Raw genomic sequence first — 55,115 nt, 5'->3', positions numbered from 1 at the left:
GCCGTACACCTGGTCAGCACCTCGCGGCCCGGAGCTTCTCCTGTGAACGGATCGCCGCGCGGAATTGGACGAGCTGGAGAGGCGGCTGGTCAAGCGGTCGGACGAGGTGAGGGCCGAGCGGGACGAACTCGCGGTCGATGTTCTCGTTCGCGAGCGCGCCGAACCCTGGGCGGTCGCGTCGCGCTGCGCCACCCGACGGCCAGGTCGCTGCCCGAAGTGTCCACGGGGGTGACCTGGCCGCCGGGTGACGGCGACTACGAGGTGGCGGTGAGCGACAGTCCGGGGACGACGCGCTTCGGCCCGTCCGGTTCGGCGGCCGCCATGCCGTCTACCGCCGGCCACCCCACGAGCAGTTCGCTCGCCGTGCGGGTGTTCGCGGGATCGGCTGCGGCGGTCATCAGGTCGGCTGCCTCGGCCTCGCCGGTGTGCGGCGGGACGACCAGCAGATCCAGGCGCCGAGGTGCGTAGGAGCGCACCATGACCTCGTTCTCGTCCTGCTCCTGGAGGAACCAGCCGCCGTGGACCACGTGGCCGGCGACGGGGATCAGGCGGGGGATCACGGGCCAGTGCGTGGGGTTCAGCACGACGCGCGTGACACGCCCCCACCGCGCATCCAACTCAGCCGCCAGCGAGGGTAGTTCGGTGAGGAGATCGTACGAGCGCGGCCACCATGCTCCGTCCAGGCGGCCTCGGGAGGCGCCGTCGGGGGTGAGTGAGAGCCGGAGGGCCGGTGCAGCACCCGGCTGTGCGGGTACCTCAGCGGGTTGCAAGCGATCGAAGGTGACAGTCATGTCATGGACCCGTCTCCGAGCCCACTCACATGGGCCCGGGATTGGTGGTCGCCGGAGACGAAACCAGTATCGGGGCCAGTTCACGAAGTGCCTTCGGTGACTCCAGCCTACTCCGACACGGTGTCAGACCCACTACGGCAGGAGCCGGGGCACGGCCGGAGAACATGACGGCGAGGCCGGCGTCACCCTCGGCCGAGCCGCCGCGGCAGGTGCCCACAGCGGAGTGGAAGCCGGCACGTCGGCGCCGGCCGCTGCTCCTAGAGGCTGAAGAGGCCGATGGCGTGGCCGTCGTGGTCCACCACCGGCCAGGTGGTCAGGCTGCGGGCGCGCATGGCGTCGGCCGCGCGGTCGGCCGGCATGTCGGGGGTGGCGAACGGGGCGCGGTCGAGGACGATGTCGCGCACGGCGGTGCGTTCGGTGTACCAGGAGCGGGCCTGGAACGGCGCGAGGTGCAGGCGGGTGAGCAGCCCGGCGCAGCGGCCGTCGTCGTCGCGGACCAGGACGTGGTCGGCACCTGAGCCGTTCAGGATGTCCATCGCGGCGTCGGCGGTGACGTCGTCGCTGATCTGCAGGTCAGGTGTGGTCATGAGGTCGCTGACCGTGGTGGTGGCCGTGGGGCGTTCGAGGGTGGTGGTCATGGGCGGACTCCTTCGCGTCGCTCCCGCCGGTGGTGGCGGCGGTCCGGGTGCTGCGGTGGGGTGCGGTGTCCTAGGCGGCGAGGACGACTCGCTTCGGTGCCGCGCTGCGCGAGCCGGCGGCGGTCCGCGGGGTGCGGCCGGCCTGGGTGGGACGGCCGGCCTGGGTGGGTCGGCCGCGGCGGTTGCGGCTCGCGGAGGGCCTGCGGCGCGGGCGTTCGACGACGGGGTCGGCGATCACGGTGGGGATGCCGGTGGGCACGCGGGCGCCCGTGATCCGGGCCAGCTCCTCGTCGCCGGCACTGACCTTGGTGGTGACGGGGGTGATGGCGGCGGTGGCCATCATGCGGGCCATCTCGCGGCGCTGGTTGGGCAGCACCAGTGTGACGACGGTGCCGGACTCGCCCGCACGGGCCGTGCGCCCGCCGCGGTGCAGGTAGTCCTTGTGGTCGGCCGGCGGGTCGAGGTTGACGACCAGGTCGAGCCCGTCGACATGGATGCCACGCGCGGCGACGTTGGTGGCGATCAGCGCGGTCACCTGGCCGTTGCGGAACTGCTCCAGCGTGCGGGTGCGCTGCGGCTGGGACTTGCCACCGTGCAGCGCCGCGGCCTTCACCCCGTTCGCCAGCAGGTCCAGCACCAGGCGGTCCGCGCCGTGCTTGGTCTCGGTGAACATGATCACCCCGCCGTCACGAGAGGCGATGTGGGCGATCGTGGCGTTCTTGTCGAAGTTCTGCACGTGCAGCACGTGGTGCTCCATGGTGCTGACCGCCCCGGCGGACGGGTCCACCGAGTGGGTCACCGGGTCCTTGAGGAAGCGGCGCACCAGCCGGTCGACGTTGCGGTCCAGGGTCGCGGAGAACAGCATCGTCTGGCCGCCTTCGGCGACCTGGTCGAGGAGCTCGGTGACCTGCGGCAGGAAGCCCATGTCGGCCATCTGGTCGGCCTCGTCGAGTACCGTGATGCCGACGCCGTCGAGCTGGCAGTCGCCGCGCTGGATCAGGTCCTTGAGCCGGCCGGGGGTGGCCACCACGACCTCGGCGCCACGGTTTAGCGCCTGGGCCTGGCAGCTGATCGACATGCCGCCCACCACGGCTGCCATCCGCAGCCGCACCGCGTGGGCGAACGGGGTGAGCGCGTCGGTCACCTGTTGGGCGAGCTCGCGAGTGGGCACCAGCACCAGCGCCAACGGGCGGCGGGGCTCGGCCTTCTGCCCGGCGATGCGGGCCAGCACGGCGAGACCGAACGCGATGGTCTTGCCGGAGCCGGTGCGGCCCCGCCCGAGGACGTCACGCCCGGCCAGCGAGTTCGGCAGGGTCGCGGCCTGGATCGGGAACGGCGCGGTGACGCCCTGTCGGGTCAGCACCGCCAGCAGTGCCTTGGGCATGTCCAGTTCGTCGAACGACTCGACGGCCGGCAGCGCCGGGGTGGTGCTGACCGGCATCGCGAACTCACCCTGCGGGGAGGAGCTCTGACGGCCACCGCGCCCGGAGGAGGTGCGGCCGCCGGCGGGCCGGTCGCCGTAGAAGGAACTGCCGCCGGAGCGGGACTTGGAGCTCTGGTACGAGGGGCGACTGGAGCGGTTCATGTGGAGACCTTCCTCAGGGCGGCACGTCACGAGGAAGGCTCCGCAGCGCGGGGCGCCGGCGGAGACCGCAAGGGAACGGGCCAGAGTGTGTGGCGGGCGGGCGTGGACGGAAGAACCGTGCGGCACGTCACCTGCGGTCGGCGCTCACCGAGAAGGTCGGGAGCGCGAACCTCGAACCGTGGGATCTCACGGCAGGGCGCCGATCCGGACGCGGCGCTGGGCGTCTCGCGTGGGGATGGCCGCCAGTGGCGAAGCCAGGGGGCCTGAACGGCCGGGGGTGTGTAATGCGGAAGGGCCCGCACCGAGCGTGTACGCGGTGCGGGCCCCTCGCTGCCAGGCGGGTGCGTCGTCAGCAGAAAAACTACAGCGGACGAATGTTCTCGGCCTGCGGGCCCTTCTGGCCCTGCGTGACGTCGAACTCGACCTTCTGGCCCTCGAGCAGCTCACGGAAGCCGTTGGCGTTGATGTTCGAGTAGTGGGCGAAGACATCAGCGCCGCCACCGTCCTGCTCGATGAAGCCGAAGCCCTTTTCCGCGTTGAACCACTTCACAGTGCCATTAGCCATAAAGAAATCTCCTTCAAGGGGCTGTCCGAAGCACGCACAGTGCGGGCTTCGAGTGCCGCGATGATGACCCACCCGGGGAAGAGCCGGGAAACAGAAATACGCCTGCGAAACATCAGCAGGCGCACACAAAGTTCATGGGAACCAGTACTGCAACTAAGACGACTCTAGCAGGCCCCGGCCTTCCGTGGTGGATTATTTCACTCCCGGTTTTGCAGGGGCCTCCCCTCGGGCCCGCCGCCCCCGAGTTGCCAGGGACGCCAACGCTCGCTGCGGGCAGGGTGGTTGACGGCATAGCGCTTGTCCGGGGCGGCGGCTCCACTGGCAGCGTGACATGGGCGATCCCCGAGGTACGCCGCGTGGACTCTCGCCATTTTGGCCCCGGCTCGGCCCCGCCACCGGTTCCGGTGGAGACAGGGGACGGCACGATTCAAATTCCGACCCGTTCACATTCGAGTTCCACCGGAAGGCCCCGCTCCCGCGATTTTCGGCGCATACTGCAAGGAATGACGAAATCAGCAGCAGTCCGCCGGCCCCTGCCCACCAGCCCCTTCAAAGTCCGGGTCCAGGCGCCGCTCAAGTGGTTCGCCGTCGGCGACCGAGTCACCCACGACCGCTATGGCCTCGGCCGGGCCATCGGCGTCGAAGGCGACGGCGACATCGCCGTACTCGTCGACTTCGGATCAAGGCAGGAACGCATCACCCAGCCGTACGCCGCGATGTTCAAACTCTGACCCCGGGCGCCCCGCGCTTCGCGGCCGAACGTGCCGCACCGCTCGCGGGCGGTCCCCGCGCCGAGGCGACGGCGCACCGTTGCCTCGGCATCATCTGGGGGCTCTTGCCCCGGCCATTGACCCCGACAGCCAGGTCGAACGGGCCTCGCCGGTCCCTGCCCCGGCGGTAGCCGGAACGGAACATGATGGCGGCCGGGCGAGGACCTGATCGGGCCGACGCTCCACGCCTTCCCGCATCCCGCCGAAGCCGCCGGACGCACCGAGTTCCGCGGCATCCGCAGTGCGCTCACCCTGGCCTTGTCGGAGGTTCTCAACTCCGCGGGCTTCACCGTCGCCACCCGTGGAACCGAGCTGTTCGTCACCGTGGGCCAGCGCGATTCCGGCACCACCCCGGCCCTCACGGGCCGGCCGTCATGCCGTGCGCCGCGCAGCAGCCGGCCTGCCTTCGCGGCAGCGGGGACCCGTCGAAGCCCGGCCGCGTAGGCCGGCGACACCCCGCGCGCACTGCAGTCACCGCCTTGAGGCGGACTCCCGGACACCGACCGCCGTGTCCTAATCTGGGACTCATGTCGAACCCTGACGGGCTGCTCGTCGACATCGCCGCGATGGTCGAGTCCGAGCACAGCAACCAAATGTCCTTGACCGTGGTGGTCCCCGGCGCAGTGATCACCGGCCGGCTCGCGCCGATTTCCCTGTGGTGGGAGCGGGTGGCGGAGGTCCTTCAGGCCTCTGAGCACCTGAAGCCGTTCGCCGCTCTCTTCGCGCCGCCCGCCGAAGGCCCGCCCGCGCGGCCCACCCACCTCCACCTCCACCGCGCGAAAATCCTGCAGGGCAACTTCGCCCTGCCCCACACCGGCGGCATGTACCGCATCGCCATCGAAGACATCAGCAGCTGGACAATCGGGGACCTCGGCTACTCCGACACCTGAGACGGTGAGTAGGAGGCCAAGCGCCCGCTTCGAGGCTGGAGCCGGGTGAGGCGGGCTGGTCGTGAGTCCGATCGCCAGGCTGTGAGCGGAGCGAGGAGTCGGGGCCGCGCCAAGTTGCGGTCTGGAAGCCGCTGAGCATCACCCCGGCTCCAGGCCGAGTTGTGGGGTGCCGAGCCTGACGGGCGGCTCTCGCGGTGCAACCTGCCGCTGTTCGCTTCGCCAAGCGGCGACGGTCAGGTCGGCGCAGCCGTACAGGAACGCGTAGCCATGGGGGAGTTGGGTCAGCACGCGGCACGTCAGGCGCTCGCCGTCGAGGCTGGTGAGGGCGGCGCCGGTATGCCGGCGGGCGGCTTCGGGGGTGGTGTCCAGGGGCTGGGGGAGGGGGATCTGCGAGGCGAAGGCGGTCTCGGTCGTACGTCGGAGAACGCCCGAGCCCGCGGCGGGGGCCGAGTGCGGGGCGGCCTGTCAGCGCAGGGCACGTTGGCGCCTGGTCGAGCGCACGGCGAGGAAGGCCACGTCGGCGACGAGGAGCACGATGCCGATGGCGAGCAGGTAGATCAGCCCGTGGACGACGGCGCCGACGAGGCCGAGCACGATGGCGATGAGGACCACGAGGAGGAACAGGGCCATGACATGCCTCCTTGGCCGGTGTGATCGGTCAGCGGCGGGCGAGCTGGCGCTCGCCGGCGGCGCCGCTCTGGTAGGCGAGGTTGTAGTGCCGGAAGACCGCTTCCTCGTCCTCGGCGGGCAGGACGTCGTCCGTGCCGATCGCGGGGCAGTCCTTCACCAGGGCTTTGTCGTAGACGACCTTGACGTATCCCGGACCCACCGTTGCTCCGTCGAGGGGTACGAAGACCAGGCGGTGGCGGGTGGGCAGGCCGACCTGCACGGTGGCCATGGCCGCCTCGTCGGTGCTGGTGTCCACGTAGATCGCCTCCAGCGTGCCGATCTTGTGGCCCCCGTGTCCACGACGTCGTGGGTGCGCCACTCGCGGATGTCCCCTACCTGGATCATTGAGGCTCCCTTCACGCCGCTGTGCCGGTCGCGGGTCGGGCCCGTGGCCGGTGGTCCGTATCTCTCAGGGTGCCCCCGTCTGCGGGCGGACACCAACTCCCGCGCCGGTTCCAACCACACCAGCAGTCGGCACCCCTCCTCCACGCCGGCGTCCGGCCGGCTCCATGCCTTGGGCCTGCCGCGCCAGGCCCTCGATCCCCTCATCCGGCCGCGGCCTCTCCCGGTTCCCGAAGGTCCAACCCATGCGAGGTCACCCGAAGACCGGTCGGACCCGGCCCACCCGCGCCGGACCGGGCTGGCGGACCTGGTCGCGCTGCGGCGGGTGGGCCGTTGGCCAACGCGTCGCGCAGTGCGTACAGCGCCGCAGCGTCCGCGCACTCCGCCAGATCCGGCAGAAGCCCCCGGATGCGCGGTACCGGGCCGGCTACCGGGGTACCGACGGACAGCCGCCGTGGCACCGGGCGGTGTCGAGGGCGTCGCGCAGGGCGGGCAGATCGGCGATGGCGGCCTGTTCGGCGAAGCGGGCCAGCAGCCGGCGCAGGACCCGTTCGTCCCGGTCACGGACGGCTTCGCCGATGGCGGCCACCAGCGACGCCTTGGTATGCGGGTCGGGGGTGCGCCCGTGCGGCGCGGTCTGCCGCCCTTCCACTGTTCGCCTCCCGTTCGATCCGTTCGCGGTCCTGAGCCGCTGAGCGCGGCTTCCTCCGTCATGCGGCTGCGCCTGCGGGCCCGGTCCGTCCGGCCCCCGCGCGGGACGGAGAATACCTCCCCGGCGGACACGGAAAAATCTGTGCTCGCTGGAGTAGACATTGCCTGGTGTCGTGGCTAGTGTTTCTCTCGTAAACGCGGTCAAGCGGTACCCGCCAGACACGAACTGGCGGGCAGTAGTACGGAAGTTCGCAGGTCGGCACGGTGGCAGGGTCCTGAAGCCAGGATGGTGCAGTAAGGCGACAGGACCGGCGGCCGGGCCGGGCGGCCCGCAGTGATCAGGGGCCCGCCAAGGAGCGGTACCGCGGTAGATGCAGGTGCAGTACCAGCAAGTGAAGTTGAGTTGAGCGGTACCAGCAGTCGCGGTACGCGGTATCCCAGTGAAGGCGCCAGGCTGCGGGCGCGCGTGCTGGGAGTCCGGCAGTGGGGTTCCAAGCCGAGCAGGTGAGCAGGACGGGCAACGGGGCTGGCTGTCGGACCAGGCAGTTGAAGTTCAGCAGTACCGAGCAGTTCGCTAATCAGTCAGTACAGAGGATGAACGGAGGGACAGAGCGCCATCAGGATCGCCCGGCCCGTGAAGACGTCACCCGGGCGGACACCGCAGACCCCCTTTTGAGCAAGAGGACGGTGGTTTCCGGTCACGCATACGCGATCCCCGCACTTCCCCTCCCCCGGGGAGTAGCGGAACAAGGAACCCGGCCCAGGCCGGTAGATGGTGTTTTTTCCCCTTCGGGGCCCCGGAGCCGCCACGGCGCCGGGGCCCCTCGACGCGTTCCCCAGGAACCAAGAGAGGTGCAGTGACTACGACGACCGACAGGCCCCACACCCCCGAGACCCCCGACTCCTTCGACGACGACGACTACCCCGCCTACACCATGGGGCGCGCCGCCGAGATGACCGGCACCACCGCCGGCTTCCTGCGCGCCCTGGGCGAGCAGGGCCTCATCACGCCGCTGCGCTCCGGCGGCGGCCACCGCCGCTTCTCCCGCTATCAGCTGCGCATCGCGATGCGAGCCCGCGACCTCGTCGACCAGGGCACCGCCATCGAGGCCGCCTGTCGCATCGTCATCCTCGAAGACCAACTCGAAGAAGCCCTGCGCATCAACGAACAACTCCGCCGCTCCCAGCGCGGCCAGAAACCCGCCGCCGACACCTGACCCACCTGCCGCCCTGCGGCGAGTGCCAGGCGCTCATCGCACGCCGCCCCGATCGCTGGTCTGCCGCACTGGCGGGGACCAGTGCGGGGACGCCCGGAAAGGCCGCCTGCAGCCATCCCCGGAGTTCACGCCCGGGGTGTCTGCAACCGTTCTGCCCGGTCATGACGCGTGCTCCGCGGCGGCGCCACGGGCCAGGCATGCTTCTCCTTGGTCGGACCATGCTTACGCCCCCCACAGCGGGCGTGCCCGCCCTCGCTCCGCGACCGCCCGCGTCATGAGCGCCGTATCCGTGGACGCCGAAGCAACCCTGTCAAGGTCCGTCCTCCTTGTGGGCCGGACCGCACAAGCCGCGCGCCAAGCGCGCAACTGCGCCGTCCCACCTCGCTCTTGACCTGGTCGCGCCCGCCCGCCGGCGGTGCGCCTGTGCGTGCGGGTGCTCTACCAGAGCGCTCGGCCCGCTACGGCGGGACTGTGCCCCCGCACGCGGGCCGTCAGGTCAGACGTCCGCTTCGCGGGCGCACCCCGGGCCGCCGAGACCGCGGCCGCATGGAGTACCAAGTGGCCGTCCCCGCCGAATTCGACCTGCCCGCCCCTACCATCCAGCTGCGGCCGGGATCAGGCGACCTCCTGCTGGACGCAGTGGGCGACCTCGCCCCAGGACACCGCTCGGTCGCTGGCCGCTGCTGTGGAGAGCGGGCTGAGCACGCTTGCCGTCCTGGGGGAACTGGTGGTGGACATGTCCCGGGTCGCGTTCTGCGACTCCGGCGGCCTCAACGCCCTCATCCGCGCCCGCCTGCAGGCCCGCGAAGCAGGGGCGGAGCTGCACCTGCTGTGCCCGACCGGGCTGGTCGTGGACCTGCTATGCCGTACCCGGGCGGCCCAGGTGCTGCGCGTGAGTCCGGACCCTGCGGCGACGACCCTCGCGTCCGGGAGATCCGCGGCTCCTGTAGGGCCGCACCGGCAGACGCTACTGGCCTTGGCGTTCCTTCAGCGCGTACCCCGAGTCGCCCCGAGATTGCTGGGCTGGACGGTCCGGATCGTGCGACGATGCCGGTATGAACCGACTCGCGAACGCGACGTCGCCGTACCTGCTCCAGCATGCTTCCAATCCGGTGGATTGGTGGCCATGGGGAGAGGAGGCGATGAATGAAGCCAAGCGGCGGGACGTGCCCATCCTCTTGAGTGTGGGCTATGCGTCCTGCCACTTATGCTTCTAAGAATTCACTGGTGCCACGTGATGGCACACAAGTAGCTTCTCCGTGCGACCGTCCCGGGCGGTTCCACCCGTAGGTCCTCAATGGATTCCAAGTCCGGGCAGCGGAGACCGGCAGGGGCGAGCTCGAGGCTCAAGGTGGGCTCGATCAGCACCTGCTCGCGCGCAGCGCAGCTGCCTACTGGCTTGTCAGTTCGCAAGCTCACCTGATCCCGCTCGCCGACGGCATGCCACCGGAGGCTCCCTCCTCCTGATGCTCTAGCAGCTTTCGCCTCGCTGGCTAGGGATACGACACATCGGGAATAAGTGCTCTCCGCCGGTATGACGAGCGGTGTTGCATCCGGTGCGACATCTCGCGTGCTTGTGACTGAGCGCTTCATCTGGCGGTTGATCAGCCCAGTCGGCGGAACTCAAGCCCGGCTCGGACGGCACCTGTGTGACTCAGCACGCTAACTGTCGGGTCAGTACCGGATCTGTCGTCCACCTACGGCCTCAGCTGAAGCGCGACCTCTCCCTCGACTTCCAAAGCCTGCCCCAGCTATCCCCGAAGGCCCGGCGGCGGAGAGCTGTCGGTGGAACCTGAGACACTCTGGTCCGTGCTGATCAAGGGATACGACTACGGACCGCTTGTCGCGGGTGAGTGGCTGCTTCAGCGCGCCGGGTTCTGGTCCAGTCACCTGCTGGCCATGTGCCGGTTCACCCCGGGTGAGACCCGGCCAGCACCCGAGTGGTTCGGTGACGACGGTGCCGACACAGACGCCCTGGCCGAAGTCCTCCTGGACGACCAAGCCTGGCCGGCCCTCCGCATCCCGTTCAAGGGCGGTCACAGCGCCGTCGTCGTCTACCGGAACCTCATCGGCGACTTCGGGGTCGACTACCTGCTGACCCAACCGGTTTGGCCTCGGAAAGAGGACCTGTCGACCTATGACGGCGACTGGTATGGCCCAGGCCTGTCCTGGCGCGACATCGCGCACATCGCCGAGACTCCGAACCCGACCGAACTCGGCGTGCACGACACCGCGGCCCGACTCTTGCTTCTGCTACCACTGCTCGCCGATGACGAGTTGCCGCCGGAAGCGCCAGCATGAGTGAACGCTGCTCTGACGGTCATCGGAGCACCCGAGGACTCTGCCCAGGACACGGCTGACCATCTCCTTCGGAACAGACGGCCTGCCGCCAGGCGCCGTGGTGGTGTCGACTCCCCTCTGAATGGTCGCAGTCACCAGCACACTGAGGAATCGGCTGTGTTGTGGGCACTCAGCCTCACTCGAACCCAAAGCAATGCCCTCGCCGAAGCCCTCGGGAGCAGGCCTCTCCCTGCGCCGGCGTCCTGAGGGCCGCTTGCTGGCTCCCGGACCCTTCCGAGATCAATTACAGGACGGCCCTTTAGGCTGCCCAGGTGCGCTACCTAGTCGAGTCCCTTGCTATCGGTGCCCTGACCCGCGGTCGATCGGTCGAACAGTTCCTCGGCTCGGTCGGTGATGCTCATGCTCCCGGGGTCCGCTGGGTCGAGGTTGTTCCGATCGGCTCGGAGTTCAAGGTCGTTCTCCACATGTCGGCGGACGTCGGGAGCGAAAACTTCTGCGACCTCGTCGAGTTCCCGCCGCTGGACCCCGAGAACGAGGACGACGAGTTCGGCCTGGAGATCGCCGTGGCAACAGAGGCACATGACGCCCTCGCCCTTGCGGAGCACCGGACTGGAGCCGTTCGTGGCCGCTGGGTCAATCAGGGGATGGCCCAGGACGAGTACCGCGACTTCGTACTCAGCGGCCGGCCGCGCCACGCGTCACCGAGTTGACGACCGCATGCGCGCTGAACGGGAACCAACCGTCAGATTCCTTGCTGGTTCACTGACAGTTGTCATGCTGACCGACCCGGAGAGCTGCACGTCGAATGGCGCTGTTGGCGACAAGTAACGTGCTGAGTCACAACCTGGGACTGTTCGGACCGCTGTCAGCTGGGCTCGATACCGCGGTGCGTGGCCCCGCCTCACGGCGGGGCCGGGGCTTCTGCGGCGTTGTCAGGCCGTCACCGTCACCGTGGTGGTCTCGGGGCTGGTGCTGTTGCCCTGGTAGACGGTGTCGCCGCTGTAGACGGCGGTGATGGTGTGGGTGCCGGTGGTGTGGAAGGCGGTGACTGTCCCGGTCGCTGCGCAGTTGCCGAGGGAGAGGAACAGGTGTCCGGTGCCGAGGGTCGTGCCGGTGGTGGTGTCGGTGAACGTGACCGTGCCGGTCGGCTTGGTCGTGGCGCTCGTACTGGCCGGGCAGACGATGTCACTGAGCACGACCGGAGCGCCGACCCGGGTGCGGGAGGGCATCGCGGTCAGGGTCGTCTTCACGGGCTTGCCCGGGGTGGTGTAGCTGATGGTGATGCTCGGGGTGGCGCTGGTGGCGGTGGGGCCGGTGCCGCCGGCGGGGACGAGGGACGAGCCTCCGCCGCCGCCGCCCCCGCCGCCGCTGGGACTGATGAAGGGGTTGATGTTGCCGCCGCCGCCTCCGCCGTAGTAGCCGCCGCCGCCGGCACCGCCGGTCAGGGAGGCGCCCGGGCCGCCGCCGGTGCCGCCGGTACCGAGCGTGCCGGGCCCACCGCCGAACACTCCGCCACCGCCGGTTCCGCCGGCCCCGCCCTGGGTGGACGTCCCCGCCCCGCCGCCGTGTCCTCCGTTGCAGGTCGCGTCCGTGCCCGGCTGGCCGGCGTCTCCGCCCGCGCTTCCGTTGCACTGGCCGGCCCAGCCGGCTCCGCCGCCGCCCGCGGCCACGATGAGGCGGGAGTCGGTGGTCGTGAGGGGCGTGGTGCCGGGCTGGGTGCGGACGTCGGAGGCGCCGCCGCCGCCTCCGCCGAAGTGGGTGCTGCCACCGCCGTTGAAGCCGCCGGTGCACTGCGCGCTACCGGCGCACTGGCTGCCGCCGGTGGCGGTGCCGCCGACTTCGACGTAGAGGGTCTGCCCGCCGGAGAGCCCGGTGAGGGTGCCGGACACCTGGGCGCCCCGGCCGCCGCCGACGCCGTTGTCCTCCACGCCGCCGGCCCCGCCGATCGCCGTGACGTCGACCTGCGTGACACCGCCGGGCACGGTGAACGTCTGCTCGGCGCCGGTGGAGGCGAACGTACAGGTGGTGGTGGGGCCGGACACCGTGCAGGTGCCCTGTGCGTGGGCGGGCGCGGGCAGCGCCAGCGGGGCGACGGCCGCGGCGCAGAACACGGCGGCCGCCATGGCCGACACCCGGCTCCGACGCCCGGACGAGCCGGGATGGTGCCCGTGCGTCGAGCCCGGCCGGTCGGCGACCTCCGACAGTGTGAGCGTCACGATCAACTCCAGAAAGGGAAGGGGGTCTCTCGGCGAGGGATCGCCATCCGTCACTGTCGATCACACGGGCGGGGTCGCGGTTGCCCACCGAGCTGACACACCGCCGGTTCACACCGGCGGCCCCTGGCCGGGCGGTCGGCAGCACCCGAGTCCGAAAGGTCAGGGCACCGGGGCGGACTTCGTCCGCGCGGACGACCCGTAGGGCCGGGCTGGCGGCGCGGACCGCAATGTGGCTCTCGTGGGCGAAGTCATCGTGGCCGGCGGCGGCAGCTGTGACGGCGATGGCGGCGGCGTCCCCGATCCCGCACCACCGGATGAGGCGCCGTTCGTCCTCCGAGGGCCCGCTGAGCCTTCACTCAGACGAATAGCGGGATCGGGTTCAGGTCCTCGTACCGGGTCGGCGCGGCCAGTCGGCCCAGCCGGACCGGCACGTCGAAGAGCCGGCCCGGCGCGTAGCGGGCCCAGAAGTGCCGCAGCCCCGGGACGATCACCTTCACCACCGGCAGGCCGATGTCCGGGCGGGTCTGGTCGAGCACCAGCAGGTCCAGCCCGTGCCCGCGCAGCAACTCCTCGACGGCGCGCAGGTCCTCGCGCAGGTCGGCGCGGGGTTGGTAGCCGAAGTCGGCGGGGGTGCGGGCGGCCAGGTCGGCGGCGGGCAGCAGGTAGGGCTGGTTGGCCACCGTCGCGTCCTGCCACCACGAGGTCAGCTCCGGATCGCTCAGCGCGTACCCGCCGCCGTCCGCCGTCGCGGCGACCACGGCGGGCAGCAGCTGGTTCATCTCGGTGAGCGCGCGGCGCAGCGCCAGGGCCGGGTCGAAGTGGGCGCCGAAGCCGAACACGATGTCCTCGGCGGGCTTGTCGGTGCGGCGCGACAGCGCGACGAACACCGGGACGCCGAGGTCGGCGGTGAGGTCCAGGGCCCACACCTCGCGGTCGACGGAGGCGTACACGGAGACCAGCTCGGTCACCCACGGATCCTCGAACCGGGCCAGGTCGACGCCGGGCTGGCGGGTGCGGTTGTACCACCACAGGGCGACGGAGTCCCGCTCGACCAGCTCCAGGAAGCCCTGCAGCACCGCGTCCTCGATGCTGCTGCCGGCCGCGTTGCCATTGGAGTCGGCGTACACGAAGCGGTTGCCCGCGACCGGCGGCACGCCCTCGTGCAGCACGCCGTCGAAGTAGAGCATCGCGGTCGGCAGCAGCCGCTGCCGCCGGTCGAGCACCGACCAGACCGGGGTCCAGTCGACCGGCACGTCCGGGTCGAAGGGCTCGGGCACCTGCTGGAAGGCCATCTGCCGGGCGTTCCACTCCTCGCGCCCGTCGTACTGGCGCGGGTCGTACAGCTGGCAGTCGTCGGGGTGCACGGCCTCCGGCCCGAGGGCGCTGAAGCGCTCGCGGATCCGGGGCTCGTCGCCCTGCAGGCTGCCGGAGTAGCGTTCCAGCGCCTCGCACAGCGCCCCGACCTCGGCATCCAGCGCGGTGACGCCCTTGCCGCCGCTGACACTGCGCAGCCCGGCCCGCAGGCCCTTGAGCGTGCCGGAGCCCATCGCGAGGTTGCGCCCCGAGGTGAAGCCGTGCAGGAACTCGGGGCCGCGCCGCTCCGGCCGCAGCTCCTGGACCAGGCCGGTCACCGGGCTGACCAGGTGCTGGTAGCGGTCGAGCATCTGACGGGGCGTCCGCGAGCGGTGCCCGCCGCTCGCCCCGGCGACCTTGAGCCGGGAGGCGAACTCCAGCGGCTGCCCCACCTGCCGGGCGATCAGCTCCGGCTCCCCGCACTGCGGGCACTGCGGGCGCCGGCGCACCTCGTGGTCGCGGCCGGCGAGGGTGACGCTGTTCAGGGTGTGGATCGCGGACTGGCCCGGGTGGCGCAGCCCGGCCAGCCACTTGGCCGCTTCGAGCGCGGCGAGGTTCAGGGCGGTGGCCCGGACGGCCGGGAGCACGGCGCTCGGCCGCGGGACCGGGCCGTCGAGTCCGAGGGCGCGGCGCACCGGGAGCTCCGAGGCGCGGTGGGCGCGCAGTCGGTGGGTCAGACAGTGCCAGCAGGCGCCCTCGCCGGGCCGCAGAACCGGGCCCACCCAGGGCTCGGCGGCGGCCGGGCGGACCAGCAGCCAGGGCCGGCCGGAGGCGCGGTGCTCGGCGTCGATCCGCGCCAGCTCGGGGGAGAGGTAGTCCTCGCAGACCACGACGGTGAGGGCGGCGGCCTCGTCGGCGGGGTCGGTGACGGCCAGACCGGCCTGGCGGCAGGCCTCGGCGAGCGCGGCGCCCAGGCCGGCGCGCTCGGCACCGGGGGTGGCCAGGACGGCCACCGCGGCGGTGGCCGTCCTGGCCCGGGCCTGCTCGCCGGGCAGCCCGGTGAGCTCCCAGTAGGCCTCCTGCGCGTGCTCGTCCGCGGTGCCCGGCCCGTCCGGACCGGGCGCGGACCGGCGCGCGAGGAGTCCCGCCCGGTCGAGCGCGCCGACCAGCGCCTCGACCTGGGCGGCCGGCACCCCGGGCGCCAACTCCCGCTGGACGGCGGCCAGATCGCGGCTGCCGTCCAGCAGCGGGGCGACGGCGGCCACGTGCGCACCCTGGAGGGCGAGCACCTCCCGCTCGGAGAGCAGGTAGGTGGCGTCGCCCGCGATCACCTCGGCGTGCAGGTGGCGCTTGAACCCGAGGAACTCCGTCACGCGGCGGACACCCCGGCGCTCCCACCCTCCTGGATCGCCTGGTGGCGCCAGGTGAAGTGGATGGTGTCGGCGGGCCGGTCGAGGTTCTCGACGACGAGGACGGGCTGTTCGATCGCGGTGTGGTTCACGGTGTACTTCCGGGTGGTGCGAGCGGGGCGGAGAGAGTGGGGCTCAGGCCTCGGTGTGGGCGGTGCGGATGCACCAGCCGGCGGTGGGCGTGGCGCGGCAGAAGGTGGCGGCGGTGAAGGCGGCCACGTCGCCGGGCTGGTCGAGGTTCTCGATGACGAGGACGGGCTGCTCGGCAGTGGTGGTGGTGTTCACGGGATCCCCCAGATGGTGTGGTGACGCCGGATCATGTCGACCTGGCGGACATCGCAGTCTGTGCGGATCATCGCGACCGCGTCAAGGGGAGCGGCCGCCCTCGCCACCGCCCCCGGCAGCTGTTCGGACGACATCCACGAGGCCTTCCTCGAACCGGCCTGCCGCGTGATCACCTACCGCGGTGTGGCCGTTCGGCTCGTGGACGGCGGGCCCGTGGCAATCGAAAGTCGGAGGCGGCAGGCCGGGCGAACACCCACCCGCTATTCTGTGGCGGCGGTCGATCGTTGAAGTCGGGGTGGCTGGGGGAATGGTGGACGAGCCGGAGCTGGGTGCGGAGTCCGAGTCGCTGGTGTTCTGGGTGACGGAGGGCGAGGAGGACGCGGCCGGGGACAGCGACAGCATGGGGATGTTCCGGCGTGACCGGGAGGCCGTGCTGCGCCGGATCCCCGTCGGGACGCTGCGCAACAACCTGGAGCAGACCGTCGACTCGTTGCAGGCGATGTTCGAGAAGATCGCCGAGCGGGGTGGCCCGCTGCCGCTGAAGGAAGTGCAGTTGAGCTTCGAGGTGTCCGCCAAGGGCGGCATCCAGCTGGTCGGCTCGTCCGAGGTCAAGGGGACCCGGGGGATCACCTTCGTCTTCGGTAAGTGACGGGCCGGGGTGGGGGGATTCTCGGCGCTGCTGATCGGTGCCAGCGCGTACGACGAGGCGCCGCTGCGGTTCGTGCTGCGGGACATCGAGAAGCTGGGCGAGGCGCTGCGGGAGCGCGGGGTCCGGGTCGAGGTGCCCCGGCCCCGGGAGGGGCGGCAGGTCACCGCGAACTTCGTCAACGGTGAGGTGGTCGGTTTCCTGGCGCGCGCCGAGCCGGGGGAGCGGCTGCTGATCAGCCTGAGCGGGCACGGCACGCACGTGGACGGGCAGGACTACCTGGTGCCCGAGGACATCCACCCGGAGCTGAAGCCGTACCGGTCGGGCTGCATCGCGATCGACTGGAAGCAGGAGCTGCAGGAGACCGCCGCCGCCCAGGTGCTGTTCCTGGTCGACGCGTGCCGGCAGGGCATCCGGGACGCGATGGGGCCGCCGCCGAGCTGGTCCGTGAACAAGATGCGGGCGGTGGCGGGCCGCAAGGTCGCGCGCCTGTACGCGTGCGCACCAGGGGAGTTGGCGCGTTTCGTGCCCGCGGAGGAGTCGACGGCACAGGCGGGCGACAGTTCGTTCAGCCTGTTCTCGCGGGCGGTGCGGGAGGTGCTGGTCTCGCACGAGGGGCCGTTGAACCTGGACGAGTTGCGGGCCGGAGTGCAGGAGCGGGTCAGCGCGCTGCACCGCGAGCACCGGAAGCCGGGCAGGCCGCAGGAGGTCCGGGTCCTCACCGAGGCCGTGCACACGGAGTTCGAGGTCGCCGGGGCGCTGAGGGCGCCCGTCGTGCCTGTCGTGCCGGTCGTGTCCGTCGTCGTCTCCGTCGACAACACGCCGACAGCGGTCCCGGAACTCCCGCAGGTGGCCAAGGACCCCGCCAAGCTGATGGCGGACGCCGTGCACCAGGTCGTCACCACCGGCCGGACGGAGTACCTGGAGGAGTTCGCCGTCGTCGGGTCGGCTGCTGAGCTGCTGAAGCTGAGCGGCCTGGCGATGCTCGGTACGGCGGTCGACGCGATGTGGACGGCGGCGGCGCATCGACGGCCCGTGGAGCCGCTGGTCGAGCTGACGGTCGCCCTCCACGGCGCCGATGAGGTCGAGCGCGCGGTCTGGCTGGTCGGCTCGGCGGTCGCGGCTCGCCCGGCGGAGGACCTGCTCGGGCTGCTTGACGCGCTGGAGGCGGCGGGCCTACGGGCTCAGGCGGACGGACTGGTGCGGACGGTTGCCGCAGCCGGGGATCCGCGCACGACGGAGCACCTGCTCGTCCTGCTGGCCGAGGCCGGGCGGGAGCAGCACCGGGCCGCCGTGCTGTCGGAGATCGCCGCCGGGCCGATGGCTCGGCTCGTCGCGTGGCTGGCGGCCGGGCAGGCCCGGTCGGGCTTCGACGAGGACGCCGCGTTCGTGCTCCGGGTGGCCGTGACCGGGCGGGACGACCGGGACCTCCTCATGACCGAGCTGCGCCGCATCGGTCAGGACGGGCATCTGCGTACGGTCCACGAGGCGGCTGGGCACCTCGAACTCCCGGTGCTGTACGCCCTGTTGGTCTGCTTGCACAAGGCGGGGGCGGACGAGGACGGCAGGGCCGTCACGAGGTGCGCGGTCGAGCCGCTCCGCCCGGCGGCCGCGGCCCAGCTGGCAGCCTTCCTCCGGGCGACCGGACTGGTGGATCTGTTCGGACGGGTCCTCACGGCGCTGTGCCGGTCGAACGTCGAGGAGGTGGCGGAATTCCTCCTGGAGGCACGGAACGAGCCGGACCTGGTCGGCGAGGCACTGACGGTACTCGCGGAACGCCTCCCCGTCACGGCGATCGATCGGCTGGCCGCGGAGCTGAGCGTCCGCCAGCCCGCCACGGCCGTCGCCCTCCGGCAGAAGGCGCTCGACCTGCGCCCCATGGCCGACCTGCTGGTCCTGCTGGAGCACGCGAGCGACGCGAGGCGGTCCACGATGCTGGAGCAGCTGGCGTCGAGCGACCGGCCGGCGAGCGAACTCGCCGAACTCGTCGAGATGCCGGGCCGCCCCCGGCTGCGCAGGCGGACGGGTGCCCAGGTGGCGGCCTGCCTCCTCGCGCGCGACGACTCGGCGCTGAAGGGCGTGCTCGCCGAACTCCTCGGCCGGGGCTGGCAGGCGGGTACCAGGCTGCTGTTCGCCCAGATCGTCGTCGGTGCGGATGCACGGGCACAGGTCGACATCATCGAGTGGCTTCACGGGGCGGGACACGGGGAGCACGCCCGCTCGCTGCTCGACCGCATCGGTGAGGAGCGGGGCGCGGCCCACCAGAGGTTCGTGGCCGAGCGGCTCCTGACCGGCGGGCAGCCGGAACTCGGCATGCACGTGGCGGTCGCCGCGGCCGGGACGTGGCCCACCCGCGATCTGCTCCGGTTGGCTCGGCGTCCGGCCCCGGAGGGCGGGGCGACTGCTCGAGCAGCCGCGTTCCTGCTCACCCGGGCCGTGCAGGTGCGGACGCCCGAGCTGGCGGCGGAACTCCTGCTCGCCGTCGACACCGAACCGGAGGAGGACGGCCCGGTACCGGTCGACCAGGTCGACCAGCTGCTCGGCGAGTACCTGACGGCGGGCCCGCTGACCGAGGCCGTTCCCCGGATCACGCACCTGCGGGACGCGAGGCCCGGGAGCCGCGTGGCCCTGGGCGTCTCCGCGTGGGTGCGCGCGCATGCCTGCGCGCTGTTCCAGGAGGCCTGGCGGGCAGGGTCGGCGGAGGCCGTCGAGTGCCTGCTGGCCGTGTACGGGGACGGCGGTGCGGTGGGGCCGTTGGAACTGGAGATCCTGCTGACGGAGTTGCGGGGTTCGGGCGGCGGGAGCGCGGCGGACTTCGTCCGGGACACGGCGGTGCGCTCGCAGCGGCCGGAGGTGGTGGCCGCGTTCCTGACGATGTTCCAGGCGAGCTACCCGGACGACTTCGTGGCGGCCTGCCAGGTCGTGGGTGACCGCCCGGTGGCCGAGGTCGCGTCGGTGCTGGTCGGCCTCGCCGGGGCGGCCGGCGCGGTCGAGGACTCCCACTGGACGGCGGCGGTCGGCGGGCTGCTCCTCGACGTGGACCGGCGGGGACCGTCGCAGATCGCCGGGATGCTGGACGGCCTGGCCGCCGGGCTGGATCCGGGGCGGGCGGTCGAGCTGGTCGAACACGTCACTCGGGGCGGGGCAACGCCGCTGACGACAGGGGTCCTCCTCCGCGCACTCGCGCGGGCGAAGGACGCCTTCGCCGTCTGGACCGGCCTGATGGCCCTGGGTCGGTTCGACCGCGCGGCGGCCCTGCTCGACCAGGCCCCGGCGGGCACGGACGTGGGGGTCTGGTACCGGGACCTGCTCGCCTCGTCGACGGCGCTCGACCGGTCGGCGCTGCTGCGTTCGCTCGGAGCCGATCGTCCTGTTCCCGAGATCGTCGCCTCGCGGGGACCGGCCAGGGCCCTCCTGGCGACGGCGGTGCTGTTCCGGCCGCCGGCGGTGGTCGCCGAGTTGCTGGCCCGGTCGCCGGCGCCGGAGCTGCGGCGGATCCTGGGTGTCGCGCGGCCGGTGCCCGAACTCGTCCTGGTGATCGGCAGACTGATGGAGTGCGGTCAGCGCGACGACGCCGCCCGGATCGTCGACGCCGTCCTCTCGGACGAGACGCCCGCTCGGGTCGGCGAACTCCTGGAGACCACCCCGAGGCACGTGCCGGGGCGCCCGGTGGGAGCGATCTGGGTGGTCGCCGACCTGACCATGCGTGCGGGGACCACGGCAAGGCTCGTCCGCGCGCTGCTGGACGCCGGGTACGGGTTCGCGGTCGAGCGGCTGGTCGACCAGCTGACGGTCGCGGCGACCGGTGCCAAGGGCGCGGCGGCGCTGATCCAGCGGCTCGCGGTGACCGGTGTGGCACCCGAGGTCCGTGATCGGCTGACCAGGGGTTTCTGCGAGCACCGACCGGACGAGGCCGTTGCCCGGTTCCTGCACCACCTCGACCGCCTCCGGGCCGGGGAGGATCTCGACCAGGCGGTCGCGGCCGTGGCCGGGAGACGTCGGGCGGGTGCGATCTGCTCGACCCTGATGGAGATGGGCAACGGGGAGCTGTCCCGGCGGATCGAGGTCACGACCGGAGGAGGGCGGGCCGACGCCCCGCCGTCGAAGGGCTGGTTCCGCAGGAAGGGCTGACGGCTGACGGGCGCTCGGGGGTGTGCTTCAGAGGAGCTGACACAGGGCTTGGACGCGTCGGTAGGTGACCGCGGTCGGCGAACGGTTGCCGGGGTTGGTGGCGCGGGCGGCCGGTCCTGCCGCGGATGCGGGCAATGGCGTCCAGGAGTGGTAGGAGCCGGGTGACGTCGTGACGGTCTGCTCAACGAGCGCGCAGACGCACGGACATGGGCACCGCGTGGTTCTGTCAGCTCCTCTCAGCAGGTCTGCTGGTAGCCCAGGTTCGGGACGTACGCGGTCCAGTCCGGGGCGGGGAGGCCGCCGCCCGCGCGGGTGCAGGCCAGTTCGTGGGCGCGATCGCGCAGGCCGTCGAGGGCGTCGAGGTCGTTGATGTTGACGATCCCGTCCTCGGCGGCGGAGAGGAGGGTCTTCCCGTCCGGGGCGACCGCGACCGCGGTGATCGAGCCGGTCCGGGTGCTGGTGCCGCCGAGGTCGTAGGGCTGGACGGGGTTGGTCACGTCCCAGAGGACCACCGTCCGGTCGGCGCTCCCGGAGACGAGGGTGTGGCCGACCGGGCTGAAGGCCAGCGTCCGCACCCCGTTGTTGTGACTGGTCAGGGGTTGGCCGAGGCGGTGGGTCTCGGCCGGCCGGGTGGTGTCCCAGAGCATGACGGTGGCGTCCAGGCTGCCGGTCGCGAGGGTGTGTCCGTCGGGGCTGAACGCCAGCGCGACGACCCAGTTGGTGTGGCCGTCGAGCTGGCGCAGTTGCTGCGGGTGGGCGGGGTCCTCGGTGTCCCAGAGGATCACCGTCCCGTCCCAGCCACCGGTGGCCATGGTGTGCCCGTCGGGGGTGAAGGCCACGGCGGCGACGGTGTTGCGGTGGCCGGTGAGCGGACGGCCGACCGGGCGGGGTTGGGCCGGGTCGGAGGTGTCCCAGAGCTGGGTGGTGCCGTCTCCGCCGACGGTGCTGAGGAGGTGCCCGACCGGGGCGAAGGCGAGCGCCTGGACCCCGCCGGTGTTGGCGGTGAACTGCCTCAGCTGCCGGAGGTGGTGGGGATCGGTGGTGTCCCAGAGGAGGACGGTGCTGTCGAGGCTCCCGGTGGCCAGCAGGTGACCGTCCGGGCTGAAGGCCATGGCGTCCACCGAGGCCGACTGCCCGGTCAGGGCGGGGGAGAGCTGGACCGGCTTCTCCCGGTTGCCGAGGTCCCAGAACAGCGTCGAGCCGTCGCCGTCGCCGGTGGCCAGCGTGCGCCCGTCCGGGCTGACCGCGAGCGAGGCCACGATGTCGGAGCGGACGCCGAGGCGGCTGAGCAGCCTGGTGCGGGAGCCGGTTCCCGCGGAGTCCCAGAGGATCACGGTGCCGTCGGTGCTGCCGGTCGCGAGCAGCCGGGAGGCGTCGCCCGGTTGGTCCGGCGGGGAGCTGAAGGCGGCCGCGAGCGACCAGTTGGCCCGGCCCAGGGTGGTGCCGCCGATCTGGCGGGGGTTCGCGGGGTCGGTGGTGTCCCAGGCGCTGGTGGTGTGGTCGCTCTCGGCGACGTCGATCCGGTGGGCGCCGACGGTCAGGGCCCGCACCGGGGTGTTGCGGTCCGGGAGTTGGCCCAGCGGGCGGGGGCCGGCCGGGTCCTCGGTGTTCCACAGCTGCACCTGGCCCCAGTCGTCGCCGACGGCCAGGGTGTGCCCGTCCGGGGTGAAGCCGAGCGCGGTGACCTGGTCGCTGCGGCCCTTGAGCGGTCCGCCTAGGGCCTGCGGGGCCTTCGGGTCGCCGACGTCCCAGAGCAGGACGGAGGTGTCCGCCCCGCCGGCCGCCAGGACCCGGCCGTCCGGCCGGAAGGCGAGCGCGTCGACCCGGCCGGAGTGTCCGGTGAGCGGCTTGCCGAGTGACTGCGGCTGGTCGGGTCGGCTCAGGTCCCACAGCCAGACGCCGCCGTCGCCGCCGCCGGCGGCCAGGGTGCGTCCGTCCGGGGCGATGGCGAGGCTCGCGACGCCGTTCGGTCCGGTGAGCGGGGTGCCGAGCGGACGGGGGTGGTCCGGTGCGCCGACGTCCCAGAGCAGGACGTGGCCGTCCGCGCCGCCGACGGCCAGGGTGTGCCCGTCCGGGGTGAAGGCGACCGTGTAGAGCCCGTGCGGGTTCACCGGCAAGGGCTCGCCGAGTCGGCTGGGGTGGTCCGGGTCGGCGGTGTTCCAGAGGGTCAGGGTGCCGTCCTCGGCGGCGGCGGCCAGGAGCCGGCCGCCGGGGGCGAAGGCCAGGCCGACGACCGTGCCGCGCGGACCGGTCAGGGTGCCGGTGTAGGGGGTGAGCAGGGTGCTGAGCAGGTTGGCCGTGCTCTGCGGGGTGTGGTGCAGGGTGTCAGCGGCGATGCCCAGCCGCAGGGCCAGCTGGGGGGAGCTGCCGCGGGCGGTGTCCGCCTGGCTGAGCAGGGCCAGCGCGGCGGCCTCGCGCTGGCGCCGCAGGGCCTGCTGCTGTCCCTGGTAGGCGAGGCCGGCGGCGATCAGCGCGATCACCAGCAGGAGCGCCAGCGCCCCGGTGATGCCGTTCCGGATCCGCCGTCGCCGCTGGTCCGCCCGCACGCTGGCGGCGAGGAACTCGCCGGCGAGCCGCGCGGTCCCGCCGTTCGGCCCGGGCGCGCTCCGCCCCCGGCCGGCGACCGGCCGGCCGGTCGCCGGTCCGTCGTCCAGGCGGCGGGCGAGTTCGAGCGTGGCGCCCCGGTAGAGCACTCCGGTGTCCCGCCCGGTGCGTTCCCACTCCTCCGCGGCCTCCAGCAGTTTCTGCTGGACCAGCAGGTCGGCCCGGCCGCTGTCGATCCAGCCGCGCAGTCGTCGCCAGGCGCGCAGCAGCGCCTCGTGGGTGATCTGCGCGGTGTCCCCGTCCAGGGTGATCAGGCGGGCCCGGGCGAGTGCGTCGCGCGCGGTGTCGATCGCGGCGGCCTCGGCCGGCGGGCGCTCGGCCCGCAGGTCGGCGAGGTCGACGCGGCGTCGGGTGTCCTCGGTGGACTCGCCGATCCGGACCATCCGGAGCAGCAGCAGCCGGGCGGCCTGCCGGGCCTCCGGGCTCAGCACCTCGTAGGCGAGGTCCGCGTGCCGGGTGACGGCCTCCCAGATGCCGCCGGTGGCGCTGTACCCGGCCAGGGTCAGGGTCCGCCCGGCCCGGCGGCCCCAGGTGAGCCAGAGCGCGTACGCGAGCAGCGGCAGGGTGCCCCCGGAGAAGTCGCCGCCGGAGAGGTTGCCGCCGGTGCGCAGGTCGCGCAGGAGGGTGTCGGCGAGGCCCGGCTCCAAGGTGAGGCCCGCGAGCTCGGCGGGTTTCTCGATCGCCTCGCGCAGTTGCCCGGGGGTCATCGGCTCGACCGTGACCTGGCGCTCCTTGAGCGCGTCGACGAGTTCGGGGTAGGCCATGCAGGCCGCGTAGAAGTCCGCCCGGATGCCGAGCAGCACGGTCGCCGGGGGCGCGGCGCCCGCACCGGCTGCCGCTGTACCGGCTCCCGCTGTACCGGGTTCCGTGGCACCGGCTCCCGCGGCACCGGTGGGTGGTCGGCCCGCCGCGGCGCACAGGGCCGTGACGAAGGCGCGCCGTTCCGCCTCGTCCTGGCAGGCGGTGAACAGCTCCTCGAACTGGTCCACCACCAGGAGCAGCCGTCCGCCGGGCACGTCGCGTCCGTCGGCCAGGCGGTGCAGGGCGCGGCGGACCAGCGCGGCCGCACCGGCCGGGTCGGTGCGGAGCCCGTCCAGGACCGTGGCCCGCGGGAGGCCGGCCGGTTCCGCGAGCAGGGCGGCCAGGGCGTCCAGCGGGTGTTCGCCGGGGGTGAGGACCAGTTGCGGCCAGGTGCCCGCCCCGGGGACGCGCAGTTCACCGCGTTTGACTGCGGGCAGCAGGCCGGCCCGCAGCAGGGAGGACTTCCCCGCGCCGGACAGCCCCACCAGGGCGATCGGCCCGCCCGTACCCGACCAGCCCGCCAGCTTGTTGAGCACCTCGACGGTCAGCTCGCCGCGGCCGAAGAAGTACCGGGCGTCGTCCGCCGTGAACGGTCCCAGCCCCGGATAGGGGCAGACCGGCTGCTCCGCCGGGCCGGTGGTCGACGGGCCGCCGCCGGGGAGGACGGCCGGTGGCGGGGCCGCCGTCGGGTTGGCGGCCAGCACCAGGTCTCCGGCCCGGCCGCTGAGCTGGCGCTCCGGCGCGGGCAGCCCGAGCAGGGGCAGGACGCGGCGCAGGTGGCGGTAGCCGGCCTCCAGGGTCAACTCGGCGGGCCCGCCCGGCTCGCCCTCGCGCAGGTAGCGCAGGAGCTCCCCGGTGAACGCCGTGTAGGGCTGGTCCGGGAGGCTGAGCGCCTGTTCGTCGCGCGAGGCCGAGGTGAGCAGGTAGGTGCCGCCGAGCGCCGCGAGTGCGAACCCGTCGCTGGCGGCGGTGCCGAAGGAGCCGCGGGCGCGCCCGGCGAAGCAGCAGTCCAGCACCACGATGATCGACCCGGCCCGGCAGTTGCTGAACGCCTCCCGCAGGGCCTGGTACGGGAGCGCCTTGAAGGCCAGCCCCTCGGCGACGTCGTCGGTGGCGGCGGTCGCCAGGTACAACTCGTTGCCGGGGCTGACCAGTCCGTGGCCCACGTAGTAGACCAGCAGCACGTCCTCGGCCTCGCGGGCCGCCGCCACCACCGCGTTGCCGAACTCGATCGGGTCGCGCGGGTCGATCAGCGGGGTGAGCAGGTTCTCCGGGCGCAGACCGCAGGTCTCCACCAGGACCCGGCCGACCTCGCGGACCGTGGCGGCCACCGCGGGCACGTCGGGGAGCCGCGAACCCGGCGCGTGCTGCCCGGTTCCGACCAGCAGCGCCCGCGAGCCCGGCGAGGCGAGCGCCGTGCGCGGCAGGCCGCCGGAGGCGCCCGGGGTCACCGCGCGGCCTGCCCGTCCTCGACGCCGGGGGCGGTCCGCTCGGCGGCGGCCTGAGGGCTGCCGTGGCCGTCGCCTTGACCGTTGCCGTTGCCGTTGCCGTTGCCGTTGCCTTGGACGGTGCCCTGGTCGAGGGAGCGGGCGAGCTCCGCCGCCAGCTGCCGTACCTCGGGTGCCTCCAGCGCGCTGACGTGGGTGGCGCTGAGCTCGGCGACCGTTCCGTCGGGCCGGGTCACCTTCACTGAGACGTTGCCCCGCTGCCGCCGGATCCAGGAGATCAGCACGCTCGCCACCGCGGTCGCCACACCGCCGGGCCCGAGTGCCACGGTCAAGGTGTCCAGTACGGATCCCAGTGTGCCCGGCTCCGGCGGCGCCTCGGCCAGTTGCACCCGGCCGCGCAGTCGGTCCTCCTCGATGAGCCACTGCCGCAGCGACCGCAGTTCGTCGGTCGAGCCGGTTCCGTCGATCCTGATGCGGGCCAGGTCATCCATGGTGTCCCCCAGTTTCCTTCAGCCGCAGTGACATTGACATTCTGTCAGGTGCCTTTCAGCTCTGCGGGGTGAACGGGGTGACCGTCCGGGGAGCTGCGGAGGGAGGGTGGCGGCGTCGCCGCTCAGGTCCGGGCCGCACGCCGGACCGTCGCACCGGACCGGGCCGTGGTGCGGCCCGGCAGCGCCGCGGCCCGGACGGCCAGGCCGATGGTGCGGGTCAGCAGCATGGCCACCGCCATGAAGATCAGAGCGTCGGTGATGGCGGCGCCGGTGACCTGGTGGGAGGCGCACCAGCGGGCCAACTGGTCGGGGAACCAGTGGTAGCAGCCGTAGGAGAAGGCCGCGCGGGCACCGATGACCAGGACCCACAGCAGCGCGTAGCCCCAGCCGGCGCGGCTGACCGGCTCGCCGGTCTGCGGGTTGCGGTACACCCGGAACAGCGCGAGGGCGACGAGGCCGCCGAGCAGTCCGGCCGCGGCGCCGACCAGTTCGACGGCCAGCCCGTTGCCGTGGGTGACGACCGGGGCGATGAACAACGGAATCAGGCCGGCCGCGACGGCGATCGGCCGCAGCACGCGCAGCACGCCGATCTTGCGGTGGCGGCCGAGATCGCTGTGCAGGGTGGCGGCCAGGACGGCGCCGTTGACCAGCTCGGCCTGGGTCAGTTCGGTGAACAACGCATGCTCCTCGGGGACTGGGCCGCGACCGTCGCGGCCCTCCTCCAAGGTCGCGTTCGGCGGCCCCGGACGGATCGGCCCACGGTGGGAGATCCGGGAGGAGGCGGGACGGCGGCTCCTCAACCCCTGGGTGGAGCCGCGCGCCGCAGCCCGCTGCACCCGGCCGGACCCCACGCACGGGCCGGACCGGGGGCGGTCAGAGACGTGGGGACGGGACGGAGAGCTTTCGCAGGGCCCTGGCCACGTGGTTCTCGACCGTCCTGGCGGACAGGTGCAGGGCGGCCGCGATCCGGCGGTTGGTCAGGCCGGTGGCGGCGAGTTCGGCGACCTCCCGCTCGCGGGGGAGAGTCCGGGGTGGCGGGCCGGCCGGAGCACGGAGGCGTGAGGGTGCGCAGGCGGGAGCGGACGCGGGCGGCGTCGTGGGTGGCGCCGGTCAGCCCGTCGAGGACCTCCCGGTCCGCGACCCGTCGGCCGTCCTCCGGGGGCGGCGCCATTTTACGGCGCCCCCGTGCGACACTTCCACGCGATCGCGTCGATCACCTGCCGGTGATCACGCCTCGGTGATCGGTCCGGCAACAGCGGCTCTGTCCGCGTCTACTATGCATCGGTCTACGACACACATCAACCGACGATCAGATGATCCGCAGGAAACGCCCTGGCCTGTGCCGTTGCCTCGGGGTCGACGGCAGGTGTGCGGGTGCGGCGGAGGGGGGTCGCACCGTCGGGGTCGGCCGGTTCGAGATCGATGGCGCGGCGTAGCTGTTCCATGCGTTGGGGCAGGGGGTGCCAGCCGGGTTCTGCGGCCATGTCGATGTTGAGGTCGTGGATTGCGCGGGCGTAGGCGCGGGCCAGGCCGCGGAAGTGCAGGGGCAGGCCGGGACGGGGGTGGCCGCTGGGGGCGATGCTCACCCACAGGGCGTCGGTGGTCTCGTTGCCCGGGCCGACGGGCCGGGTGGCGTCGCGTGCGACGAGGTGGCTGCGGACGGTGAGCCAGTGGCGCATCGCGGCCCGGGTGGAGCCGGACAGGCCGACCGTCATGGTGGTGGGCGTGGTGCGCGGGTTGCGGTGCTGCGGGAGGTGGGTGAGGCGGATCGTGCCGTGGTGCAGGTCGACGTCGTCCGTGCGCAGGGCGCAGAGTTCGCCGGCGCGGCAGCCGGTGTCCAGCACGGTGCCGATGATCGCGAGGATCCGGCTGCGGGACTCCGATTGGCCGGGGCGGGCGGAGTGTTCGAGGTGGCCGAGCAGGATGCTGCGGGGGCGGGCGGTGACCACGGGCCGGAGCTCGACCGGGGGCGTGTTGCGGTTCGGGAGCGTGACGGTGATGCGGGCCAGGGCACCGAGGATGCGGAGGCAGTCCTCGCGGACGCGCATGGAGGCGGGTGAGGCTTGGCCCGGTCGTGTGGCGGACTTGCGCCGCAGCAGGCCCTGTTCGGCGGCTGTGAGGTAGTCGGCGAGGGTGTCCGGCGCGAGGAGCAGGGCGAGTGAGCCGACGGCCGTGGGTGCGATCGCGCCGCGCTCCAGGGCGGTGCGCAGTTCGCCCGCGACCCAGCGCAGTTGCTTCGCCCGGGACCTGCCGGTCGGGGGTTCGCAGGCGCGCTCGACGAGGGCGTCCAGCGCCTCGACCGAGGGTGCTGCTGTCGTCGGGGCGTCCGCCATGAGGTCACCCTAGCGCCGGGTCGGGGCGGGTCGGCGGGCTCTTTCCGGCAGACGGGGCTGGGAATGTCCCGCAGGGCCCGGGTCTAATAACTGGCTTGAATCAAGATCGTCGGTGAGGGTAACGGACGGCATGGTTGCTGTCTTCTCCGGCCCGCGCCGCTCCGGTGGTGACCGTCCTTCGGCAGCCGGCGAGGGGACCGTGGCAGGGCCTCCGCCGGTTCTCGCGGCGGCACCCGACGATGACTTCTCGGGCGCCGTGAGTGCTCCGGCCTTTCCTGATGGATCGTCAGCGAACTCAGCATTGAGTCAGCAATGGTGTCCTGTCAGGCCCTGTCGCGGATGGTCGAACGGTGTCATGCATCGAGTGCGGAACCGAGTGTCGGCCGGGATGCTTCGGGGTGAGCGCAGGGAGGCTCCGGCTCGGGGGTGCGGTCGACCTGTTCGCCGCACCCCCGATTGCGTAACACGCAGGTCAGCGGGTGCGGCCGCGGGGCTTGAGCGGGGTCCCGGGGAGTTCGGGGGCGGGGAGGCGGTCGCCCGGGTAGCCGTGGACCTCGCCGAAGCGGTCGGTGGCGGCCTGCCAGTCGGCGCGGGCCCGGGTGATGTCCTCCTGGGAGCGGCCGATGAAGTTCCACCACATGACGATCTGCTCCTCGAAGGGCGTGCCGCCGAGGAGGATGAGCCGGGCCGGGGCGTCGGCGGTGTTGGTGAGGGTCAGGGTGGTGGGGCCGGGGGCGAGGTAGCCGAGGTCGCCGGGGTGGAGGTCGGTGTCGGCGAGGCGGATCTCGCCGTGGTCGACGAGGACGCCGTGCTCGAAGGCCGGGTCGACGGTCAGGGTGACGGTGGCGTGCGGGGTGAGGGTGAGCTCGGCGCCGAGGAGCGGGGTGAAGGTCGGGACGGGGGAGGTGCGGCCGGCCAGGGTGCCGAGGAAGACGCGGGCCTCGCCGCCGTCCAGGGCGACGGGCTCGGGCACGTGGTGGTGGAAGTCCCGTGCGGTGGCGCGGTGTTCGTCGGGCAGCACGACCCAGAGCTGGACGCCGTGCAGCACGGTGGTCGCAGGGGTGGAGACCTCGGAGTGGCAGATGCCGTGGCCGGAGGTCATCAGGTTGAGCTCGCCCGGGCGGACGAAGGCGTGGACGCCGAGACTGTCCCGGTGCTCGATCTCGCCGGTGAAGAGCCAGCTCACGGTCTGCAGGCCGGTGTGGGGGTGCGGGGCGACGTCCATGCCGCCGGTCAGGGCGACGTCATCGGGGCCGTAGTGGTCGACGAAGCACCAGGCGCCGATCAGCCGGCGGGAGCGGTGCGGCAGGGTGCGGCGGACGGTCATCGCGCGCGGCCCGCCGAGCGGGACGTCCCGGGGGGACAGGACCTCGACGTACGGGCGGTCCTGCGACTCCAGGGGCTCCTGCGGCTGAGCGGCGGGGCGCGGCTCGGTCTCGGCGGTGCTCACGGCTGTGATCCCTCCCGGGGGTGATGCCTAGTAGGTAGTTCTATATTCAACTATTATGGCATGGCAGAGTGTCGAAGTGTCGAACGGCAGCGAGCCGGGCCGACGGCGGCAACGGGAGTCTAGGAGTCCAGGTGAGTGACGTGACGGTGGTTCCGGCGGAGCGACGGGTGTTCATCGACAAGCAGAGCCCCAAGGCCTACAAGGCGCTGCTCGCCGCCGCGGAGGCGGCCCGGGAGGCCGCGGCCGAGGCCGGGCTGGATCGGCGGCTGGTGGAGCTGGTCAACCTGCGGGTCTCCCAGATCAACGGCTGCGCCTTCTGTCTGCACGTGCACACCCGGGCCGCGCTGCGCGAGGGCGAGACCACCCAGCGCCTGGGCGTGCTCCCGGCCTGGCGGGACACCGAGCTGTTCACCGCCCGGGAGCGCGCGGCGCTGGCCCTGGCCGAGGCGACCACGAACCCGGCGGACGCGGCGCTGCAGGCGGCCGCCTACGGGGCTGCGCGGGAGGTGTTCAGCGAGGACGAGCTCTCGGCGGCGATCTGGGTGGCGATCACGATCAACTCCTTCAACCGGGTGTCGATCATGAGCAAGCACCCGGTCCGCCCGACGCCGGGGCTCTGACGTCCCGGGGTTGACATCTCGGCCGGGGCTTCGGGCGGGCCTGCCGGGGCTTTGGGTAGGCCGGTCGGCCTCCCCCGTTCGGCGTAGTGCCTACGTTTGTGGGAGTACGACCGGTTCCTCCCGGTGGAGGATGACGGAGCATCAGGTCGGCGGTGAGGCTGTGAACTCGTAGGCGGGCGGAGGTCCGCCGTGGACGAGGGGGTCGCATGGCACGTCGTACGAGTTCCGTGATGGTGGTGGCAGCGGCGGTCTGCCTGGCGCTCGCCGGGCCGGTCGTCTCGGCTGGCGCCGTCGAGCAGGGCACGGTCGAGCCGGGCGCCGTCGCGCAGCCTGTCGCCGCGCCGCCCGCCGCCGACCGGGTCGAGGGGCCCGAGGGTGCCGCACGGATGGCCGCGCTGCGGGCGGTGACGGACGCCGGGGCGGCCGCGGCGATCGCCGAGGTCCGTGGCGAGGGCGGTGTCTGGCGCGCGGGTACGGGCGTCGCCGACCTGGCGACCGGCGCCCCGGTGCGGGTGGACGGGCGGTTCCGTGCCGGGAGCATCACCAAGGTGCTCACCTCCACCACCGTGCTGCAGCTGGTGGGGGAGGGCCGGCTCGGCCTGGACGACCCGATCGAGCGCCACCTGCCGGGGGTGGTCCCCGACGGAGGGCGGATCACCGTCCGTCAGCTGCTCAACCACAGCTCCGGCCTGTGGGATCCGACCAACGAGCCGGGCGGACTGTTCCCGCACACCACGGATCCTGCCGTGATCCGTGACTGGCTCGACCAGGGCGGGCTGACCCGCAGCATCACCCCGGCGCAGGTGGTGGCCGCCTCGGTGGCGCACGCGCCCAACTTCCCGCCGGGGGCGAAGTTCAGCTACTCCAACGTCAACTACACCCTGCTCGGCATGATCATCGAACGGGTCACCGGCCACGGCTACGCCCAGGAGATCACCGCGCGCATCCTGCGGCCGCTGGGGATGACCGGTACGTACTTCCCCGGCTCGGCCACCGACATCCGGGGCCCGCACGCCCACGGCTACTGGACGCTCGCCGAGGGCCCGGCGCCGGAGGACCGCAGCGACCGGGACGTCACGGTGGAGAGCGTCACGTGGGCGAACTCCGCAGGAGAGCTGATATCCACCCTGGCCGACCTGAACCGCTTCGAGCGGGCCCTGGTGGGCGGCCGGCTGCTGTCGCCCCAGCTGATGCGGCAGATGACGACCACCATCCCGGTGGAGGTCGACGGCAAGCCCTCGGCCCTGGCGTACGGCCTGGGGCTGGCCCGGCTGGAGCTGTCCTGCGGGCCGGTGTACGGGCACGACGGCGGGATGCCCGGATTCAGCTCGCAGCTCTGGAGCTCGGGCAGCCGGCAGGTCGCGATGTCCGTGACGTCCAGGGGCGACGAGCCGCAGGCCGTCCGGCAACTCGCCGCGCAGGGCGGGTTCCTGGAGGAGGCCTTCTGCGGCAACCACCAGGGCGGGGGTGCTGCCCGGCCGATGCTCCGCTGAGCCCACGACCGCCGGCGCCCGCACTGCACCGGAGGCTCGTCCGCCCGCCAGAATGAGGCTCCGAGTAGAGCGGAGCACCCCGTTCGACGGCGGGTGCCCGGAGCCAGGGGAGGGGGAGCGCGTGTGAACGTGGCCGGAGGGCTGGTCGAGGGCCGGTTCCGACTCGCGGCGCCGCTGGGGCGCGGCGGCATGGGGGAGGTGTGGCTGGCCGACGACCTCAGGCTCGGCCGGCGGGTGGCGGTCAAGTTCCTGCCCCGGGGCCTGGACCCGGACGAGGACGAGGAGTCGGTGGCCCGCTTCCACCGCGAGGCCGAGGTGGCCGCCGGGCTCCAACACCCCGGACTGGTCCAGGTCTTCGACAACGGCGAGCAGGACGGGCAGCTGTACCTGGTGATGGAGCTGCTGCACGGCCGGAACCTGCGGACCGTGCTGCGCGAGGACGGGCCGCTGCCGGTGCGCCGGGCCGTCGAGCTGGCCGCGCAGACCGCCGAGGCGCTGTCCTGCGCCCACCGGGCCGGCATCGTCCACCGGGACGTCAAGCCCGCCAACCTGATGCTGCTCCCGGACGGCCGGGTGAAGGTCTGCGACTTCGGCCTCGCCGGATACCTCCACTCGGCCACCGGCCTGACCCGCTCGGGCGTCGTCATGGGCACCCCCGACTACATGTCCCCCGAGCAGTGCCGGGGCCGGTCGGTGGACGAGCGGGCCGACCTGTACGCGCTCGGCTGCGTCCTGCTCGCGCTGCTCACCGGGCAGCCGCCGTTCCCGGGCCACCGGGCGGTCTGGCCGCTGCTCCAGGACCACATGCGGACCCCGCCCCCGCGGCTGTCCGAGCGGCGTCCGGGCGTACCGGCGGCGCTGGACGGCCTGGTCGCCGAGCTGCTCGCCAAGGACCCGGCGGACCGCCCGCGCTTCGCCGCTGAGGTCGCGGACCGGCTCAGGGCGCTGCTCGAACCGAGCACCCCGCCCCGGGCCAGCGCCGCACCCGCCGGCTCGGGGTACCGGATCGAGGTGTTCCAGAACCAGTACAAGCTGCCGGACGCGACCGATGCGGACGCGGTCCTGACCGTGCACGGCGCGGCGCTCGACCCGGCGGACGCGGCGGTCTCGGCGCCGCAGGCGCTGGTCTTCCTGGTCGGCCTCTCCGCGGGGCTGTCCCCGGCAGCCTTCCGCGCCGTGACCGACGCCGTCGCGGCCACCGTCGACGCCCTGGACGACGAAGTCTGGTTCGCCGTCGTCGAGGGCTCCGAGTACGCGCGGATGCTCTACCCCGACAGCAGGCGGCTGGTCCGCGCGACCCCCGGGACCAGGGCGGAGGCCCGGGCCGCGCTCACCGGGTTGGAGCCGCTGCGCGCGGCCGCCTTCGGCCGGTGGCTCCGGCTGGCCGACCAGCTCCTCGCCGGGCACCCGGACGCGGACCGCACCGCCGTGCTCCTGATGGACGGGCGGGACGACGCGGAGGAGCCGGCCGAACTCGCCGCCGTGCTCGCCTCCTGCACGGGCCGCTTCCGCTGTCACGTTCGCGGCATCGGGCTCAACTGGGAGGTCTCGCAAGGCCGTGCGGTCTCCTCAGCGCTGGCCGGCACCCTCGACCTCGTCCACCTGCCCGAGACGCCCGAGGCGGCCGCCGCACTGCGACGCGAACTCGGCGGGATCGTCCTCGGCAGCCGCCGGGCCCGTGGGCGCGACCTCGCGCTGCGCGTCACGACGGCCGCCGGTGCCGGGGTCGACTTCCTGAAACAGGTCGTGCCCGAGCTGGCGGACCTGACCGGAGCCGGGCACCCGGTCGGGCCGGGGGCGGCGGAGTACCGGGTGGACGTCCCGGACGGCAGGACCAGCGACTACCACCTGCGCGTGCTGCTGCCACCCGGCCCGGCCACCGCGGAGTTCACGGCAGCCGCTCTGGAGCTCGTCCAGCTCCCGCCGGCCGGAGACGGCCGGACCCTGGCCCGCGCCGAGATGCGGGTCGTGCCCACCACGGACTGGTGAGAGCGGACAATGGCGGACGTGACAGACATGACGCTCAACCTCTGGCGGCAGCCGCTCGGCCCGGTGGCCGCCGAGGTGCTCAGCTCGGTGTGGGACCGCAACGACCTGACCGTGCTCATCCTCGCCGAAGGCGCGCTCTCCGAACTCCCGCCCGGCATCAGCCGGTTGATGCGGCTGCGCACCCTCGACCTCGGCCACAACCTGTTCACCGAGGTGCCGGCCGAACTGACCCGGCTCACCTGGCTCCGGGACTTCCTCTACCTGCACGACAACCAGATCACCGAACTGCCGGACGACATCGGGAAGCTCACCGAACTGCGGTACCTCAACGTCGGCGAGAACCGGCTCACCGAACTGCCGTTCTCCATCGGCAAGATGACCGAACTGGTCGAACTCCGCGCCCAGCACAACCGGCTCGCCGCGCTGCCGGAGTCCATCGGCGCCCTCGGCGAGCTGCGCGAACTCTGGCTGCGCGGCAACGAGTTGACCAGCCTCCCGGCCTCCTTCGCGCTGCTCTCCGAACTGCGCGAACTGGAACTGCGGGAGAACGGGCTCGGCGAGCTCCCCGCCGTGCTCGCTGGGCTGCCGCGCCTGCGCCGCCTCGACCTCCGCACCAACGGGATCACCGAAGTGCCCGAGTGGCTGGCCGACCCGGCCGCGCTGCCCGCACTGGAGAAGCTCGACCTGCGGTGGAACGACGTCCAGGTGTCGGACAAGGTGCGGGAGGCGCTCGCCGAGCGCGGCTGCGCCCTGCTGATGTGAACCACCCGTGCTGTGAGCTCGCCCATAAAGATCAACACGCAGGTCGGGGAGCTGCTACCGTGGAAGGCATGAAGCGCGCTGCACTCGCCACGACGACGCCGGAAAGAGTCCCGGCGCGCTGACTGCTGACCAAGTCCGAAGCCCCGGGGCGAGTGCCTCGGGGCTTCGTCGTTCCCGGTCCCACTCGCCCGCACCATCCAGAGTGGAGACCACCCCCATGAACGAGCAGCCGAAGAACGAGCAGTCCAAGAACGGCAAGCCCCTGAACGAGCAGCCCGCCCAGCACCAGGCCGCGCACGACCACCGCAAGCTCGGCCGTGAGCTCGACCTCTTCGACACCGACCCGCTGATGGGCTCCGGCCTGCCGTACTGGCTGCCCGACGGCGCCGCGATCCGGCACACCCTGGAGGAGTTCATCCGCGGCCGCGAGCGTCGGGCCGGCTACCGCCACGTCTACTCGCCGGTGCTCGGCAAGCGCGAGCTGTACGAGATCTCCGGCCACTGGGACCACTACCGCGAGGACATGTTCCCACCCATGCAACTCGGCTCGGAGGAGATGGTGCTGCGCCCGAGCCTGTGTCCGCACCACGCGCTGATCTTCCGCTCCCGCCCGCACAGCTACCGGGAACTGCCGCTGCGGATGGCGGAGTTGGGCGGGATGTACCGCTCCGAGCTGTCCGGCGTGCTGGGCGGGCTGACCAGGGTGCGGGCGATCCAGTTGAACGACGCCCACGTCTTCTGCACCCCGGAGCAGGCCGCCGGGGAGGCCGTCGCCGCCCTGGAGCTGATCCGCGAGGCGCACCGTGCGCTCGGCATCGTGCCGGTCCGCTACCGGCTGTCGCTGCCGGGCGAGGGCGGTAAGTACGTGGCCGACCCGGAGCTGTGGAGCCGGGCCACCGCGCTGCTGACCGACGTGCTGGAGCGCTCCGGGGTGCCGTTCGAGGCGGCCGAGGGCGAGGCCGCGTTCTACGGGCCCAAGATCGACGTGCAGATCGCCGACGGGGCCGGGCGCGAGTTCACCCTCTCCACCGTCCAGATCGACTTCCACCAGCCCGAGCGCTTCAACCTGCACTACATCGGCCCGGACGGCGGCAAGCACCGCCCGGTGATGGTGCACCGCAGCGTGATCGGCAGCGTCGAGCGGGTGGTCGCCCACCTGATCGAGCTGTACGGCGGGGCGTTCCCGGCCTGGCTGGCGCCGGCCCAGGTGGTGCTGCTGCCGATCTCCGACGCCGAGGTGGCGCAGGCCGAGCGGCTGCGGCAGCGCTGCCTGGACCTCGGACTGCGGGCCGAGGTGGCCGGGCCGGAGCACGGCAGCCTGGGTGCCCGGATCCGCGAGGCCCGCTTGGTGCCCTACCAGGCGGTGATCGGGGCCAAGGAGGCGGTGGACGACCGGGTCGCGCTGCGGCTGCGGGACGGCCGCCGGCTGGAGCCGATGGCGGCGGAGGAGGCCTGGGCACGGATCGGCGCCCTGGTCGCGGACTGCAGTGCCGAGCTGTGGCGGGACGCGCCCGCCGGGTGAAGACGTGCCCGCCGGGTGAACCCTGGGCATCCGTACGACTAGTGCGATGCGCGGTGTGTCGGCGGGGTCGGGGGCGGCGGTCGCCCGTCGAATGGGCGGGGCGGCCGAGTCCCCGGCCGCCGCCGTCCCCGCCCTTCCGGAGGTGCCCGTGCGCAGACCGCGCAGATTCACCGCTCCCGTCCTCACCGCCTGCCTCGCCCTCGCCGGGGCGCTGGCCGCCGCCCCGGCGAGCTCGGCCGCACTCCGCCCGCTGCCGGTACCGGAGGTCCAGTACTGCGCCGCCGTCCTCGGACACCTGCCCGGCGCCGGCGCCGACGGCGTGTCGCCGGTGCTCGGCCGGGCCTGCTCGCCGGGCTCCCGCGCCGACGCGCTCGCCCTGGCCGACGGCCGCACCCGCACCGCCGAGCAGCCAGCCGACCGGACGCTGCTGCTGGAGGAGTTCAAGGACGCCGACTACCAGGGCGGCGTCATCTACTCCTTCTACGGCGACGCCGGGGGCTGTGACGGGACCGGCTACCACCTGATCAACTACATCAACGTGGCGCTGAACGTCTCCTCGATGAAGGGCTACAACAACTGCAACGCCGTCCACCTCTGGTCGACCCTCAGCGTGGAGAAGACCATGGACCTGCCCGCCTCCTACCTGGGCGCGAACTTCAACGACGCGGTCCGTGAGCTGCAGGTCTTCCACCGCTGAGCGCTGATGTCCGCCACTGTCGGTGCCGGCCGCCGGGGAGCGCGCGTTCCCGGCGGTCACGGTCAGTCAGTAGGACTGCAGCTCGATCAAGTGCCCCTCGGGGTCGCGCAGATGGGCGCTGCACAGGTTCGGGCCCCACTCCGGGCGGTCGGTGGCCGGGGCGGCGAGGACGCCGCCGTACCCGAGGCAGAGGGTGAGCGCCTCGTCCACGTCGTCGACCCGGAAGACCAGCATCGCGGTGTCCTGGGTGGGGGTGGCCGGGCGGGCGGGCAACCCGGCGGTGCCCAGGGTGGCGGACATCGCGGCGCGGTCGTAGAGCACCAGGACGGCCTGGTCGTCGACGTCCCAGTTGGCGTACGGGCCCTCGGGCGTGCCCTTGACCAGGGTGGCGCCGGTGAACGCGGGGAGGACGGCGCGGTAGAAGCCGAAGGTCTCGGCGAAGCGGGTGACGAGCAGACGAGGGTAGAGGGCGTCCACGGTCGAACTCCAGATGGCTCCGAATTAGTGGGTCGAGACCCACTATAGGGACCGACCCTAGAATGCCGCCATGGCCTCCGAGACCCCCGCTCCGCCCGACGCGCTGCCGCCGACCCTGCTCGGCCTCAGCACCTTCCTGCTCGCCCGGATCGGCCGGACGGCGCGGGCCCGGCTCGCCGAGCAGCTGGCCGAACGCGGCCTGCGGCTCTGGGACATGGCGGTGCTGGCGGCGCTCGCCGACTTCGGGCCGCAGGCGCAGCGGGACCTGGTGCGGCGCTTGGGCATCGACCCGAGCGACCTCGCCAAGGTCGCCGACCAGCTCGGCGCGGCCGGGTACGTCGAGCGCAGCCGGGACCAGGCGGACCGGCGGCGGGTCTCGGTGTCGGTCACCGCCGCCGGGCGGGCGCTGCTGGCCGAGCTGGAGGCCCGGGCCCGGACGGTGCAGGACGAGGTGCTGGCGCCGCTGGACCCGGCGGAGCGCCGGGTACTGCAGGCGCTGTTGCTGCGGGTGGAGCTGGGTGCGCCGTCCGGGCGCGGCGCCGGGTGAGCGCAGGCGGGTGAGTTCGAGGTGCTTGGTTCGAGGGGCTGGGCTCAGGCGGGTGTGCTCAGGCGGGCGTGGGTCCCGGGCGCCGTCCGCCGGCGAACTCGCCCGCCCAGCGCGGGACGTCGAGCACCTTCTCGACCCGGGCGATCAGGGTGCCGGTGCGCTCGGCGTGGATCATCGCGCCGTCGCCCGCGTAGATGCCGACGTGGTGCAGTGGGGCGTCGGGGCGGGAGAAGAACAGCAGGTCGCCGGGGGCCAGGGCGTCGCGCTCGACCGGGGCGCTGCGGTGGAACTGGGCCACCGTGTAGTGCGCGAGCTCGATCGTGCCCTGGCTGGCGCGGTACCAGCAGTACAGGGACAGCCCGCTGCAGTCGAAGCCGACCGTGTTCTCGCCCAGGCACACGCCGTTGAGGTAGCCGTTCTCCTCGTCGCAGAAGCCGAGGCCCGGGCCCAGCCGGTCGCCGCCGCCCCAGGCGTACGGGATGCCGATCTGCGCCTCGGCCACGGCGGCGACCCGCCGGCCGAGGGCGCCGCCGGGGTCGGTGGGCGCGGGGCCGGCCGGTGCGGCCGGGGCAGGTGCCGGTGCGGCGTGGGCGGGTTGGGCCGCCGTGGCGAGTGCCGGGGCGAGGCCCGCGCCGAGGGCGAGGCCGAGCACGCTGCGGCGTCCGACTGCGGAGGCCTGGTCACGGTCGGGCAGTTGGGACTCCATGGGTCGGGCTCTCCTGGGCTGGTCGCGGTACGGGGCGGTACGGGCCCGTGCGCGGTGTCGGCACGGGTCGTCACCAGGATCGGGGTTCGGCGGCACCACCCGCCATCACCCGCAACGGTGAATCGTGGACACACGGGCCTTGGCGGGGCCGGGAGTTCACCCGAAATCGGTTTGACGGGCGTTCGGGCAGAGGCCAACGATGGGCGCGAACGTTCGGTCACGACACCCCGGAGGCCCCATGAACAGCGCGGTCAAGCTGGTCCGCAACACGCGCCTGACCCAGGCCGTCGACTACGCCTACGCGGCGCTGGTCGACGCCCCGGCCCGTTCGCTCTGGCTCGCCGGGGCCTGCCCGTTGGACGAGGAGGGCCGTACGGTCGCGGTCGGCGACTACGAGGGCCAGGCCCACCAGGTGATGCGCAATCTGATAACCGTGCTGGAGGATGCGGGCGCGGGGCTGACGGACATCGCCCGGACCACCGTGTACGTCGCCTCCGGCGACCAGGCGGACTTGGTGAAGGTGTGGAACGTGTACCGCTCCTACCTGGGGGAGCACGACGCGCCCAGCACGCTGCTCGGGGTCTCGGTGCTCGGCTACACGGACCAGCTGGTGGAGGTGGAGGCGGTGGCCGTGCTGCCCTGACGGTCCCGGGAGGGGCGGGCGCCGGTCGGTGCGCCGTTCCAGGCGATTTCGCACGACACGAAGCAGGTGCGGCGATCATGTCGTCACTCTCCGTGCTCAACTGTCCGTGCTTCGGGCGAGGGGCCCGAGGCGCGCTCAGCCCGAGACACTCGGAGAGGCCCGGATCCTTGCTCCCTGCACTGATGTCGAGGAAAGCCCGGACGGTCGCCGCCGCCGCGGCCATCGCACTCGTGCCCGCCCTGCCGGGCGGCCCCGCGACGGCCGCAGCCGCGGCCGGTACGGTCTACGGCAGGCCGACCCCGGGCGCACCGACCACCGATACGGTGACGCTCCAGCACGCGAAGAGGGTGGCCCCGCTCAACGCGCTCGCCGACGCCCTCGACGAGCAGGGCCGTGCCGACCACGCCGACGCCTACGGCAACCTCTCCGTGGACGAGGACGGCGGCACCGTCACCCTCTACGCCGTCTCCGAGGAGCAGGGCCGCCGGCTCGTCGACGCGGCGAAGGCCGCGCATCCGGACATCGACGCGGGCCTCGTCCGGTTCATCCACGCCGACTACAGCAAGCGGGACTTGAGGGCCCAGGTCGACCGGATCCTCCAGGCCACCGCGGTGGAGCGGGCGGACGACCTGGAGGTCTACACGGTCGCCGTGAACCCGGACGCCTCGGGCATCACCGTGACCGGCCGGGCGGACCGGCTCGACTCCGTCCGCAACTCGATCCGGACCGGTGCCGCTTCGACCGACACCGCGGCTTCCGCCGCTTCCACCCCGCCGGTCGAGGTCGTCGCCGGTGACCCGGCGCGGCCCGCCACCTGGCGCTGGGACGAGGACCGGCCCCAGATGGGCGGGGACGTCCTCCTCGGTCCGGCGCGTGAGGCGGGCTACGTGGCACGCTGCACCAGTGGCCTGGCCACCGAGGACGCGGCCGGCCGGGACTACCTCCTGACCGCCGCCCACTGCTACCCCAACGGGGCCGAGGTCCACGGAGAGGGCGACCCGGTCGGCCAGTTCGGGACGCGCCCCGGCGGCCGGATCGGCCGGGTGGTGAAGGTGCTGGACCGCTACGTGGACGCCGAGGTCATCGACACCGGCGGCAGCAACGGCTCCGGCTCCAAGGCCCGCGAGGCCGACACCCCGGCCGGGCGGTGGTACCGGGTCACGACGGTCGGGCGCTCCCACAACGGTCAGTCGGTCTGCCAGGACGGCGCCCGCTCCTACTACACCGGCCACGGGGTGCCCTGCGGCATCAAAGTGCAGAACGACAGCATCGCCTACACCTTGGCCTGGGACGACGGCTCGGTCCACGCGGTGTTCGGCGTCGTCGGCTACAACGCGAACTGGGCCTGCACCCAGGGCGACTCGGGCGGGCTGGTCTTCACCGTCAGCAACAACACCGACCGCGAGGGCCGGGGCCTCGTCTCGGCCAACTCGGCCGGCAAGGACGGCCCCCGGGTCATGTACTGGGCTCAGGCCCCCGACATCCTCAACATCATCGGCCAGCGGCTGAACCCGCACCACTGACCGGTCCGGGCGCTCAGGACGAGGCGGCGGCGAGCAGGGCGTCCAGCTTCCGGTAGCCCTCGACCACGCCGCGCTCCATGCCGCTGGCCAGGATCGCGTCCCGGGCCACCAGGCTGTCGACCACCGACAGGATGGTGACGCGGGTGCGACCCCCGCCGACCGGCTCGAAGACGGCGGTGTCGAGCGAGACGCCGTCCGGCACGCCCTCGAAGGTGAAGGTCTGGACGAGCCGGGTGGCCGGCCGGACTTCGTGGAAGGAGCCGTAGAAGGCGGCGACTTCCCGGCCCTCGCGGTGCATGGAGTAGCGGTAGTGGCCGCCGGTGCGGGCCTCCCACTCGTCGATCTTCAGGTCGAGGTCGACGGGGCCGAGCCACTGGGCGACCAGCTGGGGCTCGATCCAGGCCCGGAACACCCGCTCCTGCGGGGCGTCGAACTCGCGGACGATCCGGATGGTGGGCAGCGCGGGGTCCGCCTCGATGCGGGTCTCCCGGTCGGTGGTGGAGGTCATGACGGGGCTCCTTCGGTGGGTTGCGGGCGGGTGCCGGTGCGCTCGGCGCCGGCCCGGTTCGGGGTTGGGGCCGCAGGGGTGCCGCTGGTGTTGGGGACGGGGTCTGCTGCGGGGGCACGGTCGTCGGGGCCGTCGCTCAGGGCTGCGAGGACGGCGTCCAGGCGGGAGAAGCGGGCCTCGGCCTGGCGGCGGTAGCGCTCGATCCAGCTCGTCATCAAGTCGAACACCTGCGGCTCCAGGTGGCACGGCCGCCGCTGGGCGTCCCGGCTGCGGCTGACCAGCCCGGCCTCCTCCAGCACCTTGAGGTGCTTGGAGACGGCCTGGAGGGACATCGCGTAGGACTCGGCCAGCTCGCCGACGGTCGCGTCCCGGACCGAGAGCCGGGCGACGATGTCGCGCCGGGTCGGATCGGCCAGGGCGACGAACGCCCGGGACAGCTGGTCGACGGCCACAGTGGCACCTCTGTTCTTCCTCAACCGATTGGTTGAGGGCAAAGCTACTCCTGCCTGCCCGGATACTCAACCGATTGGTTGTGGAAGCGGCGAGGCCGGGTCTCCGACAAAGGGGTTCCGCGAGAAGAAACCGATCGTTCGGTTTCTCTGTCGGCAGTGCTGTACGACAGCCGCGTTCGTCCGCGGATCTCCCGGGAGACGCGGCTCGTGATTCTCAACTCGGGAACTGGTAGGACCTGGAGGAGAACGCGTGGGGTGGGTGGGGGAGGAGAGGAGGAGTCGGCTGATTCCTCGACATCGTCTTGTCGCCCCCAGGTGGCCCGTAGCTAAGATACGGGGTGTTTGGTTTTGTTTTCCCGGAGCTCAGGGCGGGGTGGTTGCGGTGGTACGGCAGGAACGGGCGCTCCGGACGCGTCGGCTGATCCTCGAGGCCGCGGCGTCGGTCTTCGACGAGTTCGGCTACGAGGGCGCGACCATCGGGGAGGTGGTCTCCCGGGCCGGCGTGACGCGCGGTGCGGTCTATTTCCATTTCGCCTCGAAGCGGGATCTCGCGCAAGGCGTCGTCGAGGAGCAGTTCGTCCAGGACGGAGTGCCGGAACGGAGCTGCAAACTCCAGGAGTTCGTGGACACCGGGATGGTGGTCGCGCATCTGATGCCGCGTGACCCGCTGCTCAGCGCGGGTGCCCGGCTCTCGCTCGGCCAGGACGTGTTCGACGATCTCGGCGGCGGCGCGATCCCCGGCTGGATCAGCCGGATGGAGGCGCTGCTGGTCGCCGCCGGCGAGCGCGGCGAGCTGCTGCCGCACGTCGTCCCGGCCGACACCGCGTGGCTGGTCACCGCTGCCTGGACGGGAGTTCAGATCCAGTCGCAGAAGCTCTCCGGTCGGGGCGACCTGGAGCTGCGGGTGTCCGGGCTCTACCAGCACCTGATGCCGAGCATCGCGGTGTCCGGGGTGCTCGGCTCGCTGCAGATGGGGCCGGACCGCGGCGGCCAGGTGGTCGCAGAGGTCGCGGCGGCCCGGGCGGCGGAGAACGGCGGGGTCGAGTCCAAGTCCGAGGCCGGGGCGGTCGCGGACGGGGTCGGCGTGGGCTGACCGGTCCGGCCTCACGGCTCGGGGGCGAAGTCGGGGCGGGCGCGGGCGAATTGGCGGCGGCGCGGGATCTGCGGGGATCCGACGCCGCCTTCGCTTTGCGCGGGAGTGGACACGAAGGGTAGCGTAGGATCGACGCACGGTGATAGTCGCAGGTCGCGGCGCGCGCATGGATGCCCGGGCTCCAGAAACAAACAGCACGTTCGGTTTTGTATTGACAAACCGCACGTCCTGTTTTTCACTGGAGACAGTTGACCCTGGGGTGTCGACCCGGGTGCCGGCCGCGGCGGAAGTGCCGTGGCGTTCCGTGTGATTGGGGTGGTCATCGTGGAAATTCGGGTGCTCGGGGCGTTGGACGTCCGGGTGTGCGAGGTGTCGGTGGTGCCGACGGCGCCCAAGCCCCGCCAGGTGCTGGGGCTGTTGGCTCTGCGCGCGGACCAGGTGGTCCCGGCGGGTGTCCTCGCCGAGGAGCTGTGGTCCGGCCGCCCGCCGCGCAGCGCGCGCACCACCGTGCAGACGTATGTGCTGCAGCTGCGGGACATGATCGACCGGGCGCTGGTCCGGGCCGGTTCGACGGCCGGGGTCTCCTGCGCCAAGGACGTCCTGGTGACCTCGCCCGGCGGCTACATGCTGAACAGCGGCAACGGGATGACGGACGTGCGGGAGTTCGAGCGGCTGGCCGGGACGGGCTACCGGGCGATGGACGCGGACGACCACCCGCTGGCCGCCCGGATGCTCGGCGAGGCGCTGGCGCTGTGGCGCGGTCCGGCCTTCGCGGACGTCCCGGTGGGCGGTCAACTCGCGGTGGAGGCCAAGCGGTTGGAGGAGACCCGGCTGTGCGCGCTGGACCAGCGGATCGAGGCGGACCTGCGGCTGGGCCGGCACCGGGTGCTGCTCGCCGAACTGACGGTGCTGGTCGACCGCTACCGCACCCATGAGAGCCTGCACGGCCAGTTCATGGTCGCCCTGCACCGCTCCGGCCGCCGCGGCGAGGCCCTGGAGGCCTACCAGCGCCTGCGCAACACCCTGGTACGGGAGTTGGGCATGGAGCCGTCCGCGGGGCTGCGCCGCCTCCAGCGCTCGATCCTGCTGGCCGGCCCGGAGCGGGCGGAGCGCGAGCCCGCCGCGGCGGCGCCGCAGCCGGTCGCGGCACCGGCCGGTGCGGGCCGGTTCACCAGGGTCGGCTGAGCAGGGTCGGCTGTGGTGGTCGGCTGCGGCGCGTCGGCCGGGCAAGGGCGGCGCGCGGCGCAGGAGGTGGCGTCCGTCGGGGCGCTGCCGGAAATCGGTCGGAACGGGCTGGTCGCTGTGAGGGGTTGTGGGACGGGTGGTCCAGGAAAGGTCGGAACGGACACGCGGACGGCTGGTGGAGGCGGGGGCGGCACTGTTCGACCGCTGCGGGTACGCCGGAGCCACGCTGGGGGAGATCGCCCGGGCCGCCGGGGTGACGAAGGGGGCGCTCTACTTCCACTTCGCCTCCAAGGAGGAGCTGGCCAGAGCGGTGTTCGCGCAGGCCGAGGGCTCGCTGCGGGCCGCCTGCGGGGCGCTGTGCTCCGCCTCCTCGCCGCTCCAGGCCCTGATCGACGCCGGGTACTGGCTGGTGGACGCGCTGGGCTCGGACGCGGTCATCCGGGCGGCCTTCCGCCTCGGGCGCGACGGTGACGGCGGCGATGGCGACGGCGGCGCCGAATCGCCGGGGGAGCTCCGCACGGCACCGCCGTCCGGCGGCTTCCCCGGCCTGCGGGGCTTCCACGGCGTCTGGGCCGGTGAGGTCCGGGACCTGCTGTCCGGCGCCCGCCGGGCGGGCGAACTGCGCGACCGCTCGGGCGGGCTCGGACCGGAGACCCTGGTGGTGACGGCGGCCTGCGGGCTGGAGGTGGTCTTCGCCGACGGCTGCCCGGGGGAGGAGCGCGCCCGCCGGGTGGGCGCCCTGTGGGACTGGCTGCTGCCCTGCCTCGTCCCGCCGGGCAGCTCGGACGGGTACCGCACCAGGCCGATGGCGCCGCAGCCGGCCTGACGCCCGCCCAGCTGTACCCGGGGCGCTCGGCCGATCGGGTACCCGCGCCGGATACCGCCCGTGGCGGACCCGGTCGAATGTCAGTGCGCCTCGCCATGATGGCGGTATGAAGGACGCAGCCACCACGGCCACCCCCGCCGCCCCCGCCTCCCCGCAGGCGTACGCCGACGCCGTCGCCACCGCCGTACGGGCCGCCGCCGCGTACTACGCCGACGGCTCCACCCCGCTCGGGGACGACGAGTACGACGCCCTGGTCCGGGGCATCGAGGCCTACGAGCGCGAGCACCCCGAGCAGGTGCTGCCCGAGTCGCCGACCGGCAAGGTGGCCGGCGGGGCGGCCGTCGGCGACGTCCCGCACAGCACGCCGATGCTCTCGCTCGACAACGTCTTCTCCGCCGAGGAGCTGGAGTCCTGGGCCGCCGGGCTGGAGCGCCGACTCGGCAGACCGGTCGCCGCCTGGTGCGTCGAGCCCAAGCTGGACGGCCTCGCCGTCGCCGCCCGCTACCGGGGCGGCCGCCTGCACCAGGTGCTCACCCGGGGCGACGGCCTGGCCGGGGAGGACATCACCCACGCCGCCGACGCCGTGCTCGGCCTGCCCGCCCGGCTGACCGAGCCGCTCGACGTGGAGCTGCGCGGCGAGGTGCTGCTCACCCACGAACAGTTCGAGCAGGCCAACACCGTGCGCACCGCCCACGGCGCCACCCCCTTCGCCCACCCGCGCAGCGGCGCCGCCGGCACCCTGCGGGCCAAGGACCGTCCCTACCGGGTCGAGCTCACCTTCTTCGGCTACGACGCCCACGGCCTGCCCGGCCTCGACCACGCCGCGCTGCTCGCCCGCCTCGCCGAACTCGGCGCCAACACCGCCGGCACCACCCAGGCCGCGCCCCGGCGCTGCGCCACGCTCGCCGAGGCCGAACAGCGGATCGAGGAGATCGCCGCCCTGCGCGCCGCGCTGCCCTTCGGCATCGACGGCGTCGTGGTCAAGGCGGACGCGGTCGCCGACCAGGAGGAGGCCGGCTCCGGCTCCCGGGCGCCGCGTTGGGCGGTCGCCCGAAAGCTCCAGGCCCAGCACAAGGTCACCCGGCTGCTCGGCGTGGAGTGGAACGTCGGCCGCACCGGGATCATCGCGCCCCGGGCGGTGCTCGACCCAGTGGTGATCGACGGCGTCACCGTCACCTACGCGACCCTGCACAACCCCGCCGACATCGAGCGCCGCGGGCTGATGATCGGCGACCAGGTGTTCGTCTACCGCGCCGGCGACGTCATCCCCCGGGTCGAGGCACCGCTCGTGGACGAGCGCACCGGCGCCGAGCAGCCGATCGCCTTCCCCGAGGTATGCCCGCGCTGCGGCGACGCCATCGACCGCTCGGAGCAGCGCTGGCGCTGCGTGCGCGGCCGCGGCTGCCAGGCCGTCGCCTCGGTGATCTACGCGGCCGGGCGCGACCAGCTCGACATCGAGGGCCTCGGCGGCACCCGGGCCGTGCAGTTGGTCGAATCCGGGCTGGTCGCCGACCTCGCCGACCTCTTCACCCTGACCAAGGAACAGCTGCTCACCCTGGAGCGGATGGGCGACACCAGCGCCGACAACCTGCTCGCCGCCCTCGAGACCGCCCGCACCCGCCCGCTGAACCGGGTGTTCTGCGCCCTCGGCATCCGCGGCACCGGGCGGACCATGTCGCGCCGGATCGCCGCCCACTTCGGCAGCATGGTCGCGATCCGGGCCGCCGACGCCGAGGCGCTGGCGGGCGTGGACGGCATCGGGGCCGAGAAGGCGGCTGTGATCGTCGCCGAACTCGCCGGGGTGGCGCCGCTGTTGGACCGGCTGGCGGAGCAGGGCGTGGGGACGGCGGTCACCGAGCCGGTCGTCCCGGCAGCAGCGGCCGGAGCGGCTGGAGCAGCCGCAGCGGGTGGGACGGCCAGCGGTGAGGGGGTGGCCGCAGGTGCCGGTCCGCTGGCCGGGCAGAGCGTCGTGGTGACCGGCAGCATGACCGGAGCCCTGGCCGAACTCTCCCGCAACGCGATGAACGAGCTGATCGAACGCGCGGGCGGCAAGGCCTCCTCCTCGGTGTCCAAGCGCACCACCCTGCTGGTCGCGGGGGAGAAGGCGGGCTCCAAGCGCGCCAAGGCCGAGGAGCTCGGGGTGCCGGTCACCACCCCGGAGGAGTTCGCTGCCCTGGTCGCCGACTTCCTCGGTTGAAACCGTTGAAACCGTTGAAACCGTTGAAACGGGTGAGCCGACGGAGTTGACGGCCGGTCTGACGGGCGCGGGCGCGGGCGCGGGCGCGGGCGCGGGTTCGATCGCCGTCGGAGCGGGTGCGGTAGGGTGACGGACGCTGAATACGACGCATACGACTGCGAGCCAGGGAGGTGAGACCCATTACCGGTATGTCCGAGCGGGTGCTCCCGGAGCGCGGCCGTGCGGGCGCACCGCGCGCGTAGCGCGGGCGCACCGACGCGGGGTCGGCCCCAGCGGGAGCCCTGACGGAGTCCTCCGTTCTCCTCCCGTCCTGCCCAAGGGGTTTCCTTTGTCGGTCTTCGCCTCCACTGCCCTCCGTTCCTCGGTCGTCTCCCGATTGCGTGCCGCCGGTTGTGTGTTCGCCGAGGACGAGGCCCGGATCCTGCTCGGCTCCGCCGGCACCACCGCCGAACTGGCCGCCATGGTCCGGGCCCGCGCCCAGGGCCGGCCGCTCGAACACGTCGTCGGCTGGGCCGAGTTCGCCGGTCTGCGGATCGCCGTCGACCCGGGCGTGTTCGTCCCGCGCCGACGCAGCGAGTTCCTGGTCGCCGAGGCCGCCCGACTCGCCGGCCCCGGCGCCGTGGTGGTCGACCTGTGCTGCGGCAGCGGTGCCCTCGGCGCCGCCGTCGCGGCTGGCGTCGGCCACCCGGTCGAGCTGTACGCCGCCGACCTCGACCCGGCCGCCGTCCGCTGTGCCCGCCGCAACCTGGCCGGGACGGGCGCGCGGGTTTTCGAGGGCGACCTGTTCGCCCCCCTGCCCGACGCGCTGCGCGGGCGGGTGGAGGTGCTGATCGCCAACGTCCCGTACGTACCGACCGGTGACCTCGGGCTGCTGCCGCCCGAGGCCCGGCTGCACGAGGCCCGGCCCGCGCTGGACGGCGGGGCGGATGGGCTGGACGTGCTGCGCCGGGTGGCCGCGGCGGCGCCGGAGTGGCTGGCGGCGGGCGGGGCGCTGCTGTTCGAGACCAGCGAGCGGCAGGCGGCCGGCGCGCTGGCGGTCGCCCGGGCCGCAGGCCTGGCGGCGGTGGTGAGACGGGCGGAGGAACTGGACGCCACGGTGGTCACGGCGACCCGAGGCTGATCCCGGAGGCCCGTGGTTGATCCTGGAAACGGCCGACAGCCCGGCCACCGTACCCCCGTGACGGTGGCCGGGCCGTCGGTCAGATCCTGGCGCCGTACACGTGGTCGACCGGGATGGTGAGCAGCACGCGGCGGTCGGCGACCATGACCGCGCGGTACTCCGTCCAGTCGGGGTGCTCGCCGGCGGCCCGTCGGTAGTAGTCGACCAGGGCGTCGACCTCCGGCCCGTCCGGGTCGGTGCCCGGGCCGGTGAGAGTGGCGGTGCCCTCGGCGGTGGTCCAGGAGCGTCCCTCCGGTCCGGTCACCTCCAGGCTGACCCGTGGGTCCCGGCGCAGGTTCGCGGTCTTGGCCAGCCCCTCCCGGGTGGAGATCAGGATGACGTTCGCCTCGCGGTCGTAGAACGGCAGCACGGGGGAGAGCTGGGGCCGCCCGTCGGCCTTGATGGTGGCGAGGATGCCGAGGCGGCTCTGGGCGAGGAGCGCGTACGGGTCGTGTGCGGTGGCGGTCATGGGAGCAATCATCGGGCCTCACACCGGTGTGAAGGTCAAGGCCCGCCAGGCGTGTTGCGTCACTGACGCCTGGTTGGCCCCGAAAGATGAGGATCCGGGGAATCGCCGGTGGCGGCCGCCGTCCGGGGTCTAGGGTCGGGAGCCGACGGGATGTGACGACCCGTCACCGAGTGCTGATCCGAACCGAGGGAGCACCGCGCGATGGCTGCCGACTACCGGCCCAGGGAAGTCCTGGAATTCTCCGACGACCTGCACCACGACGACGTCACCCCGCTGCAGGCCTTCCTGACCGCCCGGCTCCGTGAGGTCGTCGAGGCCCAACCCGAGGGCAGCGCCGTCCGCTTCGCGGCCGAACGCCTCGCCCACATCACCCTCCACGACTGCATCCACCTCGGCGACCTGCTCCTCGCCTGGAGCGAGGTGGTGGTCGACGACCGGGTCGAGGTGCCCGGGGAGACCCAACGGCTGCGCCAGGACGTCATGTTGTGGTGGGAGCGGCTGTGCGAGACGGCCGACGGCTTCCGCGACCACCCCGACCACAACCCCCGGTGGCGGGCGCTGCAGTTCCTGAACCTCGCCCACGCGGAGCTGATGGCGAGCCTGACGGACCTCTCGCGGGGCGGCTACGGGGACGGGGCGCATCCGTGAGCGGGTGACGCGGGCCGGGACGGACCGCTCCCGCTCAGGCGGTCACCGACACGCGGCCGACGGCGGCGGCGAGCGCGGCGGCCGTCCGTCGGACATCCGCCTCCGTGGTGCGCCAGTTGCTGAACGCCGCGCGCAGGGCGGGCAGTCCGGCGTAGCGGGTCGGGGTGAGGAAGGCCTCCTCGGAGAGCTCGGCGGCGAGGGCGGCCAGGCGCTCCGGCGTGGGGTCGTCGGCGAGGGTGAAGCAGACCACGTTGAGGCGGACCGGGGCGAGCAGCCGCAGGCCGTCGATCGCCCCGATCGCCTCGCCGAGCGCGTGGGCACCGGCGATGCAGCGCTCCACGATCTCGCGGTGGCCGGCCCGGCCGTAGGCGCGCAGGGTGAACCAGGCGGCCAGCGCGCGCAGGCGGTGCGAGTTCTCCGGGGTCAGGTGCACCAGGTCGGGGTGCTCGCCGATCGGCCCGAGGTAGGCGGCGGCGTTCTGGAAGACCCGGGCCTGGAGGTCGCGGCGGCGGGTGAACTGCACGGCGCTGTCGTAGGGCACGTTGAGCCACTTGTGCAGGTCCACGCAGACCGAGTCGGCGAGGTCCAGCCCGGCCACCAGCTCCGCGTGGCGCGGCGAGAGGGCGGCGAAGGCGCCGAAGGCGGCGTCCACGTGCAGCCAGAACCCGTAGCGGTCGCGGAGCGCGGCGATCGCCCGCAGGTCGTCGAAGTCGACGGTGTTCACGGTGCCCGCGTTGGCGACCACGATGCACGGGCCGTCGGCCTCGGCGAGCGCCCGTTCCAGCGCGGCCACGTCCACGGCCTCCCGGCCGGGCAGGGTGGGGACGGCGGTCAGCGCGGTGCGGCCGAGACCCAGGACGGACAGCGCCTTGGCGATGCTGGAGTGCGCGCTGCCCGACAGCACCCGCACCCGGCCCAGCGCGGCGACCCCGTCCTCGGCCACGTCCACCCCGAGCCGCTCGCCCAGCCACTCCCGGGCGATCGCCAGGCCCACGGTGTTGGACTGGGTGGCGCCGCTGACGAAGGTGCCGCTGTGCGCGGAGGAGAGTCCGAACAGGTCGCGCAGCCAGCCGACCGTCTCCCGCTCCAGGTGCTGGCCGGCCGGGTCGAGCGAGGAGTTGGAGTTCTGGTCGGCGGTGGCGGTCAGCCAGTCGCCCACCAGCGCGGCCGGGGTCGCCCCGCCCGTCACGAACCCGAAGTAGCGCGGCCCGGCACTGGCCGACAGCCTCGGCTCCCAGCGCTCGCCGAACTCCGCCAGCGCCGCCCGCAGCCCACCGCCGTCCTCGCGCAGCGGCACCGACGGCACCGGCCGGTCGGCCTGCCGGGGGATCACCGGCCGGTCGTCGAGCCCGGCGAGGAAGCCGACGGCCCGCAGCCGTGCCTCCTCCAACAGGGCGGGCAACTGGTCGAGGTCGGCGGCGAGTTCGCGGTGCATGAGGGGTCTCCGTTGATCGATGGTCAGGCCGACGCTAGTGGGGGGACGGAGAGGGTGTCGCGGGCCAATCCGCGGCCGGTGGCCTGGGCGGTCGGTCCGAGCGCTTGCGAAGTCGGGGGCTCGGGTGGCCACTCACCGGGATGGCATGCCTCCGTGCGGAAGGCTGACCACCAGCGGCACAGACCCTTCAGCAAGGTAGAAGTGCCCGGGGAAGTAGTCGACGTGCAGGTGGCCACCGTCCTCGGCCTCGGCCATGCCCTGCAGGTTGTCCGCGAGCACCGCCCTGCCGGCGGAGTCACCGCTGATCACAAGGACCTGCCGCTCGGAGTCGAGGTGGATAAGGACCCCGGGACCGGAGGCATCCCTGACTTCGACCCCTGCCAGTTCGACCCCCGCCAGGACGTTGCTGCCCGGCGAGGACGTGGAGCCGAGCAGCCCCTCGCCCTTGGCCACCGCGCTCGCCAAACGGCTCAGTTCTTCCGCCGACCCACTGACTTCCACTTCACGGTATGCGGGGTCAGAGACCAGTTTCACCGATGTGCTCCTTCAGAGTTGGACTCCCACGATGCATGCTGACAATCGTCTAGTGTGCCGGTATGAATCTCAGCGGCTTCCCCTTCACCGCCACCGACTGGAGCCAGGTCCGCGAGGAGCGCAAGCCGGGCGAGAGCGGTGAAGTGACCAGTCGGGTCCAGCAGTTCGGCGCCGTGCGGGTCCGGCGGGTGGACTACAGCCCCGGGTACGTCGCGGACCACTGGTGTCGCAAGGGGCACGTGCTGTACGTCCTGGAGGGCGAGCTCGTCACCATGCTCGACGACGGCCGCGTCGTGGTCACCGGGGCGGGCGGCAGCTACCAGGTGGCCGACGACGCCGAGGCGCACCGCTCCAGTGCGCCGAACGGCGCCAGCCTGCTGATCATCGACTGACGGACGTAAACGCGATTGCGAGTATCAGCGGCGGCGGCACCTGGTACAGCCACGTCGGTGACCTGGATTTCCTCACCGCGTGGTTCGGGCACCCCGAGTTCCGCATGCTCAAGTGACCTTCGGTGGTGGTGAGGTGCCGGTCAGGGGCGGGGCGCGGTGGCGAGCAGGTCGGTGACGGCGGCACGGAGGGCGTCGTCCTCGGTGAAGGCGCGCCAGTCGGCGGAGGCGGTGAGGCGTTCGTCCTGGTGGAGTACCTCGGCGAGGACGGTGGCGGTGGGGTGGACGGCCGGTCCGCCGATCCGGGTGAGGTGGCGGACGGCGGCCGGCATCGCCGGGAGGTAGCGGCCCTGGAGGAGGGGGCGGCAGACGGCGAGCAGTGCCGGGACGGCGGTGTCGGTGTCGCCGGTCGCGGCCCACAGTGCGTGGGCGGCCTCGACGGCTGTCCACGGGTCCCGGTCGGCCGTCAGCTCGCGCAGGCGGTCCGCGTACGGGGCAGCGTGCGGGCCGAGGTCGGCGAGGCGGCGCAGCGCCGGGTGCCGGAACCGGCCCTCGGTGGCGGCCGGGCCGATCACGGCGAGGGCGGGGCCCGGCTCGCCGCCGACCCGGTAGGCCGCCCAGGCGGCCAGGACGGCGTGCCGGCCGCTGGCGGCTTCGGTCTCGGCTTCGGCAGTGGCGGCTGCGGCGCGGGAGCGCAGGGCATCGTGGGCCGCTCCGCCTGCCGGGCCGATGCTTCCTAGGGCCGTCGCGGCGTGCATCCAGGTGGACTCGCCGTCGAGCAGGGCCAGCAGCTCCGGCAGCGCGGCGGTGGCGAGCGCCCCCCAGACGGAGAGCACCTCGCAGAGGGAGCGGACCAGCTGGGGGTGGTCGGTGTCGCGCAGCCTGACGCGGATCGCGGGAACGAATCGATCGGCGTGGTCCTGGAGCGGGATCAGCAGCTCGTGGAGCGCGGGCAGTTCGGGCCAGTGCGTGGAGCCGAGCCGGGAGCGGTGCGTGGACGAGCAGGGGAAGCCGAGCCGGGGGCCGGTGAGCCGGTCGACGAGGGCGGGGACGCAGCGCGGGTCGCCCATCCGGGCCAGTGCCCAGACGGCCGCGTCGGCGACGGTCCCGCTGTTGCCGAACACGCCGGTGTCGTCGAGGAGTCCGGCCACCGCGTCGCCGTGGGCGGCCGCGTCCGGACCGAGACAGGCCAGCAACTCGGTGGCACGGAAGCGGACTTCGGGGTCCGGGTCGGTCAGGCGGGCGGCGATGCCCGGCAGCAGGGCGGGGGTGTGCGAGCGCCGCTGGGAGAGCAGCCAGCCGGCCAGGGAGAGCGCGCCCGCGCGCTGCTCCGCGTCGGGGTGGTCGGCGAGCAGGCCGAGGACGTACGGGGTGGCGGAGTCCTGGTAGAGGTCCGCCGTCCAGCTCTGCATCCCGAGGACCCCGCAGCCCGCCGTGCCGGTCTCCCGCCAGAGCCCCACGCCCGGGTCGCGCAGCGCTGCCAGGACGGCGCCAAGGTGGCGGGGCGCGAGGCCGGGGTCGGTGGGGGCCAGGGCATGGACGGCGGCGAGGCGGAGTTGGGGTTCGCGGTCCGCGAGCAGGCGGTGCAGCAGGGCGAGGGCCTCGGTGCCCCGGTCGCCGGTGGGCCGGCGGAGGGCGGCGCACCCGAGGGCGAGGGCGAGGTCCAGGCGGGTGGCCGGGTCCCGTTCGGCGTCCCACTGCGCCAGCAGGGCGGGCAGGGTCAGCTCGCCCGGGCTCGCGCACCTGCCGACGGCGTCGATCGCGGCGCGCCGGATCCGGGGCTCCGGGTCGGCGAGCAGCCGCAGGAGGTCGGGCAGCGCGCGCTCCCAGGCCGGGCCCCAGGCCGGGTCGACCCGCTCCGGTGCGACGAGCGCGGCGGTGTCGGCCAGATTGGTCAGTAGCTCCAGGAGCTCGAGGCGGACCGGGTTGTCCGGCCGGGCGGCCAGGTCCACCAGGAACGGGAGCGTGGCGGGGGCGGCGGAGCAGATCCCGCCGCCCTGGTGGAAGACGGCGGCGTCCAGCTTCCCCGCGGCCTGGACGGCGTCCTCCTGGTCCGGCCCGGCGCAGCGGCGCAGTAGGCCGGGCACGTCGTGCGCGGAGCCGTAGTTGTGGCGGAGCCCCGCCCAGTCGATCGTGTCCAGTCCCTCCCACATGCGGAAGGACTCTACCGCCGGGGCAGTTCGGCCTGCCGGACCGCCCGGGAGCTCAGGGCGTAGAGCCCGCCGAGGCAGGAGAACGCGCCGCAGCCGAGGAACACCGGGGCCGCGCCCCAGACGCCGATGGCGGCGCCGACCAGGGGGTAGCTGAGCGGGGCGAGGCCGACCATGGTGAGCATCACGACCGAGGTGACCCGGCCTAGGTAGGCGGGGTCGGCGGTGGTCTGGACGAGGGCGCCGTCCAGGGTGCCGAAGACGCCCGCGGTCAGGCCGACCAGCGCGGCGAGCACCGCGGCGGAGGACAGGTCGGGGACCAGCCCCAGGACGGCCGCTCCGATGCTGCCCAGCAGCAGGGTGACGGACATGGTCAGACCGGCCCGGGGCAGCCGGCCGACGACGGCGAGCAGGGTGGCCCCGACGGTGGCGCCCGCTCCGAAGCAGGCGACGATCAGGCCGTAGCCGGACGGGCCCCAGCCGCGCTCGGCGTTGAGCAGCACCATGCCGACGTTGAGGGTGCCGATCAGGCCGAGCTCGCAGACGGCGCCGGCCAGGACCAGCGGGCCGAGCAGCCGGTGGCGGCGGATGTAGCGCAGGCCGTCGACCAAGTCCGCGCGGGCGGTGCTGCGTTCGGCGGGGGTGGCGGGGGCCCGTCCGGCTACGGCCTGATCGTGGTCCGGGGGTGGAGCGAGGGGGCGGATCCGGACCGACAGCAGCAGCGGCAGCGAGACGGCGAACAGCACGCCCGCGACGGTGAAGGCCGCGGCCGGGCCGCCGAGGCCCATGGCCACGCCGCCGAGCGGCGGGCCGGCGATCTGGCCCAGGCGCATCGCGAGGGAGCGCAGGCCGGTGACGCGGGCCAGCTGGTCGGCACCGGTGATCCGGGGCGGAAGGGCGCCGACGGCAGGGACGAACAGGGCGTCCACGGCACCGAACACGAGGGCCACCGCGACCAGCAGCCAGAGGGCGGGCGTGGTCAGGGCGATGGCGGCGGCGACGGAGAGGATCAGCAGACAGCGCACGGCGTCGCTGGCGAGGATCACCCGGCGGGGATCGAGCCGGTCCGCGACCACCCCGCCGGCGAGCATCAGCACCGCCCGGGGCAGCGCCCCGGCGGCCATCACCAGGCCGACCTCGGCCGGGCCGGCGGCCCGCTGGGCGGACCAGCCGAGGGCGAGGAAGTAGACGCTGTCGCCGACCAGGGACGCGGTGTAGGCGGTGAGCCAGCGCAGCACGTTGGGGTCGCGGTGGGCGGGGGCGTTCCCGGTGGCAGCGGCGGCGGGTATGGACGGGGGCGTCTCGAGCGTGGCCATTTCGGGGCTCCGAGGGGTCGGGTGGGGGTGGGGTGGAGCCGGTGGGTGTGTCACGGACGGAACGGGAAGCCGTACACGTGGACGGCCACGTGCTCGCGTCCCTCGGTGGCGCCGGCCGCGCGGGCCGCCTTGCCGCGCTCCCGCCAGCGGCGGCCGAGCTCCTGCAACTCGTCGCTCAGCTCGGCGAGTTCGGCGGGCGTGAGGTCGAGCAGCCACTCGGCGCTGAACGCGGCGTCCGTCCACTCCGAG

General features: G+C 73.2%; 51 protein-coding genes and 4 pseudogenes (1 of these 55 running past the window's edge). 26 read left to right on the top strand and 29 right to left on the bottom strand.

What is annotated here, in order from left to right; all coding sequences use genetic code 11:
* Positions 1-254: 254 nt before the first annotated feature.
* The 4 genes from ACFVXG_RS00900 to ACFVXG_RS00885 all read right to left on the bottom strand — a co-directional run bounded on the left by ACFVXG_RS00900 (position 255) and on the right by ACFVXG_RS00885 (position 3,579).
* Positions 255-791, bottom strand: coding sequence for a DUF5994 family protein (locus ACFVXG_RS00900; protein ID WP_387922989.1), 537 nt, complete (start codon positions 789-791; stop codon positions 255-257).
* 257 nt (positions 792-1,048) lie between these two features.
* On the bottom strand, positions 1,049-1,429 hold the full coding sequence (locus tag ACFVXG_RS00895; RefSeq protein ID WP_387922987.1) for a CBS domain-containing protein: 381 nt from the start codon (positions 1,427-1,429) through the stop codon (positions 1,049-1,051).
* Positions 1,430-1,499: 70 nt separating this feature from the next.
* Positions 1,500-3,014 (bottom strand): DEAD/DEAH box helicase, encoded by a 1,515-nt coding sequence (locus ACFVXG_RS00890; protein WP_387922985.1) that lies wholly within the window; start codon positions 3,012-3,014, stop codon positions 1,500-1,502.
* A 361-nt stretch (positions 3,015-3,375) separates the two neighbouring features.
* Positions 3,376-3,579 (bottom strand): cold-shock protein, encoded by a 204-nt coding sequence (locus tag ACFVXG_RS00885; RefSeq protein ID WP_099897249.1) that lies wholly within the window; start codon positions 3,577-3,579, stop codon positions 3,376-3,378.
* A gap of 503 nt (positions 3,580-4,082) precedes the next feature.
* Between ACFVXG_RS00885 and ACFVXG_RS00880 the strand changes: the two genes are divergently transcribed.
* Complete coding sequence (locus ACFVXG_RS00880) at positions 4,083-4,310, top strand: hypothetical protein (protein WP_387922983.1); 228 nt, start codon at positions 4,083-4,085, stop codon at positions 4,308-4,310.
* Between the two features lie 566 nt (positions 4,311-4,876).
* Entirely contained in the window at positions 4,877-5,239 is a 363-nt protein-coding gene (locus tag ACFVXG_RS00875; protein WP_387922982.1) for a hypothetical protein, read from the top strand.
* 465 nt (positions 5,240-5,704) lie between these two features.
* Here ACFVXG_RS00875 and ACFVXG_RS00870 read toward each other — a convergent pair whose 3' ends face one another.
* The 3 genes and pseudogenes from ACFVXG_RS00870 to ACFVXG_RS00860 form a co-directional block, all read right to left on the bottom strand.
* Complete coding sequence (locus tag ACFVXG_RS00870; protein ID WP_387922980.1) at positions 5,705-5,869, bottom strand: hypothetical protein; 165 nt, start codon at positions 5,867-5,869, stop codon at positions 5,705-5,707.
* 28 nt (positions 5,870-5,897) lie between these two features.
* Positions 5,898-6,253: pseudogene (locus ACFVXG_RS00865) on the bottom strand (PRC-barrel domain-containing protein).
* Between the two features lie 424 nt (positions 6,254-6,677).
* On the bottom strand, positions 6,678-6,902 hold the full coding sequence (locus tag ACFVXG_RS00860; protein ID WP_380528172.1) for a hypothetical protein: 225 nt from the start codon (positions 6,900-6,902) through the stop codon (positions 6,678-6,680).
* 934 nt (positions 6,903-7,836) lie between these two features.
* On the opposite strand from ACFVXG_RS00860, the gene ACFVXG_RS00855 reads away from it, so the two are divergent.
* Positions 7,837-8,118, top strand: a complete 282-nt coding sequence (locus tag ACFVXG_RS00855) for a MerR family transcriptional regulator (RefSeq protein WP_387923844.1) — start codon at positions 7,837-7,839, stop codon at positions 8,116-8,118.
* Positions 8,119-8,733: 615 nt separating this feature from the next.
* Here the strand turns inward: ACFVXG_RS00855 and ACFVXG_RS00850 are convergent.
* A complete protein-coding gene (locus ACFVXG_RS00850; RefSeq protein ID WP_380529385.1) occupies positions 8,734-8,856 on the bottom strand; it encodes a hypothetical protein in 123 nt (40 codons plus the stop codon).
* Between ACFVXG_RS00850 and ACFVXG_RS00845 the strand changes: the two are divergent.
* The 4 genes and pseudogenes from ACFVXG_RS00845 to ACFVXG_RS00830 form a co-directional block, all read left to right on the top strand.
* Positions 8,804-8,959, top strand: a pseudogene (locus ACFVXG_RS00845) (STAS domain-containing protein); the annotation flags it as partial. The gene ACFVXG_RS00850 and the pseudogene ACFVXG_RS00845 overlap by 53 nt on opposite strands.
* Positions 8,960-9,173: 214 nt before the next feature.
* Positions 9,174-9,320: pseudogene (locus tag ACFVXG_RS00840) on the top strand (DUF255 domain-containing protein); the annotation flags it as partial.
* Positions 9,321-9,927: 607 nt separating this feature from the next.
* Positions 9,928-10,419, top strand: coding sequence for a hypothetical protein (locus ACFVXG_RS00835; RefSeq protein ID WP_387922978.1), 492 nt, complete (start codon positions 9,928-9,930; stop codon positions 10,417-10,419).
* 311 nt (positions 10,420-10,730) lie between these two features.
* Positions 10,731-11,129: a hypothetical protein gene (locus tag ACFVXG_RS00830; RefSeq protein ID WP_387922976.1), complete on the top strand. Its 399-nt coding sequence runs from the start codon at positions 10,731-10,733 to the stop codon at positions 11,127-11,129.
* A 222-nt stretch (positions 11,130-11,351) separates the two neighbouring features.
* On the opposite strand, the gene ACFVXG_RS00825 is transcribed toward ACFVXG_RS00830, so the two are convergent.
* The 4 genes from ACFVXG_RS00825 to ACFVXG_RS00810 form a co-directional block, all read right to left on the bottom strand.
* Entirely contained in the window at positions 11,352-12,635 is a 1,284-nt protein-coding gene (locus ACFVXG_RS00825) for an Ig-like domain repeat protein (protein WP_387922974.1), read from the bottom strand.
* 356 nt (positions 12,636-12,991) lie between these two features.
* Entirely contained in the window at positions 12,992-15,301 is a 2,310-nt protein-coding gene (locus ACFVXG_RS00820; protein WP_387922972.1) for a TOMM precursor leader peptide-binding protein, read from the bottom strand.
* Positions 15,298-15,429 (bottom strand): hypothetical protein, encoded by a 132-nt coding sequence (locus tag ACFVXG_RS00815; RefSeq protein WP_387922971.1) that lies wholly within the window; start codon positions 15,427-15,429, stop codon positions 15,298-15,300. The genes ACFVXG_RS00820 and ACFVXG_RS00815 overlap by 4 nt, the downstream gene beginning before the upstream one ends.
* Before the next feature lie 43 nt (positions 15,430-15,472).
* Positions 15,473-15,622 carry a hypothetical protein gene (locus ACFVXG_RS00810; protein ID WP_387922969.1) on the bottom strand — a complete coding sequence of 50 codons (150 nt, stop codon included), beginning with the start codon at positions 15,620-15,622 and terminating at the stop codon, positions 15,473-15,475.
* Positions 15,623-15,929: 307 nt separating this feature from the next.
* On the opposite strand from ACFVXG_RS00810, the gene ACFVXG_RS00805 reads away from it, so the two are divergent.
* Both ACFVXG_RS00805 and ACFVXG_RS00800 read left to right on the top strand, forming a co-directional pair.
* A complete protein-coding gene (locus ACFVXG_RS00805; protein WP_387922967.1) occupies positions 15,930-16,271 on the top strand; it encodes a hypothetical protein in 342 nt (113 codons plus the stop codon).
* Between the two features lie 9 nt (positions 16,272-16,280).
* Positions 16,281-20,399 carry a caspase family protein gene (locus ACFVXG_RS00800; RefSeq protein ID WP_387922965.1) on the top strand — a complete coding sequence of 1,373 codons (4,119 nt, stop codon included), beginning with the start codon at positions 16,281-16,283 and terminating at the stop codon, positions 20,397-20,399.
* A 64-nt stretch (positions 20,400-20,463) separates the two neighbouring features.
* Here ACFVXG_RS00800 and ACFVXG_RS00795 read toward each other — a convergent pair.
* The 7 genes and pseudogenes from ACFVXG_RS00795 to ACFVXG_RS00765 form a co-directional block, all read right to left on the bottom strand.
* A pseudogene (locus tag ACFVXG_RS00795) lies at positions 20,464-20,577 on the bottom strand (IS5/IS1182 family transposase); the annotation flags it as partial.
* Between the two features lie 58 nt (positions 20,578-20,635).
* Positions 20,636-25,255, bottom strand: a complete 4,620-nt coding sequence (locus tag ACFVXG_RS00790) for a hypothetical protein (protein ID WP_387922963.1) — start codon at positions 25,253-25,255, stop codon at positions 20,636-20,638.
* A complete protein-coding gene (locus ACFVXG_RS00785; protein WP_387922961.1) occupies positions 25,252-25,743 on the bottom strand; it encodes a hypothetical protein in 492 nt (163 codons plus the stop codon). The genes ACFVXG_RS00790 and ACFVXG_RS00785 overlap by 4 nt, the downstream gene beginning before the upstream one ends.
* A 122-nt stretch (positions 25,744-25,865) precedes the next feature.
* Complete coding sequence (locus ACFVXG_RS00780) at positions 25,866-26,420, bottom strand: hypothetical protein (RefSeq protein ID WP_387922960.1); 555 nt, start codon at positions 26,418-26,420, stop codon at positions 25,866-25,868.
* 196 nt (positions 26,421-26,616) lie between these two features.
* The gene (locus ACFVXG_RS00775) at positions 26,617-26,709 is read right to left on the bottom strand and encodes a LuxR C-terminal-related transcriptional regulator (RefSeq protein ID WP_387923843.1); all 93 of its coding nucleotides are present in this window, start codon (positions 26,707-26,709) and stop codon (positions 26,617-26,619) included.
* A 332-nt stretch (positions 26,710-27,041) separates the two neighbouring features.
* The gene (locus tag ACFVXG_RS00770) at positions 27,042-28,076 is read right to left on the bottom strand and encodes a site-specific integrase (RefSeq protein WP_387922958.1); all 1,035 of its coding nucleotides are present in this window, start codon (positions 28,074-28,076) and stop codon (positions 27,042-27,044) included.
* Between the two features lie 472 nt (positions 28,077-28,548).
* Positions 28,549-29,526 (bottom strand): pirin family protein, encoded by a 978-nt coding sequence (locus tag ACFVXG_RS00765; RefSeq protein ID WP_387922956.1) that lies wholly within the window; start codon positions 29,524-29,526, stop codon positions 28,549-28,551.
* A gap of 131 nt (positions 29,527-29,657) precedes the next feature.
* On the opposite strand from ACFVXG_RS00765, the gene ACFVXG_RS00760 reads away from it, so the two are divergent.
* From ACFVXG_RS00760 to ACFVXG_RS00735, 6 genes are all read left to right on the top strand, one after another.
* Positions 29,658-30,146 carry a carboxymuconolactone decarboxylase family protein gene (locus ACFVXG_RS00760; protein WP_387922954.1) on the top strand — a complete coding sequence of 163 codons (489 nt, stop codon included), beginning with the start codon at positions 29,658-29,660 and terminating at the stop codon, positions 30,144-30,146.
* Between the two features lie 206 nt (positions 30,147-30,352).
* Complete coding sequence (locus tag ACFVXG_RS00755; RefSeq protein WP_387922953.1) at positions 30,353-31,639, top strand: serine hydrolase domain-containing protein; 1,287 nt, start codon at positions 30,353-30,355, stop codon at positions 31,637-31,639.
* A 123-nt stretch (positions 31,640-31,762) separates the two neighbouring features.
* Positions 31,763-33,628 (top strand): protein kinase, encoded by a 1,866-nt coding sequence (locus ACFVXG_RS00750; RefSeq protein WP_387922951.1) that lies wholly within the window; start codon positions 31,763-31,765, stop codon positions 33,626-33,628.
* Positions 33,629-33,655: 27 nt separating this feature from the next.
* A complete protein-coding gene (locus tag ACFVXG_RS00745) occupies positions 33,656-34,390 on the top strand; it encodes a leucine-rich repeat domain-containing protein (RefSeq protein WP_387923841.1) in 735 nt (244 codons plus the stop codon).
* Between the two features lie 217 nt (positions 34,391-34,607).
* On the top strand, positions 34,608-35,912 hold the full coding sequence (gene thrS / locus ACFVXG_RS00740; RefSeq protein WP_387922950.1) for a threonine--tRNA ligase: 1,305 nt from the start codon (positions 34,608-34,610) through the stop codon (positions 35,910-35,912).
* A 46-nt stretch (positions 35,913-35,958) separates the two neighbouring features.
* A complete protein-coding gene (locus tag ACFVXG_RS00735; protein ID WP_387922949.1) occupies positions 35,959-36,609 on the top strand; it encodes a hypothetical protein in 651 nt (216 codons plus the stop codon).
* A gap of 66 nt (positions 36,610-36,675) precedes the next feature.
* On the opposite strand, the gene ACFVXG_RS00730 is transcribed toward ACFVXG_RS00735, so the two are convergent.
* Positions 36,676-37,086 (bottom strand): VOC family protein, encoded by a 411-nt coding sequence (locus ACFVXG_RS00730; RefSeq protein ID WP_387922947.1) that lies wholly within the window; start codon positions 37,084-37,086, stop codon positions 36,676-36,678.
* A 70-nt stretch (positions 37,087-37,156) separates the two neighbouring features.
* Here ACFVXG_RS00730 and ACFVXG_RS00725 point away from each other — a divergent pair, with 70 nt between their 5' ends.
* Complete coding sequence (locus ACFVXG_RS00725; RefSeq protein WP_387922945.1) at positions 37,157-37,633, top strand: MarR family winged helix-turn-helix transcriptional regulator; 477 nt, start codon at positions 37,157-37,159, stop codon at positions 37,631-37,633.
* 58 nt (positions 37,634-37,691) lie between these two features.
* Here ACFVXG_RS00725 and ACFVXG_RS00720 read toward each other — a convergent pair whose 3' ends face one another.
* Positions 37,692-38,339 (bottom strand): C40 family peptidase, encoded by a 648-nt coding sequence (locus ACFVXG_RS00720; RefSeq protein WP_387922943.1) that lies wholly within the window; start codon positions 38,337-38,339, stop codon positions 37,692-37,694.
* A gap of 238 nt (positions 38,340-38,577) precedes the next feature.
* On the opposite strand from ACFVXG_RS00720, the gene ACFVXG_RS00715 reads away from it, so the two are divergent.
* Both ACFVXG_RS00715 and ACFVXG_RS00710 read left to right on the top strand, forming a co-directional pair.
* Positions 38,578-38,982, top strand: coding sequence for a RidA family protein (locus tag ACFVXG_RS00715; protein WP_387922942.1), 405 nt, complete (start codon positions 38,578-38,580; stop codon positions 38,980-38,982).
* 182 nt (positions 38,983-39,164) lie between these two features.
* Positions 39,165-40,505 carry a hypothetical protein gene (locus ACFVXG_RS00710; RefSeq protein ID WP_387922940.1) on the top strand — a complete coding sequence of 447 codons (1,341 nt, stop codon included), beginning with the start codon at positions 39,165-39,167 and terminating at the stop codon, positions 40,503-40,505.
* Positions 40,506-40,518: 13 nt separating this feature from the next.
* Here ACFVXG_RS00710 and ACFVXG_RS00705 read toward each other — a convergent pair whose 3' ends face one another.
* Together ACFVXG_RS00705 and ACFVXG_RS00700 are read right to left on the bottom strand one after the other, a co-directional pair.
* Positions 40,519-41,013 carry an SRPBCC family protein gene (locus tag ACFVXG_RS00705; protein ID WP_387922939.1) on the bottom strand — a complete coding sequence of 165 codons (495 nt, stop codon included), beginning with the start codon at positions 41,011-41,013 and terminating at the stop codon, positions 40,519-40,521.
* Complete coding sequence (locus ACFVXG_RS00700) at positions 41,010-41,465, bottom strand: ArsR/SmtB family transcription factor (RefSeq protein ID WP_387922937.1); 456 nt, start codon at positions 41,463-41,465, stop codon at positions 41,010-41,012. Before ACFVXG_RS00700 ends, ACFVXG_RS00705 begins: the two co-directional genes overlap by 4 nt.
* A 382-nt stretch (positions 41,466-41,847) precedes the next feature.
* Between ACFVXG_RS00700 and ACFVXG_RS00695 the strand changes: the two genes are divergently transcribed.
* The 5 genes from ACFVXG_RS00695 (at position 41,848) to ACFVXG_RS00675 (ending at position 47,886) form a co-directional block, all read left to right on the top strand.
* Positions 41,848-42,558, top strand: a complete 711-nt coding sequence (locus tag ACFVXG_RS00695; RefSeq protein ID WP_387922935.1) for a ScbR family autoregulator-binding transcription factor — start codon at positions 41,848-41,850, stop codon at positions 42,556-42,558.
* 324 nt (positions 42,559-42,882) lie between these two features.
* The gene (locus ACFVXG_RS00690) at positions 42,883-43,743 is read left to right on the top strand and encodes a BTAD domain-containing putative transcriptional regulator (RefSeq protein ID WP_387922933.1); all 861 of its coding nucleotides are present in this window, start codon (positions 42,883-42,885) and stop codon (positions 43,741-43,743) included.
* Positions 43,744-43,870: 127 nt separating this feature from the next.
* Positions 43,871-44,569 carry a ScbR family autoregulator-binding transcription factor gene (locus ACFVXG_RS00685; protein ID WP_387922931.1) on the top strand — a complete coding sequence of 233 codons (699 nt, stop codon included), beginning with the start codon at positions 43,871-43,873 and terminating at the stop codon, positions 44,567-44,569.
* Positions 44,570-44,675: 106 nt separating this feature from the next.
* Entirely contained in the window at positions 44,676-46,766 is a 2,091-nt protein-coding gene (gene ligA / locus ACFVXG_RS00680) for an NAD-dependent DNA ligase LigA (protein WP_387922930.1), read from the top strand.
* A 328-nt stretch (positions 46,767-47,094) separates the two neighbouring features.
* Complete coding sequence (locus tag ACFVXG_RS00675; RefSeq protein WP_387922929.1) at positions 47,095-47,886, top strand: putative protein N(5)-glutamine methyltransferase; 792 nt, start codon at positions 47,095-47,097, stop codon at positions 47,884-47,886.
* 79 nt (positions 47,887-47,965) lie between these two features.
* Here the strand turns inward: ACFVXG_RS00675 and ACFVXG_RS00670 are convergent, their stop codons facing one another.
* The gene (locus ACFVXG_RS00670; RefSeq protein WP_387922928.1) at positions 47,966-48,394 is read right to left on the bottom strand and encodes a PPOX class F420-dependent oxidoreductase; all 429 of its coding nucleotides are present in this window, start codon (positions 48,392-48,394) and stop codon (positions 47,966-47,968) included.
* Between the two features lie 201 nt (positions 48,395-48,595).
* On the opposite strand from ACFVXG_RS00670, the gene ACFVXG_RS00665 reads away from it, so the two are divergent.
* A complete protein-coding gene (locus tag ACFVXG_RS00665; RefSeq protein WP_387922926.1) occupies positions 48,596-49,042 on the top strand; it encodes a hypothetical protein in 447 nt (148 codons plus the stop codon).
* A 34-nt stretch (positions 49,043-49,076) separates the two neighbouring features.
* Here ACFVXG_RS00665 and ACFVXG_RS00660 read toward each other — a convergent pair whose 3' ends face one another.
* Together ACFVXG_RS00660 and ACFVXG_RS00655 are read right to left on the bottom strand one after the other, a co-directional pair.
* A complete protein-coding gene (locus ACFVXG_RS00660; protein ID WP_387922924.1) occupies positions 49,077-50,477 on the bottom strand; it encodes a pyridoxal phosphate-dependent decarboxylase family protein in 1,401 nt (466 codons plus the stop codon).
* Positions 50,478-50,609: 132 nt separating this feature from the next.
* Positions 50,610-51,011, bottom strand: coding sequence for a hypothetical protein (locus ACFVXG_RS00655; protein WP_387922922.1), 402 nt, complete (start codon positions 51,009-51,011; stop codon positions 50,610-50,612).
* A gap of 62 nt (positions 51,012-51,073) precedes the next feature.
* Here ACFVXG_RS00655 and ACFVXG_RS00650 point away from each other — a divergent pair, with 62 nt between their 5' ends.
* Both ACFVXG_RS00650 and ACFVXG_RS00645 read left to right on the top strand, forming a co-directional pair.
* On the top strand, positions 51,074-51,403 hold the full coding sequence (locus tag ACFVXG_RS00650) for a DHCW motif cupin fold protein (protein WP_387922920.1): 330 nt from the start codon (positions 51,074-51,076) through the stop codon (positions 51,401-51,403).
* Positions 51,400-51,519, top strand: a complete 120-nt coding sequence (locus ACFVXG_RS00645) for a DUF6368 family protein (RefSeq protein WP_387923839.1) — start codon at positions 51,400-51,402, stop codon at positions 51,517-51,519. Before ACFVXG_RS00650 ends, ACFVXG_RS00645 begins: the two co-directional genes overlap by 4 nt.
* A gap of 24 nt (positions 51,520-51,543) precedes the next feature.
* Here the strand turns inward: ACFVXG_RS00645 and ACFVXG_RS00640 are convergent, their stop codons facing one another.
* The 3 genes in view from ACFVXG_RS00640 to ACFVXG_RS00630 are tightly spaced (at most 50 nt apart) and all read right to left on the bottom strand, a layout consistent with a single transcriptional unit that may run on beyond the window.
* Positions 51,544-53,553, bottom strand: coding sequence for a hypothetical protein (locus tag ACFVXG_RS00640; protein WP_387922918.1), 2,010 nt, complete (start codon positions 53,551-53,553; stop codon positions 51,544-51,546).
* An 11-nt stretch (positions 53,554-53,564) separates the two neighbouring features.
* On the bottom strand, positions 53,565-54,866 hold the full coding sequence (locus ACFVXG_RS00635) for an MFS transporter (protein ID WP_387922916.1): 1,302 nt from the start codon (positions 54,864-54,866) through the stop codon (positions 53,565-53,567).
* Between the two features lie 50 nt (positions 54,867-54,916).
* Positions 54,917-55,115, bottom strand: partial view of an ArsR/SmtB family transcription factor gene (locus ACFVXG_RS00630; RefSeq protein WP_387922914.1) — the 3' end only. It continues 443 nt past the right edge of the window; the window shows 199 of its 642 coding nt (coding positions 444-642); its start codon lies beyond the right edge, outside the window; it ends in the stop codon at positions 54,917-54,919.

It is taken from the genome of Kitasatospora sp. NPDC058162, from assembly GCF_042884005.1.
GTDB lineage: Bacteria > Actinomycetota > Actinomycetes > Streptomycetales > Streptomycetaceae > Kitasatospora.
Note: the sequence above shows the minus strand (reverse complement) of the source record. Positions and strands in the feature narration are given on the sequence as shown.

Coding starts and splice junctions, on each gene's coding strand:
- ACFVXG_RS00705 (WP_387922939.1), bottom strand. CDS start 41,013: ATGACCTCCACCACCGACCGGGAGACCCGCATCGAGGCGGACCCCGCG.
- ACFVXG_RS00715 (WP_387922942.1), top strand. CDS start 38,578: ATGAACAGCGCGGTCAAGCTGGTCCGCAACACGCGCCTGACCCAGGCC.
- ACFVXG_RS00885 (WP_099897249.1), bottom strand. CDS start 3,579: ATGGCTAATGGCACTGTGAAGTGGTTCAACGCGGAAAAGGGCTTCGGC.
- ACFVXG_RS00805 (WP_387922967.1), top strand. CDS start 15,930: ATGGTGGACGAGCCGGAGCTGGGTGCGGAGTCCGAGTCGCTGGTGTTC.
- ACFVXG_RS00875 (WP_387922982.1), top strand. CDS start 4,877: ATGTCGAACCCTGACGGGCTGCTCGTCGACATCGCCGCGATGGTCGAG.
- ACFVXG_RS00890 (WP_387922985.1), bottom strand. CDS start 3,014: ATGAACCGCTCCAGTCGCCCCTCGTACCAGAGCTCCAAGTCCCGCTCC.
- ACFVXG_RS00735 (WP_387922949.1), top strand. CDS start 35,959: ATGCGCGGTGTGTCGGCGGGGTCGGGGGCGGCGGTCGCCCGTCGAATG.
- ACFVXG_RS00880 (WP_387922983.1), top strand. CDS start 4,083: ATGACGAAATCAGCAGCAGTCCGCCGGCCCCTGCCCACCAGCCCCTTC.
- ACFVXG_RS00720 (WP_387922943.1), bottom strand. CDS start 38,339: ATGGAGTCCCAACTGCCCGACCGTGACCAGGCCTCCGCAGTCGGACGC.
- ACFVXG_RS00870 (WP_387922980.1), bottom strand. CDS start 5,869: ATGGCCCTGTTCCTCCTCGTGGTCCTCATCGCCATCGTGCTCGGCCTC.
- ACFVXG_RS00855 (WP_387923844.1), top strand. CDS start 7,837: ATGGGGCGCGCCGCCGAGATGACCGGCACCACCGCCGGCTTCCTGCGC.
- ACFVXG_RS00665 (WP_387922926.1), top strand. CDS start 48,596: ATGGCTGCCGACTACCGGCCCAGGGAAGTCCTGGAATTCTCCGACGAC.
- ACFVXG_RS00660 (WP_387922924.1), bottom strand. CDS start 50,477: ATGCACCGCGAACTCGCCGCCGACCTCGACCAGTTGCCCGCCCTGTTG.
- ACFVXG_RS00635 (WP_387922916.1), bottom strand. CDS start 54,866: ATGGCCACGCTCGAGACGCCCCCGTCCATACCCGCCGCCGCTGCCACC.
- ACFVXG_RS00725 (WP_387922945.1), top strand. CDS start 37,157: ATGGCCTCCGAGACCCCCGCTCCGCCCGACGCGCTGCCGCCGACCCTG.
- ACFVXG_RS00670 (WP_387922928.1), bottom strand. CDS start 48,394: ATGACCGCCACCGCACACGACCCGTACGCGCTCCTCGCCCAGAGCCGC.
- ACFVXG_RS00785 (WP_387922961.1), bottom strand. CDS start 25,743: ATGGATGACCTGGCCCGCATCAGGATCGACGGAACCGGCTCGACCGAC.
- ACFVXG_RS00850 (WP_380529385.1), bottom strand. CDS start 8,856: ATGTCCACCACCAGTTCCCCCAGGACGGCAAGCGTGCTCAGCCCGCTC.
- ligA (WP_387922930.1), top strand. CDS start 44,676: ATGAAGGACGCAGCCACCACGGCCACCCCCGCCGCCCCCGCCTCCCCG.
- ACFVXG_RS00710 (WP_387922940.1), top strand. CDS start 39,165: ATGTCGAGGAAAGCCCGGACGGTCGCCGCCGCCGCGGCCATCGCACTC.
- ACFVXG_RS00770 (WP_387922958.1), bottom strand. CDS start 28,076: ATGGCGGACGCCCCGACGACAGCAGCACCCTCGGTCGAGGCGCTGGAC.
- ACFVXG_RS00650 (WP_387922920.1), top strand. CDS start 51,074: ATGAATCTCAGCGGCTTCCCCTTCACCGCCACCGACTGGAGCCAGGTC.
- ACFVXG_RS00895 (WP_387922987.1), bottom strand. CDS start 1,429: ATGACCACCACCCTCGAACGCCCCACGGCCACCACCACGGTCAGCGAC.
- ACFVXG_RS00640 (WP_387922918.1), bottom strand. CDS start 53,553: ATGTGGGAGGGACTGGACACGATCGACTGGGCGGGGCTCCGCCACAAC.
- ACFVXG_RS00755 (WP_387922953.1), top strand. CDS start 30,353: ATGGCACGTCGTACGAGTTCCGTGATGGTGGTGGCAGCGGCGGTCTGC.
- thrS (WP_387922950.1), top strand. CDS start 34,608: ATGAACGAGCAGCCGAAGAACGAGCAGTCCAAGAACGGCAAGCCCCTG.
- ACFVXG_RS00745 (WP_387923841.1), top strand. CDS start 33,656: ATGACGCTCAACCTCTGGCGGCAGCCGCTCGGCCCGGTGGCCGCCGAG.
- ACFVXG_RS00900 (WP_387922989.1), bottom strand. CDS start 791: ATGACTGTCACCTTCGATCGCTTGCAACCCGCTGAGGTACCCGCACAG.